The sequence below is a fragment of the Curtobacterium sp. MCSS17_006 genome (assembly GCF_003234215.1).
GTDB lineage: Bacteria > Actinomycetota > Actinomycetes > Actinomycetales > Microbacteriaceae > Curtobacterium > Curtobacterium flaccumfaciens.
In genome coordinates this window covers 52658-108521 of the sequence record NZ_QKSO01000015.1, presented here as the reverse complement: position 1 = coordinate 108521, position 55864 = coordinate 52658, and the positions used below count along the sequence as shown (strand labels likewise).

Annotated in this window: 59 protein-coding genes and 1 tRNA gene (2 of these 60 cut by a window edge); 29 read left to right on the top strand and 31 right to left on the bottom strand. The window is 70.3% G+C overall.

The window, feature by feature from the left end; translation table 11 throughout:
* Window positions 1-1750, top strand: partial view of a glycosyltransferase gene (locus DEJ21_RS14545; protein ID WP_071405761.1) — the 3' portion only. Its footprint begins 737 nt before the window's first position; 1750 of the gene's 2487 nt are visible here — the last part of the coding sequence; its start codon lies off the left edge, out of view; the stop codon is at window positions 1748-1750.
* On the top strand, window positions 1747-2493 hold the full coding sequence (locus tag DEJ21_RS14540; RefSeq protein ID WP_111031898.1) for a polyprenol monophosphomannose synthase: 747 nt from the start codon (window positions 1747-1749) through the stop codon (window positions 2491-2493). Before DEJ21_RS14545 ends, DEJ21_RS14540 begins: the two co-directional genes overlap by 4 nt.
* 263 nt (window positions 2494-2756) lie before the next feature.
* Here the strand turns inward: DEJ21_RS14540 and DEJ21_RS14535 are convergent, their stop codons facing one another.
* A complete protein-coding gene (locus DEJ21_RS14535) occupies window positions 2757-4058 on the bottom strand; it encodes an O-antigen ligase (protein ID WP_146243540.1) in 1302 nt (433 codons plus the stop codon).
* 92 nt (window positions 4059-4150) lie between these two features.
* Here DEJ21_RS14535 and DEJ21_RS14530 point away from each other — a divergent pair, with 92 nt between their 5' ends.
* A complete protein-coding gene (locus DEJ21_RS14530; protein ID WP_111225074.1) occupies window positions 4151-5503 on the top strand; it encodes a hypothetical protein in 1353 nt (450 codons plus the stop codon).
* Between the two features lie 13 nt (window positions 5504-5516).
* Here DEJ21_RS14530 and DEJ21_RS14525 read toward each other — a convergent pair whose 3' ends face one another.
* Entirely contained in the window at window positions 5517-6896 is a 1380-nt protein-coding gene (locus tag DEJ21_RS14525) for an O-antigen ligase (RefSeq protein WP_071405764.1), read from the bottom strand.
* Window positions 6897-6962: 66 nt separating this feature from the next.
* On the opposite strand from DEJ21_RS14525, the gene manA reads away from it, so the two are divergent.
* From manA to DEJ21_RS14500, 5 genes are all read left to right on the top strand, one after another.
* Window positions 6963-8171 carry a mannose-6-phosphate isomerase, class I gene (manA, locus tag DEJ21_RS14520; RefSeq protein ID WP_111225073.1) on the top strand — a complete coding sequence of 403 codons (1209 nt, stop codon included), beginning with the start codon at window positions 6963-6965 and terminating at the stop codon, window positions 8169-8171.
* A gap of 101 nt (window positions 8172-8272) precedes the next feature.
* A complete protein-coding gene (gene galE / locus DEJ21_RS14515) occupies window positions 8273-9235 on the top strand; it encodes a UDP-glucose 4-epimerase GalE (RefSeq protein ID WP_071405789.1) in 963 nt (320 codons plus the stop codon).
* A gap of 188 nt (window positions 9236-9423) precedes the next feature.
* Window positions 9424-9756, top strand: coding sequence for a WhiB family transcriptional regulator (locus DEJ21_RS14510; RefSeq protein ID WP_081827389.1), 333 nt, complete (start codon window positions 9424-9426; stop codon window positions 9754-9756).
* Window positions 9757-9886: 130 nt separating this feature from the next.
* Complete coding sequence (locus DEJ21_RS14505) at window positions 9887-12724, top strand: glycosyltransferase family 2 protein (RefSeq protein ID WP_146247808.1); 2838 nt, start codon at window positions 9887-9889, stop codon at window positions 12722-12724.
* Window positions 12721-14130 (top strand): DUF5719 family protein, encoded by a 1410-nt coding sequence (locus DEJ21_RS14500; RefSeq protein ID WP_111225071.1) that lies wholly within the window; start codon window positions 12721-12723, stop codon window positions 14128-14130. The genes DEJ21_RS14505 and DEJ21_RS14500 overlap by 4 nt, the downstream gene beginning before the upstream one ends.
* Window positions 14131-14152: 22 nt before the next feature.
* On the opposite strand, the gene DEJ21_RS14495 is transcribed toward DEJ21_RS14500, so the two are convergent.
* The gene (locus DEJ21_RS14495) at window positions 14153-14593 is read right to left on the bottom strand and encodes a metallopeptidase family protein (protein ID WP_071405768.1); all 441 of its coding nucleotides are present in this window, start codon (window positions 14591-14593) and stop codon (window positions 14153-14155) included.
* A 59-nt stretch (window positions 14594-14652) separates the two neighbouring features.
* On the opposite strand from DEJ21_RS14495, the gene DEJ21_RS14490 reads away from it, so the two are divergent.
* Together DEJ21_RS14490 and ahcY are read left to right on the top strand one after the other, a co-directional pair.
* Window positions 14653-14868, top strand: coding sequence for a DUF3499 family protein (locus DEJ21_RS14490; protein WP_111029483.1), 216 nt, complete (start codon window positions 14653-14655; stop codon window positions 14866-14868).
* Between the two features lie 105 nt (window positions 14869-14973).
* Window positions 14974-16452: an adenosylhomocysteinase gene (ahcY, locus tag DEJ21_RS14485; RefSeq protein WP_111032112.1), complete on the top strand. Its 1479-nt coding sequence runs from the start codon at window positions 14974-14976 to the stop codon at window positions 16450-16452.
* A 118-nt stretch (window positions 16453-16570) separates the two neighbouring features.
* Here ahcY and DEJ21_RS14480 read toward each other — a convergent pair whose 3' ends face one another.
* Window positions 16571-17440 carry an RDD family protein gene (locus DEJ21_RS14480; RefSeq protein ID WP_111225070.1) on the bottom strand — a complete coding sequence of 290 codons (870 nt, stop codon included), beginning with the start codon at window positions 17438-17440 and terminating at the stop codon, window positions 16571-16573.
* Window positions 17441-17482: 42 nt separating this feature from the next.
* Here DEJ21_RS14480 and DEJ21_RS14475 point away from each other — a divergent pair, with 42 nt between their 5' ends.
* Window positions 17483-18481 carry a stage II sporulation protein M gene (locus DEJ21_RS14475; RefSeq protein WP_111225069.1) on the top strand — a complete coding sequence of 333 codons (999 nt, stop codon included), beginning with the start codon at window positions 17483-17485 and terminating at the stop codon, window positions 18479-18481.
* Window positions 18482-18494: 13 nt separating this feature from the next.
* Here DEJ21_RS14475 and DEJ21_RS14470 read toward each other — a convergent pair whose 3' ends face one another.
* From DEJ21_RS14470 to DEJ21_RS14450, 5 genes are read right to left on the bottom strand one after another with little or no spacing between them, the layout of a single operon-like run.
* On the bottom strand, window positions 18495-19847 hold the full coding sequence (locus DEJ21_RS14470) for a DUF58 domain-containing protein (protein ID WP_111225068.1): 1353 nt from the start codon (window positions 19845-19847) through the stop codon (window positions 18495-18497).
* Complete coding sequence (locus DEJ21_RS14465) at window positions 19847-20854, bottom strand: AAA family ATPase (RefSeq protein ID WP_375342406.1); 1008 nt, start codon at window positions 20852-20854, stop codon at window positions 19847-19849. Before DEJ21_RS14465 ends, DEJ21_RS14470 begins: the two co-directional genes overlap by 1 nt.
* Before the next feature lie 5 nt (window positions 20855-20859).
* Window positions 20860-22107 carry a DUF4350 domain-containing protein gene (locus DEJ21_RS14460; protein ID WP_111225067.1) on the bottom strand — a complete coding sequence of 416 codons (1248 nt, stop codon included), beginning with the start codon at window positions 22105-22107 and terminating at the stop codon, window positions 20860-20862.
* Entirely contained in the window at window positions 22104-22745 is a 642-nt protein-coding gene (locus DEJ21_RS14455; protein ID WP_111225066.1) for a DUF4129 domain-containing protein, read from the bottom strand. Before DEJ21_RS14455 ends, DEJ21_RS14460 begins: the two co-directional genes overlap by 4 nt.
* On the bottom strand, window positions 22742-23989 hold the full coding sequence (locus DEJ21_RS14450; protein WP_181435914.1) for a glycerophosphoryl diester phosphodiesterase membrane domain-containing protein: 1248 nt from the start codon (window positions 23987-23989) through the stop codon (window positions 22742-22744). The genes DEJ21_RS14455 and DEJ21_RS14450 overlap by 4 nt, the downstream gene beginning before the upstream one ends.
* 329 nt (window positions 23990-24318) lie before the next feature.
* Here DEJ21_RS14450 and mtrA point away from each other — a divergent pair, with 329 nt between their 5' ends.
* From mtrA to secA, 6 genes are all read left to right on the top strand, one after another.
* Window positions 24319-24993, top strand: a complete 675-nt coding sequence (gene mtrA / locus DEJ21_RS14445) for an MtrAB system response regulator MtrA (RefSeq protein WP_017888813.1) — start codon at window positions 24319-24321, stop codon at window positions 24991-24993.
* A 5-nt stretch (window positions 24994-24998) separates the two neighbouring features.
* The gene (gene mtrB, locus DEJ21_RS14440) at window positions 24999-26747 is read left to right on the top strand and encodes an MtrAB system histidine kinase MtrB (protein ID WP_258375086.1); all 1749 of its coding nucleotides are present in this window, start codon (window positions 24999-25001) and stop codon (window positions 26745-26747) included.
* Window positions 26747-28429: a GerMN domain-containing protein gene (locus tag DEJ21_RS14435; protein ID WP_111225064.1), complete on the top strand. Its 1683-nt coding sequence runs from the start codon at window positions 26747-26749 to the stop codon at window positions 28427-28429. The genes mtrB and DEJ21_RS14435 overlap by 1 nt, the downstream gene beginning before the upstream one ends.
* Window positions 28430-28526: 97 nt before the next feature.
* Window positions 28527-29189 (top strand): ComF family protein, encoded by a 663-nt coding sequence (locus DEJ21_RS14430; protein WP_146247807.1) that lies wholly within the window; start codon window positions 28527-28529, stop codon window positions 29187-29189.
* Window positions 29190-29347: 158 nt separating this feature from the next.
* Window positions 29348-30058 (top strand): ribosome hibernation-promoting factor, HPF/YfiA family, encoded by a 711-nt coding sequence (gene hpf, locus DEJ21_RS14425; protein ID WP_071405776.1) that lies wholly within the window; start codon window positions 29348-29350, stop codon window positions 30056-30058.
* A 170-nt stretch (window positions 30059-30228) separates the two neighbouring features.
* On the top strand, window positions 30229-33009 hold the full coding sequence (gene secA / locus DEJ21_RS14420) for a preprotein translocase subunit SecA (RefSeq protein ID WP_111024364.1): 2781 nt from the start codon (window positions 30229-30231) through the stop codon (window positions 33007-33009).
* A 143-nt stretch (window positions 33010-33152) separates the two neighbouring features.
* On the opposite strand, the gene DEJ21_RS14415 is transcribed toward secA, so the two are convergent.
* Window positions 33153-33593: an Rv3235 family protein gene (locus DEJ21_RS14415; protein ID WP_111225062.1), complete on the bottom strand. Its 441-nt coding sequence runs from the start codon at window positions 33591-33593 to the stop codon at window positions 33153-33155.
* Between the two features lie 118 nt (window positions 33594-33711).
* On the opposite strand from DEJ21_RS14415, the gene DEJ21_RS14410 reads away from it, so the two are divergent.
* A complete protein-coding gene (locus DEJ21_RS14410) occupies window positions 33712-35214 on the top strand; it encodes a sensor histidine kinase (RefSeq protein WP_110865382.1) in 1503 nt (500 codons plus the stop codon).
* 169 nt (window positions 35215-35383) lie between these two features.
* Here DEJ21_RS14410 and DEJ21_RS14405 read toward each other — a convergent pair whose 3' ends face one another.
* On the bottom strand, window positions 35384-35632 hold the full coding sequence (locus DEJ21_RS14405; protein ID WP_017888820.1) for a WhiB family transcriptional regulator: 249 nt from the start codon (window positions 35630-35632) through the stop codon (window positions 35384-35386).
* A gap of 261 nt (window positions 35633-35893) precedes the next feature.
* Here DEJ21_RS14405 and DEJ21_RS14400 point away from each other — a divergent pair, with 261 nt between their 5' ends.
* Window positions 35894-36325, top strand: coding sequence for a hypothetical protein (locus DEJ21_RS14400; RefSeq protein WP_111225061.1), 432 nt, complete (start codon window positions 35894-35896; stop codon window positions 36323-36325).
* 79 nt (window positions 36326-36404) lie between these two features.
* Here DEJ21_RS14400 and bcp read toward each other — a convergent pair whose 3' ends face one another.
* Window positions 36405-36875, bottom strand: a complete 471-nt coding sequence (gene bcp, locus DEJ21_RS14395) for a thioredoxin-dependent thiol peroxidase (RefSeq protein WP_111225060.1) — start codon at window positions 36873-36875, stop codon at window positions 36405-36407.
* A 95-nt stretch (window positions 36876-36970) separates the two neighbouring features.
* Here bcp and DEJ21_RS14390 point away from each other — a divergent pair.
* From DEJ21_RS14390 to DEJ21_RS14365, 6 genes are all read left to right on the top strand, one after another.
* Window positions 36971-37043 (top strand) — tRNA-Lys (locus DEJ21_RS14390).
* A gap of 159 nt (window positions 37044-37202) precedes the next feature.
* Entirely contained in the window at window positions 37203-37529 is a 327-nt protein-coding gene (locus DEJ21_RS14385; protein ID WP_111225059.1) for a helix-turn-helix domain-containing protein, read from the top strand.
* Window positions 37530-37850: 321 nt separating this feature from the next.
* The gene (locus DEJ21_RS14375) at window positions 37851-38042 is read left to right on the top strand and encodes a hypothetical protein (RefSeq protein WP_111225057.1); all 192 of its coding nucleotides are present in this window, start codon (window positions 37851-37853) and stop codon (window positions 38040-38042) included.
* Complete coding sequence (locus tag DEJ21_RS14370; RefSeq protein ID WP_111225056.1) at window positions 38039-38296, top strand: hypothetical protein; 258 nt, start codon at window positions 38039-38041, stop codon at window positions 38294-38296. Before DEJ21_RS14375 ends, DEJ21_RS14370 begins: the two co-directional genes overlap by 4 nt.
* Window positions 38289-38441 carry a hypothetical protein gene (locus tag DEJ21_RS18350; protein WP_181435913.1) on the top strand — a complete coding sequence of 51 codons (153 nt, stop codon included), beginning with the start codon at window positions 38289-38291 and terminating at the stop codon, window positions 38439-38441. The genes DEJ21_RS14370 and DEJ21_RS18350 overlap by 8 nt, the downstream gene beginning before the upstream one ends.
* Window positions 38434-38688 carry a hypothetical protein gene (locus DEJ21_RS14365; RefSeq protein WP_146247806.1) on the top strand — a complete coding sequence of 85 codons (255 nt, stop codon included), beginning with the start codon at window positions 38434-38436 and terminating at the stop codon, window positions 38686-38688. Before DEJ21_RS18350 ends, DEJ21_RS14365 begins: the two co-directional genes overlap by 8 nt.
* On the opposite strand, the gene DEJ21_RS14360 is transcribed toward DEJ21_RS14365, so the two are convergent.
* Window positions 38685-38921: a DUF3263 domain-containing protein gene (locus tag DEJ21_RS14360; protein ID WP_111225054.1), complete on the bottom strand. Its 237-nt coding sequence runs from the start codon at window positions 38919-38921 to the stop codon at window positions 38685-38687. The two genes, DEJ21_RS14365 and DEJ21_RS14360, sit on opposite strands and share 4 nt — an antisense overlap.
* 65 nt (window positions 38922-38986) lie before the next feature.
* Here DEJ21_RS14360 and DEJ21_RS14355 point away from each other — a divergent pair, with 65 nt between their 5' ends.
* The 4 genes from DEJ21_RS14355 (at window position 38987) to DEJ21_RS14340 (ending at window position 40738) form a co-directional block, all read left to right on the top strand.
* Window positions 38987-39175, top strand: a complete 189-nt coding sequence (locus tag DEJ21_RS14355; RefSeq protein ID WP_111225053.1) for a hypothetical protein — start codon at window positions 38987-38989, stop codon at window positions 39173-39175.
* A gap of 40 nt (window positions 39176-39215) precedes the next feature.
* Window positions 39216-39632 (top strand): hypothetical protein, encoded by a 417-nt coding sequence (locus DEJ21_RS14350; RefSeq protein ID WP_111225052.1) that lies wholly within the window; start codon window positions 39216-39218, stop codon window positions 39630-39632.
* Window positions 39633-39674: 42 nt separating this feature from the next.
* Window positions 39675-39947 (top strand): hypothetical protein, encoded by a 273-nt coding sequence (locus tag DEJ21_RS14345; RefSeq protein WP_111225051.1) that lies wholly within the window; start codon window positions 39675-39677, stop codon window positions 39945-39947.
* A gap of 71 nt (window positions 39948-40018) precedes the next feature.
* Complete coding sequence (locus tag DEJ21_RS14340) at window positions 40019-40738, top strand: SGNH/GDSL hydrolase family protein (RefSeq protein WP_111225050.1); 720 nt, start codon at window positions 40019-40021, stop codon at window positions 40736-40738.
* A 61-nt stretch (window positions 40739-40799) separates the two neighbouring features.
* Here DEJ21_RS14340 and DEJ21_RS14335 read toward each other — a convergent pair whose 3' ends face one another.
* The 18 genes from DEJ21_RS14335 to DEJ21_RS18035 form a co-directional block, all read right to left on the bottom strand.
* Complete coding sequence (locus DEJ21_RS14335) at window positions 40800-42482, bottom strand: hypothetical protein (RefSeq protein WP_111225049.1); 1683 nt, start codon at window positions 42480-42482, stop codon at window positions 40800-40802.
* A gap of 14 nt (window positions 42483-42496) precedes the next feature.
* Window positions 42497-42892 (bottom strand): hypothetical protein, encoded by a 396-nt coding sequence (locus DEJ21_RS14330; RefSeq protein ID WP_111225048.1) that lies wholly within the window; start codon window positions 42890-42892, stop codon window positions 42497-42499.
* Between the two features lie 31 nt (window positions 42893-42923).
* Window positions 42924-43388, bottom strand: a complete 465-nt coding sequence (locus DEJ21_RS14325) for a hypothetical protein (RefSeq protein WP_146247805.1) — start codon at window positions 43386-43388, stop codon at window positions 42924-42926.
* Window positions 43379-43843, bottom strand: coding sequence for a hypothetical protein (locus DEJ21_RS14320; RefSeq protein ID WP_111225046.1), 465 nt, complete (start codon window positions 43841-43843; stop codon window positions 43379-43381). The genes DEJ21_RS14325 and DEJ21_RS14320 overlap by 10 nt, the downstream gene beginning before the upstream one ends.
* A 20-nt stretch (window positions 43844-43863) precedes the next feature.
* The gene (locus DEJ21_RS14315; RefSeq protein ID WP_111225045.1) at window positions 43864-44268 is read right to left on the bottom strand and encodes a hypothetical protein; all 405 of its coding nucleotides are present in this window, start codon (window positions 44266-44268) and stop codon (window positions 43864-43866) included.
* A complete protein-coding gene (locus DEJ21_RS14310; protein ID WP_111225044.1) occupies window positions 44265-45080 on the bottom strand; it encodes a hypothetical protein in 816 nt (271 codons plus the stop codon). The genes DEJ21_RS14315 and DEJ21_RS14310 overlap by 4 nt, the downstream gene beginning before the upstream one ends.
* 65 nt (window positions 45081-45145) lie before the next feature.
* Window positions 45146-46108, bottom strand: coding sequence for a hypothetical protein (locus DEJ21_RS14305; RefSeq protein ID WP_111225043.1), 963 nt, complete (start codon window positions 46106-46108; stop codon window positions 45146-45148).
* A 12-nt stretch (window positions 46109-46120) separates the two neighbouring features.
* Complete coding sequence (locus DEJ21_RS14300) at window positions 46121-47281, bottom strand: siphovirus ReqiPepy6 Gp37-like family protein (protein ID WP_111225042.1); 1161 nt, start codon at window positions 47279-47281, stop codon at window positions 46121-46123.
* 13 nt (window positions 47282-47294) lie between these two features.
* Complete coding sequence (locus DEJ21_RS14295) at window positions 47295-48350, bottom strand: hypothetical protein (protein WP_111225041.1); 1056 nt, start codon at window positions 48348-48350, stop codon at window positions 47295-47297.
* A 12-nt stretch (window positions 48351-48362) separates the two neighbouring features.
* Entirely contained in the window at window positions 48363-52655 is a 4293-nt protein-coding gene (locus tag DEJ21_RS14290; protein WP_181435912.1) for a phage tail tape measure protein, read from the bottom strand.
* A gap of 75 nt (window positions 52656-52730) precedes the next feature.
* The gene (locus DEJ21_RS14285; RefSeq protein ID WP_111225039.1) at window positions 52731-53153 is read right to left on the bottom strand and encodes a hypothetical protein; all 423 of its coding nucleotides are present in this window, start codon (window positions 53151-53153) and stop codon (window positions 52731-52733) included.
* 65 nt (window positions 53154-53218) lie between these two features.
* Entirely contained in the window at window positions 53219-53548 is a 330-nt protein-coding gene (locus DEJ21_RS14280; RefSeq protein WP_111225038.1) for a hypothetical protein, read from the bottom strand.
* 104 nt (window positions 53549-53652) lie between these two features.
* Window positions 53653-54279 carry a hypothetical protein gene (locus DEJ21_RS14275; protein ID WP_111225037.1) on the bottom strand — a complete coding sequence of 209 codons (627 nt, stop codon included), beginning with the start codon at window positions 54277-54279 and terminating at the stop codon, window positions 53653-53655.
* 71 nt (window positions 54280-54350) lie between these two features.
* Window positions 54351-54719 (bottom strand): hypothetical protein, encoded by a 369-nt coding sequence (locus DEJ21_RS14270; RefSeq protein ID WP_111225036.1) that lies wholly within the window; start codon window positions 54717-54719, stop codon window positions 54351-54353.
* Entirely contained in the window at window positions 54716-55027 is a 312-nt protein-coding gene (locus tag DEJ21_RS14265; protein ID WP_111225035.1) for a hypothetical protein, read from the bottom strand. Before DEJ21_RS14265 ends, DEJ21_RS14270 begins: the two co-directional genes overlap by 4 nt.
* Window positions 55028-55145: 118 nt before the next feature.
* Complete coding sequence (locus DEJ21_RS14260; RefSeq protein ID WP_111225034.1) at window positions 55146-55385, bottom strand: hypothetical protein; 240 nt, start codon at window positions 55383-55385, stop codon at window positions 55146-55148.
* A 3-nt stretch (window positions 55386-55388) separates the two neighbouring features.
* A complete protein-coding gene (locus tag DEJ21_RS14255) occupies window positions 55389-55706 on the bottom strand; it encodes a hypothetical protein (protein WP_146247803.1) in 318 nt (105 codons plus the stop codon).
* A gap of 11 nt (window positions 55707-55717) precedes the next feature.
* Window positions 55718-55864: the 3' portion of a hypothetical protein gene (locus tag DEJ21_RS18035; RefSeq protein WP_146247802.1), read on the bottom strand. Its footprint extends 144 nt past the window's final position; only the last 147 of its 291 coding nucleotides appear in the window; its start codon lies off the right edge, out of view — the gene reads right to left on this strand; the stop codon is at window positions 55718-55720.

The following is a 55864-nucleotide window of genomic DNA, read 5'->3' as shown; positions in this document are numbered from 1 at the left end:
CAAGAACCTCGGTGACGAGCAGCTCGCCGCGGCGCTCCCCGGTTCCCTGGCACTCGCCGTCCGCCGTGCCGTGGGCCGGGGGGAGCTCGACTCCACCGAGCTCGACCTGCGCAACCCCGGCGACGACAGCGTCCCGACCATCCCGGTGCCGAAGACGAGCATGGCGGGCATCTACGGCGTCGACCAGTTCGTCGAGCAGCTGCCGTCGATGACCGAGTCCCGCCGCCAGATCCAGGCGACCCGCGTCCGGTCCGACCGTGAGCTCCTCCGCCTGTTCGGCAACCGCGACGAGCCCGCGTACCCGATCGAGAACTACCTGGCCGGCTACGACAAGATCGTGCACTCCCTCGGCGTGCTCGAGGTCGGTACCCGTCGCCGCGTCCTCATCATCACGGGCGACTCGATCGGCGCCAAGATGGCCGGTCCGGCGATCCGTGCCACGCAGATGGCCAAGCAGCTGGCGTCCGAGCACGACGTCCGCGTGGTCAGCCTGACCCGCTCGTCGCCGATCGACCCGTCGTACGAGGTCGTCACGGTCCCGCACCGCCACCCGCGCCAGATGGTCGAGCACGAGGGCTGGGCCGACGTCATCATCGTGCAGGGCCACGCGCTCCGGCTGTTCCCGGTGCTCGAGTCGACCAGCAAGATCCTGGTCGTCGACGTCTACGACCCGCTGCACCTCGAGCAGCTGGAACAGGGCCGTAGCGACGACGTCGACAAGTGGAACCGCCAGATCCTCGACGCCTCGGACACGCTGAACCACCAGCTCGAGCTCGGCGACTACTTCATCTGCGCCTCCGAGCGCCAGCGGATGTTCTGGCTCGGGCAGCTCGCCGGCTCCGGCCGCGTGAACGCCCGCACGTACTCGCGCGACGCCGACCTGCGCTCGCTCATCGGCGTCGTGCCGTTCGGCCTGTCCTCGACGCCGCCGGTCCACGACCAGCAGCGCGTCAAGGGCGTCGTGCCGGGCATCGGCAAGAACGACAAGCTCGTCGTCTGGGGCGGTGGGATCTACGACTGGTTCGACCCGATCACCCTGGTCCGCTCGATCGCCCAGCTCGCCGAGCGCCGCCCGTCGGTGAAGCTCTTCTTCATGGGCGTGCAGCACCCGAACCCCGACGTCCCCGAGATGGACATCGTCGCGAAGGTCCGCGCCGAGGCCGACGCGCTCGGTCTCACCGGCAAGCACGTGTTCTTCAACGACCAGTGGATCCCGTACGAGGAGCGCGGCGCATACCTGCTCGAGGCCGACGCCGGCGTCTCGACGCACTACGAGCACCTCGAGACCACCTTCTCGTTCCGGACCCGCATCCTCGACTACCTGTGGGCACGTCTGCCGATCGTCACGACGGCCGGCGACTCGTTCGGTGACCTCGTCGCAGAAGAGAAGCTCGGCATCGCGGTGCACGAGCAGGACATCGACGGACTGGCCACCGCGCTCGAGACGGCGCTCTTCGACAAGAAGGCCCGCACGGAGTTCATCGGCAACGTCGACCGCGTGCGCGAGCAGTTCACGTGGGAGAACGTCCTCGCCCCCCTTGTCGAGTTCTGCCGGAACCCGATCCGCGCTGCGGACAAGTCCGTGCGCGACACCGCGTCGTCGATCGAGCCGCACAAGATGCGCGTCCGCGTCCCGGAGCGCAAGAAGCTCTCCGGCGTCCGCTACGACCTCGGCCGTGCCGTGCACTACCTGCGCACCGAGGGACCCCGGAGCGTCGCCGGCAAGGTGAAGCGGCGCCTGAACCGGTGACCCCGGGGGAGACCACCGCCCTCGTCATCGTCCCGACGTACGACGAGGCCGAGAACATCCGTGCGATCACCGCCGCCGTGCTGGCGGCGGTGCCCGGTGCCCACGTGCTCGTCGTCGACGACGGCAGCCCGGACGGCACGGGGGACATCGTGCGGTCCCTGGCGGCCGCGGACGACCGTGTGCACCTGCTGCAGCGCTCCGGCAAGCTCGGGCTCGGCACGGCGTACGTCGCCGGGTTCCGGTGGGGTCTGGAGCGTGGGTACCCGCTGCTGGTCGAGATGGACGCCGACGGCTCGCACCCGGCCGACCGGTTGCCGGCCCTGGTCGACGCCGTGACCGCGTCCGACGACGTCCTGCTCGCCATCGGGTCCCGCTGGGTCCCCGGTGGGTCGGTCGTCGACTGGCCGCTCCGGCGCCAGGCGCTCAGCCGCGGGGCCAACACCTACGCCCGCCTGGTGCTCGGGCTCGACGTGCGGGACATCACCGCCGGCTACCGCGTGTACCGCTCGTCGGCGATCGCGCGGATGGACCTCGGGTCGGTGGACTCGAAGGGGTACTGCTTCCAGGTGGACATGACGCTGCGCGTGGACGCCCTCGGCGGACGCATCGTCGAGGTGCCCATCCGCTTCCGTGACCGCGTGCACGGCGTCTCCAAGATGAGCCGGTCCATCGTCCTCGAGGCGATGCTCCGCGTCACCCAGTGGGGCGTGCAGCGCCGCCTCGGTCGCCGCACGCGCCCGTAGCGCGCTCGCTTCGTGAGCAGGAACGGTCGGGTCGCCTCCGCGGAAGCGACCTTTCCTGCTCACGATGCGCGGGCCCGGAACGCTGGGCGCGACGGCCTGGAGGCGCGGTGCGGGGCCGCAACGGGCCTCCAGGCCGGCGGTGGGTCGCGCCGTACCGCCGCTTCGTGAGCAGCAACGGTCGGGTCGCCTCCGCGGAGGCGACCATTCCTGCTCACGAAGCGCCACGGCGCGCAGCGCGCAGCGCGCAGCGCGCAGCGTCCGCGCTACACGCGCGGCAGGTGCCGGCGCCACGAGCGGCGCCGCGCGGCGATCACGAGGACCGTCACGAAGAACATCAGCCCCGCGCCGTGCAGCAGGTAGCTCTCCGCCGTGCTGGTGACGGCGAGCAGCACGAGCACGGCGGCCGGCCACACGTACGCCACCCCGGGGAACGTCGTCGCCGTCACCCAGGCGCGCGCGAACGCGAGCAGCGCCGTGATGCCGAGAATGAGCGTGCCCGCGAACCCGATCTGCAGCCAGGCGTCCACGAAGGCGTTGAGTCCCGAGGTGAACCGGACGCCGGCGGGGTCGATGAGCGTGACGTAAGGCACGACGGGCTCGGTCGGCCACGTGCCCACCCAGCCCCAGCCCTGGATCGGGTAGCGCTCCACCAGGACCCGAATCTGCGACCACAGGTCTGTCCGGGTGGCCGTGCCGCCGGCCGCCCCGATCTCGGCGAGCAGACGGTGCCGGGCGAGCACCCCGACGGCCAGCGTCAGCAGGACGACCGCGCCGAGGACGCCGTTGACCACCGGTCTGGTCGCCGGTCGTGCGTGCCGGAGTGACCAGAGCGCCAGCGCGGTGACGGCGAGCGCGATCATCGCGAGCCCGGTGATGGGGGACTGCACGAGCATCAGGGCGATGACGGCGAGCGAGGTCGAGGCGATCGCGCGCCAGACCGTGACCGACCGGGTGAGGAACTCGACCACGAAGGTGACCAGGGCCATCGCGGCGATGAAGCCCATGAAGTTGCGCGTGCCGCCGATGCCCTGGATCGGACCGCCGTACGCGATGTCGCCGCGGATGCCGAACGCCGGGAACGGGACGTCGAGGACCAGGCCGGACAGGACCTCGAGTCCGAGGGCCGTCACGAGCAGGATCCGGAAGGCGTCGCCCGAGGCCCGGATCACCTGCACCAGGTCGCGGCCGAGGGCCAGGTACAGCCCGAGGCCGATGAAGCACACGGTCTGCACCAGTCCGCGGAGCGCCACCCAGGAGTACTCGCTCCAGAGCACGCTCAACGCGCAGTAGCCGACGAAGGCCAGCAGCGAGAGGGGGAGGACCCCGTGCCACTCGATCCGGTAGCGCTGGCCGAGCAGGCTCAGCCCTGCCAGCACGAACAGCGTCACGAGCACCGCCCAGGTCCCCGCCCGGCCGACCAGGGCCTCGACGGTGGGCTGCCCGAACCCGAACAGCACGATGACCGTCGCGAGCGCCTGGCTGAACCGTCCACCGGCCGAGAAGCCGATCCAGGCGGAGAGGTACCGGCGCCCGAGCACCTGTCTGCTCACCCGGCCGTCCGTCACGCGTCCATCTTGGCGCACGACCTTGTGACGAGCACACCGCATCGCGGTGTGGCTGTATCGACGATGCGCGATGACCGAACTATCCTCACCGGATGGACCTCGCGCGCAGGGTCGCCGGCGTCCCCCTCGTCGCGGTCGTCGTCGGCCTGCTCACGACCGCCCTGGCCTGGTACCGGCTCGGCCCGGTGCCGCGGAACACCGTCTGGGCCGAGGACGGCGGCGTGTTCCTGCGCGAACGGATCGCGATGGGTCCCGTCGACACCCTGCTGCACCCCTACGCCGGGTACGTGCACCTGCTGCCGCGGCTCATCGTCGACCTCGGGTACGCGCTGCCGCCCGAGCGGTACGCGCAGGTGGTGGCGCTCGCCGCGTGCACGGTCGTCGGCGGGGTCTGCGCCCTGGTGTTCGTGCTGTCCCGCGACGTCGTCCGCCCGTGGCCGTTGCGGCTGGTGCTCGCCGCCGTCCCCGTCGTCCTGCCGCTCGCCCCGTACGAGATCAGCGGCAACGCGGCGAACCTGCACTGGTTCCTGCTCGTCCTGGTGCCGTGGGTCTTCGCGTGGCGTGCTCGGTCGTGGTGGGCGGCCGGGGCGCTCGCCGTGGTCGCGGGGGTGGCCGTGCTCACCGAACCGCTCACCGCCCTGTTCGCGCCCCTGCTGCTGCTCGCCTGGACGCCGCGTGGCCGTGCGCCCGGACCGGCCGGCCGGTGGACCGCGCTGCCGGTCACGCTCGTCGTGGTCGTCGCCCTGGCGGTGCAGGGCATCACGACCCTGACGAGCCCGCGTGCCCTCGCCACGGGGTCGCCGGCAGTGCGCGACGTGCTCGCGGGGTACCTGCTGCGTCCCGTGGCGGGTGCCTGGGACCCGGACCTCGATGCTGTGCTGACGGCGGTGGTCGAGCACGGCTGGGCGGTGGTCGTGGTGCCCGCAGCCCTGCTGCTCGTCGTCCTGGTGGCGGCCGTCGTGGTCGGGCCAGCGCGCACCCGGTGGATGGTCGCAGCCCTCGCCGTCGGCTCCGTCGCGGTGTGGTGGGTGGCCCTGCTCGCCAACGGCGGCGACGGTATCCGCTGGTCGGCGCCGGTCGCCGCGATGGCCGCCGTGCCGCCGCAGCGCTACGCCGCGGCCGCCGGCCTGCTGCTGGTGAGCGCCGCGGTGGTCGCCGCCGCCACGCTCGTGGACGCCCGCAGCTGGTCGCGTGCTGCCGGACAGACGGGAGGCCCGGGTCGCCTGGTCGGCGCGCTGGCCGGTTGGTGCGTGGTCACCGCCGTCGTCGCGTCGGCGGTCCTGCACGTCGCGCCGACGGACACGCGGCGGAGCGACGGGCCGGTGTGGGCGGGGCAGCTGCCGGCGGCGGTGGCGGCGTGCGACGCGGACCCGGCGCTCGAGGTCGCCCGGGTGAAGTCGAACCCGTGGTCGTCCCCGGTGTCGTGCTCGTGGCTGTCGCGCTGAGCGAGCGTCCGGGTCAGCGCGTGCCGGCCCAGCGGAACTCGCGCTTGGCGGGCGGCGTGCGCGGACCGTCGCCGGTGGACACCGGTTCCTCGCCGGTCAGCACGATGCGCGTCTTGATGGCGAGCAGGGCGAAGAGCACCCAGTTCCCCTGGTAGAGCAGGCGGGACTCGGCGACCGACTGCACGAGCAGGGCGACGACGACCAGGAGCGGCAGGAGCGACACCGGGTCGAACGACCGCGGACGCAGCGCGGCGTCGTACCCGATGCGGGTCGCGCAGGCCCACGAGCGGGACAGCGTCGTGACCACGTAGATCGCGAAGAGCACCAGGCCGATGATGCCGGTCTGCATCCAGACGTCCAGGTATGCATCGTGGGCCTGCAGGTACGTGACGCCCTTGCGCTGCGCCAGGTCGGCGAGCGTCGGGATGCCCGGCCACCAGTACCCGATCCAGCCCCAGCCGCCCACGGGGTGCTGGTCGATCAGGCCGAGGACCTTGGCCCAGATCTCCCCGCGTCCGGTGGCGTCCGAGCCCTTGCCGAGCAGTTCGGACACCGGGCCGCGCAGCACGAACGCGGCGACGGCGACGACGACGGCACCCACCGCGAGCAGCAGGTAGCGCGGGGTCCGGCGCTCGGTCGGGACACGGCGCATCCAGACGGCGGCCAGTGCGACCACGGCGACCACGAGTGCGGCGGCGATGACCGTCGACGAGCGGGTGAGGACGAAGCCGAGTGCCGCGACGACGAGCCAGCCGATCGCCTGGTTCCGGCGGATCCGGCCCTCGGCGAACTGCACGGCGACCACGATCGCGACCAGCAGGGCCACCATCGCGAGCAGGTTGGCGTTGCCGGGCAGCCCCTGGATCCGGCCACCGGTGAAGAGCTCGGCGCGCGAGAAGTAGAAGGCGTCGGGGACGTCGCGGTCGCCGTAGTCCGTCCAGATCGGGGCGATCGGGTGCCGGACGAACACCGCGACGGCGGCCTCGAACAGGAGCGAGAGCATGAGGACCCAGCGGAGCGCGAGGCTCAGGGCATCGGTGATCCGGCGCCACGTCAGGGTCGAGGCGATCGTGAACGCCACGGCCGCGCAGATCACCTGCACGGTCAGGCTCGAGATCGTCGCGAAGCGCCAGTGCGACCAGACCAGGGTCACCAGGCACCAGCCGAGGAACGCCCAGAGTGCCCAGGGGGTGCGGACGAGCGGCGGCTTCGCCCGGACCAGGATCGTGATGCCCCACGCCGCGACGAGGGCCCAGAGGACGCCGGCCCCGACCCAGGTCAGGGTGTTCGGCACGGCGTCGCCCGCGAACAGCACGAACAGCGTCGTCGCCCCGAAGGCGAACGCCTCGCGCTCCGGTACGGTCCCGCGCGCCAGCGGCCAGGTGTTCGTCACGACGCCAGGCTACCGGCCGGTCGCCGTCCGCAGGACTCCACCGGCGGCGCCGGTAGGCTCTGGCCCATGTTCCTCGGCATCACGAACACCCCCCGCGACTACGCCTGGGGCTCGGTCACCGCGATCCCGGAGCTCCTCGGCCGCACCGTCACGGGTGCCCCGCAGGCGGAGCTCTGGCTCGGCGCCCACGCCGGCAGCCCCAGCGTCGTCGTCAACCCGGCCATGGTCGGCGGGGCCGACACGCTCCGCGACTGGATCGCCGACGAGCCGGAGACCGCACTCGGTCCGGACCGCACCGGCCTGCCCTTCCTGCTCAAGGTGCTCGCGGCGGCGGCACCGCTCTCGCTGCAGGCGCACCCGACCCCGGAGCAGGCAGAAGCGGGCTTCGCTCGCGAGGAGCGCGAGGGGATCCCGCTCGACGACCCGGCCCGCAACTACAAGGACCCGTTCCCGAAGCCCGAGCTCGTCGTCGCGCTGAGCGAGCGGTTCGAGGCGCTGAGCGGCTTCCGCCCGGTCGAGGAGACCCTGGCCGAGGTCCGCGTGCTCGACGCCGGCACCGGACGCCTCGGTCCGCTCGAGGTGCACCTGCTGCACGGGCTCGAGGACACCGTCCGCTGGCTCGAGACCGCCGACGAGTCCGCGCTCGCCGTGGTGCAGGCCGCGAGCGACCTGGCCGTCTCGCTCGACGACGACCTGCTCACCCCGAACACCGCGACCGTCCGCGACCTGGCGACCAGCTGGCCCGGCGACCCCGGCATCGTCGTCTCCCTGCTCATGCACCGGGTGACGCTCACCGCGGGGCAGGCCATGTACCTGCCCGCCGGCAACATCCACGCGTACCAGGACGGGCTCGGCATCGAGCTGATGGCGCCGTCGGACAACGTGCTGCGCGGCGGGCTCACGCCGAAGCACGTCGACGTGCCGGAGCTCCTGCGGGTGCTGGACTTCACCGCGTACCCGGCGCCGGTCCTCGAGCCCGAACGCATCGCCCCGGGCGTCGACCGGTTCGCGCCGGACGGCGTCGGCTTCGCGCTGCTGCGGGTGGACGGCGACGGTCGCCCGGTGGGACTGAGCACCGGCGGGGTCGCCCCGCTCGTCGGGCCGTCGATCGCGATCTGCACCGAGGGCGTCGTCACGCTCGTCGGCGCGCAGTCGGCGACCCTGCTCCGCAAGGGCGAGTCGTGCTTCATCACCCCGGACGAGGGCGACGTGACGGTCGAGGCGGACTCCTCCGACGGCATCACGTCGACCGTGTTCATCGCCACCGGCGCCTAGGGGCGCGGAGCCGGCACCGGGACCGGCGCGGGGCCGCACGCCGTGGCGTGGACCCGCACACCGCCACCGGGGCGTCGCCGACGTCCGCTAGCGTGGCGAGCATGAGTTGGCTGGTCACCGGCGGTGCCGGGTACATCGGGTCCCACGTCGTCCGAGCGCTGCGCTCGGCCGGCATCGACACGGTCGCGTTCGACGATCTGTCGAGCGGCTTCCGCGCGTTCGTCCCGGACGACGTGCCGTTCGTCGAGGGCACGATCCTCGACGGCGAGCTCGTCGCACGCACGCTGCGCGAGCACGAGGTCACCGGCGTGGTCCACGTCGCGGGGTTCAAGTACGCCGGCGTCTCGGTCGAGCGCCCGCTGCACACCTACGAGCAGAACGTCACCGGCATGGCGACCCTGCTGCGCGCGATGGCGGAGACCGGCGTCACCAAGGCGGTCTTCTCGTCCAGCGCGGCGGTCTACGGCACGCCGGACGTCGAGACCGTGGTCGAGTCCACCCCGAAGAACCCGGAGTCGCCGTACGGCGAGTCGAAGCTCATCGGCGAGTGGCTGCTGCGCGACATGGAGGTCGCCGCGGGCTTCACCACCACGTCGCTCCGGTACTTCAACGTCGTCGGTTCGGGGGAGCCCGACCTGTACGACGCCAGCCCGCACAACCTGTTCCCGCTGGTCTTCGACGCGCTGCTCGCCGGCCGGACCCCGCGGATCAACGGCGACGACTACGCCACCCCGGACGGCACCTGCGTCCGCGACTACGTGCACGTGGCCGACCTGGCGCACTCGCACGCGGTGGCCGCGCGGAAGCTCGAGGCGGGGGAGCCGCTCGAGCGTGCCTACAACCTCGGCAGCGGCGACGGCGTGAGCGTCCGGCAGATCATGGACGCGATGGCGTCGGGCACCGGGATCGCCTTCGACCCCGAGATCGCACCGCGGCGCCCCGGCGACCCGGCCCGCATCGTCGCGACCGGCGAAGCCGCCGCCCGTGACCTCGAGTGGGCCATGCGGCACTCCCTGGACGAGATGGTGTCGAGCGCCTGGGAGGCCCGTCGCAGCGCCTCCTGAGCGCCTGAGGACGAGTCAGTTGTCCCCCGGAAGGCCCACCCGAGCGGTGCGACACGCCCAAACGGGGGACATGACACGCTGGAGCGGTCAGTGCCTTCTATGATCCGCGACTTGACTCAGGCGAATGACACCGCTGTAATTACAGGCAACGGCCGCAAGAGTTGGGGTTCGTTGTCGAGGCGGCAGGGGTGATCAGGGTGAACGGTTCCGAGTTCCACGCCGGAGTTCCGGAGGACTGGCACGTCGATCCCGTGGCGCTCGGCGTCCCGGGTGTCCGACGTCCGGAGACCGACGACGAGGAGAACCCGCTCGCCTGGCAGGTCGACTCGCTCTGCGCGCAGACCGACCCCGAGGCGTTCTTCCCCGAGAAGGGCGGCTCCACGCGCGAGGCGAAGAAGATCTGCACCTCGTGCGAGGTGCGGGCGCAGTGCCTCGAGTACGCGCTCGAGAACGACGAACGCTTCGGCATCTGGGGTGGCCTCTCCGAGCGTGAACGCCGGAAGTTGCGGAAAAGGGCGTAGCCGCCCCACCCCGTCCGGGAGGCGCGTGGAGCGCCCGCCCCGCACCGTGCAGTGAGCGCGCCCACAGGTTCACGGCGCGCCGCCGTCCGCAGCCGACACCGCGCCTCCAGACCGTAGAGTGGCGCCCGTCATGCAGCCCAGAGTCACCGCGATCCTCGTCGCCGCCAACGGGGCGGCCCACCTCGACCGGACCCTGGACGCGCTCGCCGCCCAGACCCGCCACCCCGAGAACCTGGTGGTCGTCGACGTCGGCACGACCGACGGATCGACCGCCGAACTGTCCTTCGGCGGGTCCGCGCAGCTCGTCCGGCTGCCCGCCGGTACCGCGTTCGGTGACGCCGTCCGCCAGGGCGAGCGCAGCGCGCCGCCCGTGGCGACCGACGAGCCGGTCGACGAGTGGCTGTGGGTCCTCGGCCACGACAACGCGCCGGCGCCGACCGCGCTCGCCGACCTGCTGTCCGCCGTCGAGATCGCGCCGTCGGTCGTCGTCGCCGGTCCCAAGCTCGTCGCCGACGACGACCCCTCGCTCATCCGCGCTTTCGGCGAGAGCATGACCCGCTTCGGCCGGTCGATCGTGCTGGTGCAGGACGAGCTCGACCAGGGCCAGCACGACCGCAACACCGACGTGCTCGGTGTCGCCGCGGGCGGCATGCTCGTGCGCCGCTCGGTCTGGAACGAACTCGGCGGCTTCGACCCGGCGCTGCCGGACGTCGACGCGGCCCTCGACTTCTCGGTGCGGGTCCGTCTCGCCGGGCACCGCGTCGCCCTCGTGCCGGAGGCCAAGGTCACCAGCGCCGGACCGATCGAGGAGTTCGGCCGCAAGCGCGTGTCCGAGGCGCGGCGCGTCCGGATGCACCGGCAGGCGCAGCTGCACCGCCGGATGACCTACGCGCCCGCCGCGCTGGTCTGGCTGCACTGGCTCACGCTCGTGCCGTTCGCGATCGGCCGCGCGCTCGGTCACCTGGTCGCGAAGCACCCCGCCGCCGTGGTCCCCGAGCTCTCCGCCGCGTTCGCCGTCGCGTTCGGCGGCGGCACGGGGCGGGCGCGCAAGAACCTCGCCCGCACGAAGAAGCTCGGCTGGGCCGCCGTCGAACCGCTCCGCGTGAGCTGGCGTCGGGTGCACGAGCACCGCACCACCTCGCGGGACGTCGAACTCGCCCGGGCCGAGGACGCCCCGATCGCCCGGGCGTCGTTCCTGAGCGACGGCGGCATCTGGGTGGTCCTGGCCGCCGCGGTCCTCAGCGTCGTGACGCTCTACCCGCTGCTCGGGTCGCCGGCCCTGACCGGCGGGGGACTCCTGCCGCTCTCCGCGACGCCGGGACAGCTCTGGCAGAACGTCGGGTACGGCTTCCACTCGCTCGGCACGGGCTTCACCGGCCCGTCCGACCCCTTCGCCGCGGTGCTCGCCGTGCTCGGCTCGATCGTCTTCTGGTCGCCGTCCACCGCGGTCGTGCTGGTCATGCTCGTCGCGTTCCCGCTGTCCGCACTGGGGGCCTGGTTCGCGGTCCGCAAGGTCACGACCCGCACCTGGGTGCCGGTCATCGGTGCGTCGCTGTACGCGATCGCCCCGTCGCTCGTCGGAGCCGTGACGACCGGACACCTCGGCGCCGTGATCGCGCACCTGGTGCTGCCGTGGCTGTTCGTCGCCGTGCTCGAGGCGCACCGCTCGTGGGCCTGGGCCTCGGGAGCGTCGCTCCTGTTCGCCGTCGTCGCCGCCTCCGCGCCGTCGCTGCTGCCGGTCCTGCTGGTCGGCTGGCTCGTGGCGCTCCTGGTCGGCTGGCGCCGGGCCCACCGTCGTCTGTTCATCCCGGTGCCGACCGCGGTGCTCTTCCTGCCGCTGATCCTGGCGCAGGCCGCACGCGGCAACCTGCTCGCGGTGTTCGCCGACCCGGGTGCGCCGTCCGCGACCCGGGCGCCGTCCGCGCTCCAGCTGGCCATCGGACAGCCCCTGCCCGACTGGAGCGGCTGGCTCCCCGCGACGTCCGGACTCGCACTGGTCGCCACGGTCCTGCCGATCGTGATGGCCGTCCTCGCGCTCCCCGTGGCCGCCGCCGCGATCGGGGCGATGCTCGGCCACCGCTGGGCGGTCGCGGGCTCGGCGCTCGTCATCGCGCTCCTCGGCTTCGCCACGGCCTTCGCCGCCACCCACGTCACGGTGACCGGTGTCGGGTCGACCACCACCATCGTCTGGCCCGGCAGCGGTCTGTCCGTGTACTGGCTCGCCCTCGTGGTCGCGGCCTGCATCGGCATCGACGTGCTGCCGAAGGCCGCCCCGGTCACCGGGCTCGTCGCGACCGTGCTCGCCGGTGTGGCCGTGGCTCCGGCCTTCGCGGCGTTCTACCTCGGCACCGCCACGATCGAGCCGACCACCGGCCGGGTGCTCAGCGCGTACGTGAACGCCGAGGCCCAGGCGAACCCGGACGTCGGCACGCTCGTGGTCGTCCCGCAGGACGACGGTTCGCTCGCCGTCACGCTCGAGCGCGGGCAGGGTTCCACCCTCGACGACCAGTCGACGCTCGACGCGACCGCACTCCGGCTGAGCGAGTCCGGCGCACGGCTGACGACACTCGCCGGCAACCTGGCGAGCCGCAGCGGGTACGACCCCCGGCCGGCGCTCCGCGAGCTCGGCGTGAGCTTCGTGCTCATCGACGACGCCGGTGACGACCCCGAGGCGCAGACCGTGCACGACCGGGCTGCCGGTGCGATCGGTCAGAACGCGCTCTTCACGAGCATCGGCGAGACCACGAACGGCCAGCTGTTCCACTACGAGGGCGAGGTCGACCGCACCCGCTCCGGCTCCGCGGCGACCCAGGCCACCCACGTGCTGTACCTCGTCGTGCTCGGCGTGGTCTTCGGCGCCGCGGCACTCCTCGCGGTCCCGACGGCCCCGCGCCGCCGCCGTGCCACCTCGAACGTCATCGAGGCCGAGGAACCCGCCACCACCTTCGACGAGGAGCGCGACGAATGAGCACCAACCCCTCCTCGGTCCGGCGCTGGATCGTCCGCGGCACCGCCACGGCCGTCGCCGTCGTCGTCGCCGCGGGTGCCGTCACCGCGGCCCACGCCATCGGCACCGAGTCCGAACCGGGTCGACCGGCCGGGCGCACCGTCACGCCGGTCCCCGCTGCCGCCGAGCGTGTCTGCGCCGGCAGTGCGCTGCGCCTGTCCGACGACGCCGGCAACGACGCGACGCAGGCGAGCACCGTCGGCGCCGCGACCGTCGCGACCGCGACGACCGGTTCGACGGTCGAGCGGTCCTCGCTCGACTCCTCGACCACCGGCGGCAGCGACCCCCGGCTCCTGACGGCCCCCGCTGGCGAGACGACGCCGCAGGTCGCGGGCAGCAGCTTCCAGAGCGTCTCGAGCGGCGACCTGGTGGGGGCGGGCGCTGCCTCGTGCGATGACCCGACCCAGTCCACGTGGCTCGTCGGCGGCTCGACGGAGACCGGTCGGACGAGCCTCGTCACGCTCTCGAACCCGACCGACGTGAACGCCACGGTCGACCTGGCGATCTTCGACGGCTCGGGGACGGTCAGCGCCCCCGGGACCACCGGCATCGTCGTCGCGCCGAACACGCAGAAGGTCGTCCCGCTGTCGGGCTTCGTGTCCGACGCCGCCTCGACGGTCGTGCACGTCACGTCGTCCGGCGGCCAGATCGTCGCGCACATGCAGGAGTCCGTCGTCCGCACCCTCACCCCGGGCGGCTACGACATCGTCTCCGGTGGGGCCGCGCCGTCCCGCTCGCAGGTCATCCCCGCCGTCGCCCTCGCCGACGCGCAGGCCGCCCAGCGCGGCGACGACACGGCCGACGCGGCACCGATCGTCCGGCTGTTCGTCCCCGGCACGAAGTCGGCCCGCGTCACCCTCGGCATCAGCACGGCCGACGGCGGCGGCACGACCGTCAACGCCACCGCCGAGCCCGGGGTCGTCACCGATGTCCCGCTCGACGACTTCCCGGACGGCCGGTACTCGTTCACCGTCACCTCGACCGAGCCGATCGTCACCGGTGCACGCACCACGACGCCGACCGACGGTGCCAGCAGCGGCACCGACCTCGGGTGGTTCGCCTCGGCCGAGCCGCTGGGGGACCGGACGATCACCGCCATCGCCCCGGGCGAGGGCGTGCGGCTGAACTTCGTGAACCCCACCCGCCAGGACCGCTCCGTCACGGTGCGGTCGGGCGACGAGCGGCGCACGCTGAAGATCCTGTCCGGTGCGACCGTGACGCTCCCGGTGCAGACCGCGAAGCAGCTCACGCTGACCGGGACGGAGGGCATCGTCGCGGGCGTGACCTACCGCGGGGCCGACGGCATCGCCGGGTTCCCGGTGCGTCCGGCCACCGACGTCTCCACCCCGGTCCGCGTCTACCCCTGACGCCCGGCGCGGTCCGCCCGGCTCACCAGTGTCGGTAGCGGTCCGGCGCCAGGTCCCAGGGGTCCTTGCCGATCAGCTCGCCGACCGCGCGGAACACCGCGGTCTCGATGATGATGCGCCGGTCCGAGTCGTCCTTCTCGGGGCTCCGGTTCACCCGTTCGACGGGGATCCGGAAGACGGTCACGCGGCGGGTGTCGCGGTCGATGCGCCAGCGCGGCATCTCGTCCGGCAGGGTCGTGTCGCTCGGCATGTCCGCCACCTGGAACACCACGCCGGACAGTTCCTCGGGCCAGAGGCCGAGCAGGTAGTGCGCGCTGTCACCGACGATCCGGTCGAACGCCTCGGCGCGGGTGATGATCGGCGCGAGCTCGGGCCCGGTGACACTCGAGCGCCCACCGCGGCCGTGCCGGGAGCGCCCCCGACCGCGGTCGACCGGGGTGACGAGGCGAGGCTTCCGACGCATCCCCACATCGTACGCGGGGACGGGTGCGCGCCGGACGCTCCGCTAGGCTCCCTGTCGAGATGGACGTGCGGATCTGCAGCAAGGTGGCGTGTGCCAACAGCGCTTCGTCGACCCTGACGTACGACTACGGCGACTCCATGGTGGTCGTCGGTCCGCTGTCGACCCGGGTCGAGCCGCACGGCTACGACCTCTGCGCCCGGCACGCTGCCTCCCTGCGCGTCCCGCGCGGCTGGCAGGTGGTGCGGCGCGAGCCGCTGCCGCGCGACGTCGACTGACAGCTCGCGTCCGCGACGTGGGTGCGGGGGTCGGTCTGGAGGCCCGGGGAACGTGACCGGGATCGGCTGGTGATCCGCGCCTCCCGGCATGGAAGACTGGTGGGCATGCCCACCGAAACCCGCACCGCTGCTGCGTTCCGCGTCGCCGACCTGTCCCTCGCCGAGGCCGGCCGGCACCAGATCCGCCTCGCCGAGAACGAGATGCCGGGCCTGATGTCACTGCGTGACGAGTTCGCCGCGGCGCAGCCGCTCGCCGGCGCACGCATCGCCGGGTCCCTGCACATGACGGTGCAGACCGCGGTGCTCATCGAGACGCTCGTCGCCCTCGGCGCGCAGGTGCGCTGGGCCAGCTGCAACATCTTCTCCACCCAGGACGAAGCCGCGGCCGCCGTCGCCGTCGGACCCACCGGCAGCCCGGACGCCCCCGCCGGCGTCCCGGTGTTCGCGTGGAAGGGCGAGACGCTCGAGGAGTACTGGTGGTGCACCAGCCGCATCTTCGACTGGAGCGACGAGGCCGCCGCGGCGGGTGCCGACTGGACCGGGCCGAACCTGATCCTCGACGACGGCGGCGACGCCACGATGCTCGTGCACACCGGCGCCGACGCCGAGGCGGCCGGTGCCGCTCCGGTCGCCGAGCCGGACGCGAGCACCGAGTGGAAGATCGTGCTCGACACCGTCGCGCGGTCGCTCGAGACGTCGTCGGACCGCTGGACCCGCATCGCGGCCGACATCCAGGGCGTCACCGAGGAGACCACCACGGGCGTCCACCGCCTGTACGAGCTGTTCCGGAACGGCGAGCTGAAGTTCCCGGCGATCAACGTCAACGACTCCGTGACGAAGTCGAAGTTCGACAACAAGTACGGCATCCGGCACTCGCTGCCCGACGGCCTGAACCGGGCCACCGACGTGCTCATCGGCGGCAAGGTCGCCTTCGTCGTCGGCTACGGCGACGTCGGCAAGGGTGCGGCCGAGGCGCTCCGCGGGCAGGGTGCCCGTGTCATCGTCAGCGAGGTCGACCCGATCTGCGCGCTGCAGGCGGCGATGGACGGCTACCAGGTCGCGCGCCTGGCGGACGTCGTCGACACCGTCGACATGGTCATCACGTGCACCGGCAACCTGGGCGTGGTCGGTGTCGACGAGATGCTCGGGCTGAAGCACCTGGCGATCGTGGCGAACGTGGGGCACTTCGACAACGAGATCGACATGGCGGGGCTCGAAGCCCTGCCCGGCGTCTCGAAGGTCGAGATCAAGCCGCAGGTGCACGAGTGGCGGCTGCCGACCGGGCGGTCGATCCTGGTGCTGTCCGAGGGCCGGCTCATGAACCTCGGCAACGCCACCGGGCACCCGTCGTTCGTGATGAGCAACTCGTTCACGAACCAGGTGCTCGCGCAGATCGAGCTGCACACCCGGCGCGAGGAGTACCCGACGGGCGTGTACGTGCTGCCGAAGCACCTGGACGAGAAGGTCGCGCGCCTGCACCTCGACGCACTCGGGGTGCAGCTGACGTCGCTGCGTCCGGAGCAGGCGGCGTACATCGGTGTCCCGGTCGAGGGTCCCTTCAAGCCGGACCACTACCGCTACTGAGCGCGGCGGGGCGGCCTGGGGCCGGCGGAACCTGGTTCCGGACACAGCACCGTGGATCTCCGCGGTGCTGTGTCCGTTTCGCAGTGTGGCGCGGGGGCAGTCAGCGCCGCTCCGCGCGTCAGCGCGGGAAGCCCGGCGGGGGCGCGGCCGCCGTCGCCCCCGCGGCGGTCAGCAGTTCGGCGCGGGCACCCAGCGCCCGGATGTCCCGACGACGCCGCAGCACGACGACCCCGGCCAGGAAGACCTCGGGCGGGACCGGCGGCACCGGGTGCGCGAACGCGGACACCTCCGCCGCCAGGGTCTGCGCCGCCGCCTCGCGCAGTTCGGGGCGCATCAGCGCAGCCCCGCGGAAGAACGCACCGAGGCGGTTCTCCAACCGCTGCGGCAGCGCCGAGACGTCCGCGACACCGGCCCAGGCCGTCAGCTCCGGGGGCAGCAGCACCTCGGGGTCCCGCTGCTTCGGCAGTCGCTCGTGCTGCACGATCGTGCCCGCCAGCAGGTCCCCGAGGCGCCGAGGCCGACTGCCGAACAGCGCGACGAGCAGGGCGACCGAGCCGAACGTCATCCAGAGCTCGAACAGGCCGACGAGCGACCGGGTGAAGGCGTGCCGGAAGCCGATCGCGCCGCCGTCGAGCCGGACGACCCGGGTGCCGGTGGCGAACCGTCCGACGCTCCGCCCCTTCGTCACGGTCTCGACCGCCGCGGGCACCAGCACGAGCACGACGACGAGCAGCACGATGTTGAGCGCAGCACCCCAGGCCGGCTCGAGCCCCCTCGGCCAGAGCCGCCAGACGCCGAAGAGCGCGAGCACGAACAGGACGAGGACGCACAGGCCGTCCAGCAGCGCGGCCGCGAGCCGCAGCACGAGTCCGGCGGGCTGGACGTCGAGCGCGACACCCTCGCCCACCACCAGCTCGTCGGCGGTCTCGTCGAGGTCGCGCGAGAACCGGGCGTCGGCGAGGTCACGCGGCGTGCGGGGCTTCGGCATGGGATCATTCTGTCGGAGATCGCGCGACCTGAGGGGGAACACGTGGACCTGGACGCCTACACCGAGGTGCACCGTGACCGGTGGCAGGAGCTCGACCGTCTGGCGCGTGCCCGGCACCGGTCCGGCGCAGACGTCGACCGGCTCGTCGCCGGCTACCAGGAGGCCGCGACCGACCTCGCCCGCATCCGGGGCGCCGCACCGCGCACCGTGACCGGCGACCGGCTCTCGCTCACGCTGTTCCGCGCCCGTCTGCGCTTCACCGGCACGCCCGTCGACCCGTTGACCGCCGTCGCCCTGTTCTTCACGCGGCAGTTGCCCGCGGCGCTCTACCGGACCCGCTGGGTCACCATCTGGGTCGCGCTCGCCACGGTGGCGATCGGGGCGATCGTCGCCGTCTGGATCACCACCACCCCGGGTGCGACGGCGACGTTCGGCAGCGACGAGGCCCTGCGCCGGTACGCCACGCAGGACTTCGTCGACTACTACTCCGACCGTGGCCTCGGGGCCTTCACCGCGCAGGTCTGGACGAACAACGCCTACATCGCCGCGACGATGGTGGCGTTCGGCATCACCGGGGTCTTCGTGCCGTTCTCGATCATGCAGAACGCCGTCAGCCTCGGGGTCTCCGCCGCGATCATGCACTCCCAGGGCCGCCTGGCCGACTTCTTCCTCTACATCTCCCCGCATGGGCAGCTCGAGCTCTACTCGGTGTTCCTCGCGGGCGGTGCGGGGCTGATGATCTTCTGGTCGTGGGTGGCGCCGGGGCCTGGACGCACGCGCGCCCAGGCCCTCGCCGAGGACGGCCGCGCACTCATCACCATCGCGATCGGCCTGACCCTGACCCTGCTGCTGTCCGGCATCGTCGAGGGCGTGGTGACGCGGCAGGACTGGCCGTGGCCGATCAAGATCGGCATCGGCACCCTCGCACTGGTCGCGGTGCTCGCCTACCAGTGGGTGCTCGGCGGCCGCGCGTACCGAGCGGGGGAGCGCGGCGACCTCGAGGAGTTCGAGCGCGGCTCCACCGCCCTGGTGGCCGGCTGACGTCCGTCCCGGTTCAGAGCCGGCCGGTGGCCTTCGCCCGGATGTAGGCGTCGGCGACGAGCGGCGGGACGTCCGCCGGTGCGCCGCGCACGACCTCGGCGCCGGAGCGCCGTGCGACGTCGGCCGCACCGTCCGCGTCGAGCAGGGTGCGTTCGGCGGCCGCGCGTCGGTAGACGTCGCGCTCCGCGCCGGTCGGGAGGCCCGGCACCCGTCCGCCTCGCGCCGTGCGGATCGCCGTGGTCGGGTCCACCCCGCCGCGCGCCATCCGCTGGACGGCCGGGTCCTCGATGCTCGTCACGACGACGGCGTGCCGTCGGGACAGCCGGGGGAGCACGGCGAGCAGGTCGCCCGAGGCGCCGACGGAGTCGAGGCTCGAGGCGAGGACGACCATGGCGCGCGAGGTCGTGATCGAGTCGACGAGCGCGGGGACGGATGCCCAGTCGGTCGCGGCGAGCCCGGGCTCGGCCATCGCGAGGGCCTCACCGAAGCGCTGCACGACGTCGGTGCGGGTGGCGCCGTGCACGCGGTCGTGTGCGGTGTCGTCGAGGACCACCAGGTCGACGCGGTCACCGGCGGCTGCCGCGAGGGCACCGAGGAGCAGCGCCGACTCGATGAAGGTGTCGAGTCGGGGTTCGTCGGCGACGCGGCCGGCACCCGCCCGGCCCGCGTCGACCACGACGACGACGCGTCGGTCGCGTTCCGGCCGCCAGGTGCGGACGACGAGGTCCTGCCGCCGCGCGGTGGCGCGCCAGTCGATGGACCGCACGTCGTCGCCGCGCACGTAGTCGCGCAGCGAGTCGAACTCGGTGCCGTGCCCGCGGAGCTGCAGCGTGGTCTCGCCGTCGAGCTCGCGGAGCCGTGCCAACCGCGACGGTAGGTGCCGCCGGGAGCGGAACGGCGGCGTCACGACGAGTTCGCCCGGTGCCGCGACGACCCGCTGCCGTGCGGCGAGGCCCAGGGGACCGAAGGACCGCACGGCGACCCCGGTGGTGCGGCGTCGACCACGACGGAACGGTGTGAAGCGCATCCGGGCCGTCCGTCGCTCCCCGGCGGGGACCGTCATCCGGATCCGACGGGGACGGTGGCCGGCCGACGGCTCCCACATGTCACGGACCACACCGCGGACCGTCCGGGAGCCGTCGTTGGCGAGCACGAGGGTGCCGTCCGCGGTGCTGTCGCGTCGAGCGAGCCGGGGCATCCGCCGCTCCACGCGGACCCGTCGCAGGTCGGCGGCGAGCACGACGTCGAGTGCCGCGGCGAGCAGCACCACCCCGACCCACGCCAGACCGGCCCACCCGCTGCCGAGCAGCACGGTGGGCACGAGGGCGACGGCGAGGAGCGCGACGAACCGGCCGGAGACCGCCACTAGATCGGCACCCGCACCTGCTCGAGCACCTGCTGGAGCACACCGTCGGCGCCGACGCCCTCGAGCTCGGCGTCGGCGGCGACCCGCAGGCGGTGCCGCCAGACCGGCAGGGTCATGGCCTGCACGTGGTCCGGGGTGATCGCGTCGTAGCCGGTGAGCCAGGCCCAGGCCTTGGCGGCCGCGAGCAGTGCCGTCGCTCCGCGGGGGCTCACCCCGACGCGGACGGACGGTGCCTGCCGGGTGGCCCGGGCGAGGTCGACGATGTACGCGAGCACGTCGTCGCGGGCCCCGACGTCGCGGACGGCACGCTGCGCCCGCACGACCTCGTCGACGCCGACCACCGGGGTGATGCCGGCGGACCGGACGTCTCGCGGCACGAACCCGTCGGCGTGGCGCCGGAGCACCTGCCACTCGACGTCGCGCGGCGGGATGTCGAGCGTCAGCTTCATCAGGAACCGGTCGAGCTGCGCCTCGGGCAGCGTGTAGGTGCCCTCGAACTCGATCGGGTTCATCGTCGCGGCGACGAAGAAGGGGTCGGGCAGGGCCCGGGCGTCGCCGTCGACGCTCACCTGGCGTTCCTCCATCGCCTCGAGCAGGGCCGACTGGGTCTTCGGCGGCGTGCGGTTGACCTCGTCGGCGAGCAGGACGTTCGTGAAGACGGGGCCCTCGCGGAACGGGAACGTGCCGGTCGAGGCGTCGTAGACGAGCGACCCGGTGACGTCGCCGGGCATCAGGTCCGGCGTGAACTGGATGCGCTTCGTGTCGAGCGTCATCGCGGCGGCGAGGCTGCGGACGAGCAGGGTCTTCGCGACACCGGGGACGCCCTCGAGCAGCACGTGCCCCTGTGCGAGGAGTCCGACGATCATGCCGGAGACCGCGCCCTCCTGGCCGACGACGGCCTTGGCGACCTCGGTGCGGACCCGGCCGAACGCGTCGCGCAGGTCGGAGCCGGCCGCAGTCGTGGGGTCGTGCTCCGGTGCGGTGTGCTCGGTGGTGGCAGGGGGCAGGTCGGTCACGGTCGTGCTCCTGGTCGGTCGGGGTCGGAGGTCGGTCGGTCACCGGAGGTCGCCCGGCGGACGGCGCGTTCGAGGTCGTCGAGCGCGGCGGTGCCGTCGACGAGCGCACGGTCGTCGTCGGTGGTCCCACCGACGAGCACGGCGCCGACACGGGTGTGCGGGATGCCGGTGGCCTGGGCCGCGGTCCGGACGACCTCGTCGACGTGTGCCGATCGGGGAAGTCCGAGCATCCGGCCGATGCGGCGGACGGCGGCGACGCGCAGGGTGTCGAGGGCGTGGGTGCGGTCACGGGTGCGGGCGTACATCCGGGCGCGACCCTCGGTGGTCTCGGCAGCACGGACGACGACGGGCAACCGCTCGACGACGAGCGGGCCGAGCCGTCGGCCCCGCCAGACACCGGCCGCCACGGCCACGAGGGCGAGCAGTGCGAGCGCGCTCGGGACCCACGGCGGGGCGAGCTCGCCGAGCGTCGGTGCGGCGTCGGGGGTGCCGACGGCCGGGGCGTACCAGACGAGTCGCTCGTCGGCGCCGAGCAGCCCGAGGGCGAGCGCGGCGTTCCCGGCGGTGGCGATCGTGTCGTTCCGGAACGCCGAGGTCGTGCCGAGCAGGGTGACGTCGCCGCCCGGGGTCGTGGTGCGCACGAGGCCCCAGACCCGGGAGCCGCCCTTGCCCGTCGGCGCGCACCGTTCGGCGGCGTCGTCGTCCACGGTGTACCCGGAGCCGGCGGTCGTCACCCGCGCTGCCGAGGCCGCCGCCGGGATCCCGCACGAGGCCGTCGAGACGGTGGCGTCACCGTCGATCTGGGCGGGCGGGTCGACCGGGAACCCGAGCAGCGCATCGAGGCCGGCGCCGCTCGTCCCGACGACCACGACGTGCCGGGCCGTGCGGGCGATGCGTTCCGCGACGGCGGGGTCGAGCGCCCCGTCGGAGTCGTCGATGAACACCGTGCCGCCGTCGATCCCGCCGACGCCGTCGACGGTGTCGGTGACGGAGACCGCGGTGCCCCGCTGCTCGAGCACCCGGACCAGCGCGGCCGAACCACTGGCCGTCGTCGAGGTCGGGTCGAGTGCGCGCGGTGCGTCCGGGTCGGTGCCCTGCACGACGGCGGTCAGCGCGGCGAGCAGGACGCCGACCAGGACGATCGCGACCCAGAACCCGATGCGGAACCGGCGTCCCTCGGCCGGAGCCGGAGCCGGAGCAGGAGTCGGTCCGGCGCTCGTCCGCGTGGCGGTGTCGGTCGTCATGCCGGCACCACCGGTTCTTCGGCCCGGGCGGGCCGGGCCTGCCGGACGGTCCGCTCGGTGTCGAGCACGCGCAGGGCCGCGGCTTCGTCGGCCTCGGCACCGAGGTACCGGACCGCGTCGAAGGCGGTCGCTGCCGCGTCGAGTGCACCGGCCGACGCGGGGAACGGCACGGCACCCCGCGCGGCGATCGTCCGCGCGGTGGCTCCGGGCACGTCGGGCACCAGGTCGCGTTCGCCGAGCCCCCTGGCGATCGCGCGGAACCCGTCGAGCACCGCTGCCGACCAGTCGGCGCGACGGACGGCGGCCTGGGCCGCTTCGAGGAGTTCCCGGGCGGAGCGCAGGTCGTCGGCGTCGAACACCCCGCCGGTGTCACCGTCACCGGCCCGGGCGCGCCGGCGGGGGAGTCCGCGGGCGACGACGACGAGCACGACGACCGCGACGAGCACCACGATCGCGATCACCAGCGCCGTGCGGGCCGCCGCGGGGGAGTCGATGCCGTCGGCGCGGAGCGATCCGAGCCAGTCGAGGAAGGAGCGCGAGGCACGGTCCCACCACGTCGGCCGGGCAGCGTCGTAGGCGGACCGCTCGAGTTCGCGCTCGAGCAGGCGACGCGCTTCGTCCGGGTCGACCGCCGTCACGCGGAGCCGTTCGGCGGCGCCTGACCCGGACCCTGCTGCCACGGCTGCTGCTGCGGCTGCTGCTGACCGGGCTGCCACGGCGGCTGCTGCTGACCGGGCTGCCACGGCTGCTGCTGCTGACCGGGCTGCCAGGGTTGCTGCTGGTGACCGGGCTGCCACTGCTGCTGCCCGGGCCACGACTGCTGCTGCGCCTGCCACCGCTGGCCACCCCACTGCTGCTGCGGCGGCCACGGCGGGCGTGCGACGGGCTCGGACGGTGCGAACGGGTCGGTCGGCTGCCCGGAGTCCAGGTGCGATGCGATCCGCTGGTCGAGGGCCTCGGTGCGGATCCGCCGGTCGATGGCGAGGAACGTGGTGATCGAGGCGCTCAGCACGTCGGTGATGCACTGCACCGCGATCGCGAGCAGGCTGCCGACGACGATGGCGATGACCGCACCGGTGCCGGCTCCCGACGTGCCACCCGTCTGCCCGAGCGGGTCGAAGGTGCCCCCGACGAGCACGGCGCCGATGGTGAGCGGGATCGACGCGATGGACGCCGCGAACCCGAACATGAGCTGCACGAGCAGCAGGATGCCGAAGGTCCGCCAGAAGGCCCCGCGGGTCAGGCGCCACGACTGTGCGGCTGCGGCGAAGACCGGCCGGCCCTCGAGCGCGATGGTCGGGACGGTGAGCACGAAGCGCGTGGCGAGCCACACGACGACGACACCGATGCCGAGCACGAACAGCACGAGTGCCAGCACGAACCACCCGGTGCCGGAGTCGGCGGCGCCCATGGCCGCGAACACCCCGAAGAACACGAGCCCAGCCAGGAGCGCGAGGACCACACCGGCCCCGATCTGCACGAGCATCCACGCGACGACGGACCACCGGCGGCCGGCGAGCAGCGCCCACAGCCCCCGGAACGTGGCGCGACGGCCGAGGACCCGCTGCCCGGTGTCCGCGGCGACCGGCGCCACCAGGAACCCGCGACCGAGGTAGGCGAGGAACGGCAGCACGACCGAGAGCAGTGCCGTGAGCGTCAGCGTGCCAGCGACCACCGAGTCGGCACCGCTGCCGCCGTCGAGGGCCGAGAACATCCGCGACTGCAACGCCTGCTGCCCGAAGGTGCTGGCCAGCGTCGAGAGCAGGCCGAGCACACCGCTCAGCAGCACGCTCCAGAGCAGCAGCACGCGGGCGTTCCGGCGGAAGACGGTGAACGCCCCGGCCAGGATGTCCCCGAGGCCGAGCGGACGCAGCGGGATCACCGGACGCGAGCCACCGGACGGACCGCCCGGTCGCCCCGGACCCGGCCCCGGGGCGGGCTGCGGCGACACGGAGAAGCGGGACGGGCCTCCAGGCTGGGGTCCTGGTCCCTGCGCCGGTCCGGACGCCGGCGGCGTCGGCGCACCCTGCTGCCCACCGCCCGGTGTGTGCCAATCGGACATGACTCCAGCCCCCTCGTCGTGTCGGACCGAGCCAGCGATGCACGGTCCACCCCCATCCTGGCGGAAAACCCGGCGCGGCGGGGCCTCGGCTATCGTGTGGGGACACGTGCCGACCACGGCACCCGCACGCCACCCGGAGTCCAGATCACATGACACCGCGCATCCTCGTCGTCGACGACGACCAGGCCCTCTCCGAGATGATCGGCATCGTGCTCCGCTCCGAGGGGTACGAACCCGAGTTCAGCGCCGACGGCAACGACGCCGTCGACGCGTTCCACGCCACCAAGCCGGACCTCGTCCTGCTCGACGTCATGCTGCCCGGCATCGACGGCATCGAGGTGTGCAAGCGCATCCGTGCCGAGAGCGGCACGCCGATCATCATGCTCACGGCGAAGAGCGACACCGCCGACGTCGTCCTCGGGCTCGAGAACGGTGCCGACGACTACGTCGTGAAGCCCTTCAACCCGAAGGAGCTCGTCGCGCGCATCCGGACCCGCCTGCGGCCGAGCGCGTCCGACGCCACCGTCCTGCACGTCGGCGACGTCACGGTCGACGTCGCCGGGCACGAGGTGCGCCGCGGTGACACCGTGATCGCGCTCACGCCGCTCGAGTTCGACCTGCTCCGGGCGCTCGCCGAGAAGCCGAACCAGGTGTTCACCCGCGAGATGCTGCTCGAGCAGGTCTGGGGCTACCACTACAAGGCGGACACCCGCCTGGTGAACGTGCACGTGCAGCGGCTCCGCGCGAAGATCGAGCACGACCCGGACAACCCGAAGACCGTCACCACGGTCCGCGGCGTCGGGTACCGCGCCGGAGGAGCCTGAGCACCGTGCCGCCCTCGACGCGCCCGTCGGGCTCGGCACGCTCCGGCCGGGCCACCGGGGCCGGTGGGTCCGGCGGTGCCGGTGGGTCCGGCAGCACCACCGTCTCGATCGGCGTCGTCGACCGCAGCCGTCGCCGGATGCGGCGCTGGCTCCGACGCGCCTGGCGTCCGATCGCCTACCTGTGGCGGCGCTCGCTCATGTTCCGCTCGGTTGCCATCACCGTGATGACGACCGGGCTCGCGGTGGGGATCATCGGCACCGCGGTCATGGTGAGCATCTCGACGAACGTCTACTCGCAGCGCCGCGACCAGATCGAGTCCGAGTCCGCACGGGCCACCATCGTCGCCCAGGGGATCTTCGACGCGGCGACGGCGGCCGAGGACAACAACCAGTCCGAGCTCGAGACCCTGCAGAACGAGGCGCAGCAGGCGATCCTGTCGAACACGACGAGTCCGGGCGGCACGAGCATCGCCATCGAGCGGAGCCCGGACCAGTCCACCCCGCAGACACTGCAGACCATCGCCAGCCAGGACTTCCCGGACGCGGTGATCACCGACGCCCTGCGCAAGGAGGTCGCGCAGAACACCGGTCGGCTCAGCCTGCAGCCCGTCGAACTCGACGACGACGGGCGCCGGGTGCCGGGCCTCGCCGTCGGGTCCACGCTGCAGATCCCGAGCGCCGGCCAGTACGAGCTGTACCTGGTCTACGACCTCTCCGACGCGCAGCAGACCCTGGACTTCGTCTCCCAGACCCTCTCCATCGGCGGTGTGGCGCTCATGGTGCTCATCGCCCTGGTCACCTCGCTCGTCGTCCGGCTCGTCGTCGTGCCGATCCGCGGAGCCGCCGAGACGAGCCGGAAGATCGCCGCGGGGCGCCTCGACGAACGCATCCCGGTGCGCGGCCAGGACGACCTGGCGACCCTGGCACGGAGCTTCAACGGGATGGCCGAGGCGGTCAGCCGCCAGATCACCCAGCTCGCCGAGCTCTCCCGCGTGCAGCAGCGGTTCGTGTCCGACGTGTCGCACGAGCTCCGCACCCCGCTCACCACGATCCGGCTCGCCGGCGACATGCTCTACGACTCCCGGCACGCGTTCGAACCGTCGGTCGGCCGGTCCGCAGAGCTCCTGCACGCCCAGGTGGAGCGCTTCGAGATGCTCCTCGCCGACCTGCTCGAGATCTCCCGGTACGACGCCCAGGCGGTGCAGCTCGACACCGCACCCGTCGTGCCGGCCTCCCTCGCCGCGGACATCGTCGAGGAGTTCCGCCCGCTGGCCGAACGCGCCGGCATCGACCTGCAGCTCGCGACCCCCGGCGGCCACACCACGATGCGGCTCGACGCCAAGCGGGTCCGCCGGATCCTGCGCAACCTCGTCGGCAACGCCATCGAGCACGGCGACGCGAAGCCCGTGCAGGTCGTCGTCGACAGCGACGCACGCACCGTCGCCATCGCCGTCCGCGACCAGGGCGTCGGCATGCCGCCGGAGGACGCCGCACGGGTGTTCGACCGCTTCTGGCGGGCCGACCCGAGCCGCAAGCGAACCATCGGCGGCACCGGCCTCGGCCTCGCGATCAGCCTCGGCGACGCGAAGCTCCACGGCGGGCGCATCGACGTGTGGTCCCGACCAGGCGCGGGATCGACGTTCGTGCTCACCCTGCCCCGCAACGAGCAGGGCACCACCGCCACCTCGGCCATCCCGCTGCCCGAGCTCGACGAGTCGTACGACGGCCCCCGCGCCGTGCGAGAGGAGTCCTGATGCGCCACCGGATCCGCCACGTCCTCGCCGTCGCGCTCGCCGCGGTCAGCCTGCTCGCGGTCACCGCCTGCGCGGCCATCCCGACCGACGGTGCCGTGCGCACCGGGCAGACCATCAAGGACGAGTCGCTCTCGGGCGTCGACTTCCGGCCGGACAAGCCGATCACCGGGTCCGACCAGACGGCGATCCTCCGCGGGTTCATCGCCGCCGCCACCGGCGCCCAGGACAACTACGCGATCGCCCGGCAGTTCCTGGCCGCCGACTTCGCCCAGCGGTGGAACCCCCGGCAGGGCGTCACGATCCGGGACGGCAGCGGCACCGTCGAGCGCGCCGACGACCGCGAGCTCACCTACACGATGACGGCCAGCGCCACGGTCGACTCCGACGGGGAGTACACCCAGGCGGTCCGCCCGACCTCGTCGACGCTGACGTTCCAGTTCGTCCGCGAGGACGGCGAGTGGCGCATCGCCTACGCCCCGGACGGCATCATCCTGTCGCCGGTCAGCTTCGAGTCGGTGTTCCAGGCGCACGCCCTGTACTTCTACGACCCGACCTACCGCTTCCTGGTGCCCGACCAGCGCTGGTTCCTCGCTCGGTCCTCCACCAGCACCCGCATCGCCAGCGCCCTGCTCGCCGGCCCCGCCGACTGGCTGAAGGGCGCCGTCGTCTCGTCGTTCCCGGAGGGCACACAGCTGTCCCTCAACGCGGTGACGATCGACAGCGGCACCGCCCTGGTCGACCTGTCGAGCGACGCCCTGCGTGCGAGCACGGTCGACAAGGTCCGGATGCGCGAACAGCTCAGCAAGTCCCTCGCCTCGGTCGCCACCATCTCGTCGGTGTCGATGACGATCGAGGGCGCGACGCTGTCGGTGCCGGACTCCGGGGGAGCGGACGCCCAGCAGAACCCCGACGTCGACCCCCGACCCCTGGTCGACGAGGACGGCGTCGTCGGCTACGCCGCCTCGGGCACCGGCAAGGTCGCCGAGCTCGGCAGCGGCGTCGGGGCCGCGATCGCCGGCCTCGACCCGACCTCGATCGCCCTGTCGGCGTCCGGCACCACCGCCGCCGTCGGCAACCGGGACGGCGTCGTCGTCGTGCGTGGCAAGGACCGCCTGCGCGTCGACGCCCGCGAGGGCCTCGTCGCCCCCGCGGTCGACGACCTCGGCTTCGTCTGGGTGGGGCAGCAGTCCGACACCCGTCACATCACCGCGTACGGCCTCGGCGGCGACCCCCACCAGGTGCGCACCACGTTGCCGCGCGGCGACCTCGTGTCGTTCCAGGTGTCCCGCGACTCCACCAGGGCCCTCGCGCTCATCGAGACCGCGGACGGCCCCGGCCTGTACGTGATGGCGATCATCCGCGGTTCCGACCGGTCACCGACCTCGTTCGGCGCCCCGGTCCGGGTGCAGGCCGCCAGCGGCACCGCGGTCGACGCCACGTGGGTGAACGACACCGACGTCGCCTCGGTCGGGCAGACGCCGACCGGTCCGAACATCGTCCGCACCACCATCGGCGGCAAGTCGAGCACCCTGCCGAAGCCTGACGGGCGCGCCACCGCGATCAGCGGCGGCAGCGGCGGCGCCCTGCTGCTCCGGATGTCGAGCGGCGACGTCCTGCAGTCCACCGGGGGCGGCTGGGACTCCACGGGCGTCACCGCCGACGTGCTCGGCATCCAGCGCTGACGCCACCGTCCTCCACACCCCAGCCGGCCTGGAGGCCCGTTCACCGTCCGGCACACCGGCCCACCGCCGTCGTCCGGTCACCGCCACAGTCGTGGGCATGCCCCCTGACGACGCCCCCACCCCGTGGCGTGACGCCCTGCTCGCCGTGCTCGGGCTCTTCCTGCCCGTCGCCTGCCTGGGCTGCGGCCGCCCGGACCGCGCGCTCTGCCCACCGTGCCGCGCGGCGCTCGACGCACGGCCGAGGCGGGTCCGGCTGGTCGCCGGCGTCCGGCTCGACGCGGCCTTCGAGTACGAGGGGCTGGTCCGCACCCTGGTGCTCGAACTCAAGCTCCGGGGCCGGGTCGACGTCGCCCGTCCGCTCGGTGTCCGCTTCGGTGCCCTCGTCCGCGCGGCGCTCGCCGCGGCCCCGGACGGCACCGTGGTGCTCCGGGTGCCGCCGTCCCGCGCGGGTGCCCGCCGCCGTGGGTTCGACCCGGTGGTGCTGCTGCTCGCCCGTGGTGGTGTCCGGCACACGGGGCGCCTCGGCCGGACCCCTGCCGGACGACGGCGATCCGGACCGGGGCAGAAGGAGCGGTCGGCGGTGGAACGCGTCGCCGCGACCGTCGGTACCCTGCGGGCGACCGGTGTCGACGGCCGCGACGTCGTGCTCGTCGACGACGTCGTGACGACGGGCGTCACGATGGCCGAGGGCGTGCGCGCGGTGCGGGCGGCGGGCGGTCGGGTGGTGCGCTGCGTCGCCGTGGCGAGCGTCGACGACTGATGATCGGTGAACACCCGGTGGCCGCTGTGTGTCCGGTGAGTGTCCGACGGACTCGCCGCCTCCCCGTGACGCCGAGGGCGCGCCGGGTCTAGCCTCGCGACAAGGCGTTCGGGTCGCCGGACGGAGGCGACGCGCCGACACTGGATGGGAGCCGCCACATGGACGTGACGATCACGGGCCGGAACGTCGGGGTCACCGACCGTTTCCGCACCTACGTCGAACAGAAGTCCGAGAAGATCGACGTGCTCGCCGACCGCGCCCTCGCCTTCGAGGTGCGCATCAGCCGCCACCACGAGAAGTCGAGCGGCAGCCAGGGCGAGGACCGCGTGGAGCTCACGCTGATCGGACCGGGGCCGCTCGTACGGGCCGAGTCCGCGGCGTCGGACAAGTACGCCGCCTTCGACCTCGCCTTCGCGCGGATCATGGAACGCCTCCGTCGGGCGCGTGACCGCCGCAAGGTGCACCACGGCCGGCACCGCCCCACCTCGGTCGCCGAGGCCGCCGGCAGCGGCTTCGACGGCATGGGCGTCGTCCCGGCCGACGGCAAGCTCATCGAGGACGTCGCGACCGGTGCCGTCCCGGTCGTCGATCAAGAGGCCGCCGAGGACGAGAACGAGGTCTACAGCCCGGTCGTCATCCGGCACAAGGTCTTCGAGGCCGCCCCGATGACGGTCGACGACGCCCTGTACTACATGGAACTCGTCGGGCACGACTTCTACCTGTTCCTCGACGCCGAGACCCGCCGTCCGAGTGTCGTGTACCGACGCAAGGGCTGGGACTACGGCGTGATCGGCATCGACGAGGTGCCCGCCGGCCAGGCGCCGGCCGCGGTCGACACCGATGCGGAGCGCGCAGCCGCGATCGCCTGATCCGACTCGGGACCTCCGGTCCCGCACCGTGTGCGCGGTCCGTTCGCGGGCCGCGCACACCCGTGTCCGCGACAGCCGCGCCGCTCACAGCGCCGTGCGTTCGCGGGTTGCTAGCATGACTGGTCGATCGGGCGTGCAGGTCGCGCGCGACGACCTCGTAAGGAGTTCACGTGGCAAACGTGCTGGAGAAGGTCCTCCGCATCGGCGAAGGACGAACCCTCCGCCGGCTGAAGGCGTACGCCTCGGCCATCAACGACCTCGAGGACGACTTCTCGAGCCTCACCGACGAGGAACTCCACGACGAGACCAAGGAGCTGCGCGAGCGGTACGCCAACGGCGAGACCCTCGACGACCTCCTGCCCGAGGCGTTCGCCGCCGTGCGTGAAGCCGCGAAGCGGACCCTGGGCATGCGGCACTTCGACGTGCAGCTCATGGGTGGCGCGGCACTGCACCTCGGCAACATCGCCGAGATGAAGACCGGTGAGGGCAAGACCCTCGTCGCGACGACCGCCGCGTACCTCAACGCGATCCCGTCGCGCGGCGTGCACGTCATCACGGTCAACGACTACCTGGCGTCGTACCAGTCCGAGATCATGGGCCGCGTCTTCCGCGCGCTCGGCATGACCACCGGCTGCATCATCGCGAACCAGACCCCGGCCGAGCGCCGCGAGCAGTACGCCGCCGACATCACGTACGGCACGAACAACGAGTTCGGCTTCGACTACCTGCGCGACAACATGGCGTGGCAGGCCTCCGACATGGTGCAGCGCGGCCACTTCTTCGCCGTCGTGGACGAGGTCGACTCGATCCTCATCGACGAGGCCCGCACGCCGCTCATCATCTCCGGTCCCTCCTCGGGCGAGGCCAACCGCTGGTTCACCGAGTTCGCCTCGATCGCCAAGCGCCTCACCCCGGGCGAGGACTACGAAGTCGACGAGAAGAAGCGCACGGTCGGTGTCCTCGAGCCCGGGATCGAGAAGGTCGAGGACTACCTCGGCATCGAGAACCTGTACGAGTCGGCGAACACCCCGCTCATCTCGTTCCTCAACAACTCCATCAAGGCCGTCGCCCTGTTCAAGAAGGACAAGGACTACGTCGTGATGAACGGCGAGGTGCTCATCGTCGACGAGCACACCGGCCGCATCCTCATGGGCCGCCGCTACAACGAGGGCATCCACCAGGCGATCGAGGCGAAGGAAGGTGTCGAGGTCAAGGCCGAGAACCAGACCCTCGCCACCGTCACGCTGCAGAACTACTTCCGCCTCTACCAGAAGCTCTCCGGCATGACCGGTACCGCCGAGACCGAGGCGGCCGAGTTCATGTCGACCTACAAGCTCGGCGTCGTGCCCATCCCGACGAACAAGCCGATGCAGCGCATCGACCAGACCGACCTCGTCTACAAGAACGAGAAGGCGAAGTTCGAGCAGGTCGCCGAGGACATCGCGGAGCGCCACGAGAAGGGCCAGCCCGTCCTCGTCGGCACCACGAGCGTCGAGAAGTCCGAGTACCTGTCGAAGCTCCTCGCGAAGCAGGGCGTCAAGCACGAGGTCCTCAACGCGAAGAACCACGCACGTGAAGCCGCGATCGTCGCCCAGGCCGGTCGCTTCGGCGCCGTCACCGTCGCGACGAACATGGCCGGTCGTGGTACCGACATCATGCTCGGCGGCAACGCGGAGTTCCTCGCCGTGCAGGAGATGCACGCCAAGGGCCTCTCGCCGACCGAGACCCCCGACGAGTACGAGGCCGAGTGGGACGACGTGTTCGCCCGCGTCAAGGCCGAGGTCGAGGAAGAGGGCGACAAGGTCCGCGCCGTCGGCGGCCTGTACGTGCTCGGCACCGAGCGCCACGAGTCGCGCCGCATCGACAACCAGCTGCGTGGTCGTTCCGGCCGTCAGGGTGACCCGGGCGAGAGCCGCTTCTACCTGTCGCTGACCGACGACCTGATGCGCCTGTTCAACTCCGGTGCCGCCGAGAGCCTGATGGGCCGCTCGAACGTGCCGGACGACCTGGCGATCGAGAACAAGCTCGTCGGCCGTGCGATCCGGTCCGCCCAGGCACAGGTCGAGGGCCGCAACGCCGAGATCCGCAAGAACGTCCTGAAGTACGACGACGTCCTGAACCGCCAGCGCGAGGCGATCTACAGCGACCGCCGGCACATCCTCGAGGGCGACGACCTGCACGACCGCGCGCAGTCGTTCCTCAAGGCCGTCATCGACGACGTGATCGACAGCCACACCGGCGAAGGCTCCCCGGACGACTGGGACCTCGACGCCATGTGGACCGAGCTCGGCACGCTCTACCCGATCTCGATCTCCATCGACGAGGTCATCACCGAGGCCGGCTCGAAGGGCAAGGCGTCGCGTGACTTCCTGGCCCGCGAGATCCTCTCCGACGCCAAGCTGGCCTACCAGCAGCGCGAGGAGCTCCTCGGCGACGAGGCGATGCGTGAGCTCGAGCGTCGCGTGGTGCTCTCGGTGATCGACCGCCGCTGGCGCGACCACCTGTACGAGATGGACTACCTGAAGGACGGCATCGGCCTCCGCGCGATGGCGCAGCGCGACCCGCTGGTCGAGTACCAGCGCGAGGGCTACGCCCTGTTCCAGACGATGATGGGGCAGATCCGCGAAGAGTCCGTGGGCTACCTCTTCAACCTCGAGGTCCAGGTGCAGTCCGACGGCGAGAACGCGGTCATCGAGGCCAAGGGGCTCGGCGAGGACGAGGTCTCCGGCCTCGAGTACTCGGCACCGTCGATCGACGGCGAGGTCGAGGTCCGCGACGAGAAGGGTCGCCTCGAGCAGGCCGCGACCGCTCGTGCGCAGCGCGCCCAGGCCGAGGCCGAAGCGGCCGCCGAGCCGGAGCAGGGCTCCGCGTTCGGCAACGCGGCCACCGCCTCCGGTCAGGCCGCGGCGAGCAACCGCGCCGAGCGTCGCCAGGCGGCCAAGAAGAACTAGCGTCCGCGCGCGAGCGCATCGTGAGCAGGAATGGTCGGGTCCCACGTCGGGACCCGACCATTGCTGCTCACCATGCGTGACCGACGACGGACGGGAGGCCCGCTGCCAGCTGGCACCGGGCCTCCCGTCCGTCCGCATCCCGGCTACAGGACCCCGATCGCGGTCGCCTGCCACCGTCCGTGTCGCTCTTCGAGCCGCATGGCGACCGCCCGAGCGTGACTGCGCGCGTGCACGACGACCGTCGCCTCGGCGACGCCCGCCGCGGGGCGGCAGACGAGGACGCTGCCGACCCGGAGCACCGGGCGTCCGCGTGCCCGCCGACCGGAGCCCCGGGCGTGCGCTGCCACCGCGGCGCGCTGCTGCAGGTGCCGCTGCACGTCGTCGCTGATCCACCGGGCGATGCTGTCGACCTCCCGCGCGCCGGTGAGCACTTCGGCGACGCAGAGCCCGAGCGCCCGTGCGGTCGTCGCCGGGTCCGGGGGACCGGTCGCCACGGCGGGCTCCGGTGCCGGTTCGACGATCCGCAGCGGCGGCGGGTGCGCCGTCGTCGTCTCGTGATCGATGCGGCGTGCCTGCTCTGCCACCCCTGCCCCTTCCGTCGTTGGAGCGAGCGTATGGGGCGTGCGACATACGAAATACATACCGGTCTGTCCTGTGGAGAGGGCGACGTTCTCCACAAGGCGGCGGACCTAGACTGGCTGGGTGTCGACCCTCAGTGACCTCGTCCTCGCGCAAGGCCGTTCCTCGGAAGCAGACGTGGAGTGGCTCCACCTGCTCGTGGGGGACTGGCAGCTCCTCGCCGACCTGTCCTTCGCCGACATGGTGCTCTGGGTCCCGACCGCCGAGGACGGCTCGTTCGTGGCCGTCGCCCACGCCCGGCCGAGCTCCGCGGCGACGCTGTTCTACCGGGACATCGTCGGCCAGGAGATCCGCGAGGAGTGGCGCGGCCAGGTGACCGAGAGCTTCGCCGGGTCCCGCGTCGTCGACTCCGCCGAGCCGGACTGGTACGAGGACACCCCGACCCGCGTCCGCGCGATCCCGGTGCTCCGCCGCCTGAGCGCGAAGAGCGCCGAGACCACCGAGCGACCGATCGCCGTTGTCACCCGGCACTCCAACCAGGACGAGATGCGGACCCCGAGCCGTCAGGAACTCAACTTCACCGCGAGCGCGAACGACCTGTTCGGCATGATCGCCACCGGTGACTTCCCCGACCTCGGCGCACCGGCGGGCCCCCGTCGTGGCGCGCCCCGTGCCAGCGACGGCCTGCTGCGGCTCGACACCGCCGGCATCGTCACGTTCGCGAGCCCGAACGGCCTGAGCGCGTTCAACCGGATGGGCTTCGAGGGCGAGCTCGAGCGGAAGTCCCTCGCCGAGGTCACCACCGAGCTCATCGGGGCCCAGCTCGACGTCGACGAGTCCCTGCCGCTCGTCGTCACCGGTCGCGCACCGTGGCGGGCCGACATCGAGTCGAAGGGCGTCACGGTGTCGCTCCGCTCGATCCCGCTCCGCGACCACGGTGAGCGCATCGGTGCCATCGTGCTCTGCCGCGACGTGTCCGAGCTGCGGCACCAGGAGCGCGAGCTCATCACCAAGGACGCCACGATCCGCGAGATCCACCACCGCGTGAAGAACAACCTGCAGACGGTGGCGTCCCTGCTGCGGATCCAGGCGCGTCGCACGCACTCGGACGAAGCGCGGACCTCGCTGCAGAACGCCATGCGCCGCGTCGCTGCCATCGCCGTCGTGCACGACACCCTGTCGAGCGGGCTCAGTCAGACCGTGGACTTCGACGAGGTGTTCGACTCGGTGCTCAAGCTCGTGACCGAGGTCGCCGCGTCACACAACACCACCGTGCACCCGAAGAAGACCGGCGAGTTCGGGGTGCTGCCGTCCGAGGCCGCGACGCCGCTCGCCCTCGGCCTCACCGAGCTTGTGACGAACGCCGTCGAGCACGGGCTGGACGGCCGGGACGGCGAGGTCGAGATCGTCGCCCGCCGCTTCGACGACCACCTGGAGATCGAGGTGCGCGACAACGGCGTGGGACTCCCCGAGGGCAAGGTCGGCTCGGGCCTCGGCACGCAGATCGTCCGCACGCTCATCCAGGGCGAGCTCGGCGGCACCATCGACTGGCACACCCTGACGGGCAGCGGCACCGAGGTGACGATCACCATCCCGTTCCGCTGGTTGACCGCCCCCGCCGCCTGACGCCACCCGGCGGTTCGAGTCCGCAAAACACCGGTGTTCACCGGTCGCACACCCGCGTTCCGGTGTTCGACGCGTGAACACCGGTGTTTTGCAGAACCCGCACCGCGCGCACGACGACGCCCGCCGCCCCCAAAGGGACGACGGGCGTCGTGGTGTCAGACGACCGGGGTCAGGACGCGCGGCGAGCCCGGGCGGCGCGACGCTTCAGCGCACGACGCTCGTCCTCGCTGAGACCACCCCAGACACCCGAGTCCTGGTTGTTCTCGAGTGCGTACTGCAGGCACATCTCGGTGACCGTGCAACGCGCACAGACCGACTTGGCCTTCTCGATCTGGTCGACGGCGGGCCCGGTGTTCCCGACGGGGAAGAAGAGCTCGGGGTCTGCGGTGAGGCAGGCAGCCTTGTCACGCCAGTCCATGTGTGGTGCTCCTTGATGTCGATGCTCGAACGGCAGGCCGGGGCCGTGGTTCGGGGGATCGGACCGCTGACCATGCATGCGGCATGGAGGGGACAACTGTGGGGAGGAGTCCGCAGGAAGCGTGTCTGACGCCCGCGAGACGCTCGGGGGAGGAGCGATGAACCACGGGAGACGCACACCACATCGTGCCGTCCAAACGACCTCCAATATCGTTCCATACTGGTAGGGCCAAATCAAGGGTTCCGATGCTGGAGGATCACTGTGCACGACGACACCCCGAACGACACCGAACCCTCCACGCCCGTCGCGCGCCGGTCGCCGGCGATGCTGGGGCTGCTCGCCGTGGTCGGCCTCGAGTTCCTCGCGCTGGTGGTCGTGACCGTCGTCCTGGTCGTCGAACTGGTCGTCGCCCCGGCCACGAGCATCGCCTCCGGCATCGCCCTCACGGTCCTCGTCGCCATTGCTGCGCTCTGGCTCGGCGCGCTGCTGAACGGCCTGTGGCAGGGCCGGCCGTGGGTGCGCTCCGGCATCATCGTCTGGCAGGTCCTGCAGGGCGCCATCGCGATCGGGGCGTTCCAGGGCGTCTTCCGGGTCGCCGCGGTCGGCTGGGTGCTGCTCGTCCCGGCCCTGCTCGGCATCACGCTGGTGCTGTCGCGGTCGGTGACGGCCGCGCTCGCGCGTCCGGCCGAGTAGACGGTCTGGTCCGCCACGCACTGGAGGCCCGGTGCCGGTTCTCGGAACCGGCACCGGGCCTCCAGTGCGTGGCCGGCCCTCAGACCAGGCCGAGCTTCTTCCGCAGGCTCGCCACGTGCCCGGTGGCCTTGACGTTGTAGAGCGGCAGCTGCACGGCGCCGTCCTCGTCGACCACGATCGTGGACCGGATCGTGCCGGTGACGATCTTGCCGTAGTTGTTCTTCTCACCCCAGGCCGCGTAGGCCTTGTGCACGGCGAGGTCGGGGTCGCTCAGCAGCGGGAAGGTCAGCGCCTGCTCGTGCTGGAAGGTCTTGAGCTTCGCCTGCTCGTCCTTCGAGACGCCGAGGACCTCGTAGCCGGCTGCCTGCAGGGAGGACATGTTGTCGCGGAAGTCGCAGGCCTCGGTGGTGCAGCCCGGGGTGGACGCCGCCGGGTAGAAGTACACGATGACCTTCTTGCCACGGAGGGCAGCGAGGGAGTGCTCGACGCCGTCCTGGTCGGGCAGCGTGAAGTCGGGGGCGGTGTCGCCGGGGGCGAGACGGTCGGTCATGGTGCTCCTGTTCGCGTCGTGCGCCCGCGAGTGGTCGTGGGCGCGCAAAACCCATGCTATTGTTGATTCCCGTTGCGGCACGGAAGCCGGAACATGCACCTCTAGCTCAATTGGCAGAGCAACTGACTCTTAATCAGTGGGTTCTCGGTTCAAGTCCGAGGGGGTGCACCGATCGGCCCGGTGGTTGCATCCCAGTATGCATCCCACCGGGCCTTTTGCTGTCCCCGGTGCATCCACTGACCGGCGCGACACGCCCAAGCGTGCCCAGTGTCTAGTTTTTCTGACCGGCGCCTAGTCCACGTCCGAAGTGACGTGTAAAGTGTCCATATGGACATCTCCCCATTTGAACTACAGGTAGCAGCAGAGCTTCGCGCTCACGTTGCTCGACACGAGGTCACGCAGACCGAGCTCGCAGCAGTCATCGGCCTGTCGCAGTCACAGACGTCGAAGATCCTCCGAGGCGTGCGGCACATCACCGCCGGCCAGCTCGGAGCAGCAGCGCAGCGTCTCCACACCACCGCCAGCGAGATCACCGCAGCCGCAGAGAAGGGCGCCGAACGCCAGCCGTACTTCTTCAACGTCCATCCCGCGGCAGGGGAGCGGGACGTAGCAGCGGTGCTCAATCGGGCAGCACAGATCGGGGTACTCGCATGATCCGCACGAACGCCGTCCGGTCGTCAGCGACCGAGTTCGACGCGAAGGTGGCGCCAGCCGACTTCGACGCGTGGCTGAAGCAAGTCCACGACGACGCGTGGAACGACGGACACGCAGCATGCATGTCAGAGGCCCAGCGATGACCGCCCTGCACATCTACCGGCCATCCGAGGGTGAGCCGCCCACCCACCGCGGATACCCCATCTGCGGGCAGGCCAACACGTACGGCGGCGTCTACCTCGACGACGGTGAAGCTCTCCCGGAACCCAGCGGCGAACACGTCACCTGCAAGCGGTGCATCAAGCGGCAGGAGGACACCCGATGACCGCCCCCACCCCGGAGCAGACATACACAGTGTCGAAGGCCGGCATGCAGTACGCGGTTGTGTACACCGCTCGTCCGTCCGCTTGGGTCGCGGTGTTCCGCCGCGCCGTCGACGCGGCCCAGTTTGTTGCTGGTGACGCAAGCCTCGACGTGGTGCGCGTCACTGGATTGCAGTGGGTGCAGCGATGACCCCGGAGCAGATGCGCGCGCTGGCGGATGAGGCGACTGAGACGGAGTGCTCAGTTCGCGTTCGCGCCGTTCTCCGTGCCGCCGCCGACCAACTCGAAGCGGTGCAGGTGACTCTCAACAAATACGCCGTCACGGACGAGTACAACCCCGGCACAGAGTGGACCGAGCCGGAAGACGTATGGCGGCTGTTCCGCGACCTGCGCGCCATCCTCACCGCCGGCACCGCACCCCAGGAGAAGATGAAGCATGACTGACACGAACATGCCTTCGCGCGACCAGATCAAGTACGCCGTGCAGTCGGTGAACGCAGAGCATGGTTGGCCGATGTCGTTCGACCTGCAAGATGATCTGGTCGACGGAATTGCTGCTCTCTTGCCCAAGCCTGAGTCCGATGATTGACCCGGTGGACACGGACGCGCTGCGGGACCTGCTGGTCATCGGAGCGCCGCCTTTGTCGGCACCAGCGGCAGGGCACGACAAGTGGATCGGTCAGGTGCGCCTCGCTGGTCTCGCTGCCGCTGACGAGGTGGACCGGCTGCGGGCGAAGCTTGCAGACCTCCCACACGACTCTGGCTGCCAGTTCTCGTTCCTACCCGATGACAAGCCACGACGCTGCACCTGCTGGAAGGCGGAGCTGCTGCCCTAGGCGAACGTCCGCGTCGCCCGTGCGGCCAGTGCGCGTTCCGTCGCCCGCTGCACCCGGTGCGCCACGACCGGGAACTCCGCGACCACGTCCTCCCGAGCGGTCAGCCGCAACAGCACCTGCCGGTAGCGGACCCACGACACAGCGAGCTCGGTTCGGATCGCGGCCTCCTTCCGCCGGTCGTTCCTCGGGTGCTGCTCCTCGAACGTCAGGACTGCTCTCTCATCGCCGGTCATAGCTGCAGTGTCCGTCCGACCGCCGACACGCCGATAGATCCCAGCGCCAGTGTGAGGCTTGCCGCATGCACACCACAGAACGCAAGGACGGCAGTTGGTTCGCTCACCGCGACGACGGCACGATCATGGGGAACATCCGTCGAGAGGGCGAGCAGTACCGGGCGTATGCCGTGAGGGCGGAGGACGACATCGACGATCTGGGCCTGCACAACTCCCGGGTTGAAGCCCTGCACGCCATAGGCGAGGAAGACTGACCCTGGACGGGGCACACAAGCGCGGGGGACACTGGACGGCATGGGGTTCAAGGAGTGGCTGGCAGGAGCCGACGAGCGGGCAGCGAAAGCGTCAGCCCGACTCGACGAGATCAACCGCCGCCAACGAGAGACGGGGAAGTTCGCCGGCGTCTACCTCACCGACGGGATGATCGGCTGGACCGACCAGGGGCATGCGCGCCGTGAAGCCGTGACCGGAGCTCGTGCGGAAGTCGCTGTCGGCGCCGACGCGCAACGACGCATCACCGCGACCCGCATCGTCCTCATCGGGGTGTTCGCCCTCGCGTTCCGGAAGCAGAAGGGCACTGGGTTCCTGACGATCGAGAACGCCTCGTACTACCTGGGTGTGCCGTTCCCGATCAAGGATGAGCGGGACGCTCGAGCGTTCGCGGCGAAGGTGAACGCTGCAGCACGGAACGGCTTAACTTCGGCGGAATGAAGCCCACAGCTTCATGTCGGCGGATGGAAGGACACTGCCCGCATGCAGTACCAGTGGTCGCCACCGATCCACCCCGACCCGCCCGAGGACCAGCCGGAAGGCATCGACGGCGTCGAGTGGTCTGAAGCGGTCGATCACGCACCCGTCTGGGTTGACGTCGTCTTCTCCCGCAGCGGCCGTCAACGCGTCCCCGGGTTCGTCCAAGCCGACGCGGGCGACCGCCTGTACGTGCAGCTCGTGTTCATGGGGTTCGTGCACCACCTGTGGGTGCCACGCTTGTCCGCAACCGTCCGGCAGCTGAAACCACGCCGCTGAACGCAGAAACACGCCCCACCCCCGAGTAGGGAGTGGGGCACATCTTGACTGTCACTTACGATCGGATCATCATGGGGAACTTCATCGGCTGGTTCGAACGCAGCTACAAGGGCATCATCATCGTGCTCGTCGCGATCATGGCGATCACGCTCGTCGCTCTCGCCTTCCAGCGCATCAACGAATCAAAGCCCGCAGCGGGCGCGGAACCGGGCCCGATCCCCACCTTCACGTCCGACGCGACCGCAGAACCATCGGTGGTTTGGCTCGGCGACTCATACACAGCCGGAGCAGGTGCGAGCTCACCGGAAAAGGCGTACCCCGCTCTCGTCTCCGCTGAGAAGAACTGGCGCAGCACCGTCGTCGGATGCGGCGGCAGCGGCTACGTCAACAACGGCACTTGCCACGAGAACTACGCCGTCCGCGTCGCCGACGTCATCAAAGCAGCCCCCGACGTCGTGATCGTGTCCGGCGGCCGCAACGATGTCGACTTCCCCGCCACCCAAGTCGCTGAGAACGCCAACACTGTGCTGTCGAAGCTGCAGAAGCAGTTGCCTGACGCGAAGGTGTACGTCACTTCACCGGTGTGGGATGACGACGCGGCTCCCCGGAACTTCGCCGAGCTGCAGTCGGCCGTCCGCGCATCGGCCGAAGAGCACGGTGCAACGTACCTCGAGATCGGCGAACCGCTGGCCGGGCATGCAGACGAGGTGATCGCCGACGGTGTCCACCCCAACGACAAGGGATACCGTTCCCTGGCCGACGCGATCACGAAAGCACTCCCCGCAACCTGAACCACGAAAGGCCCCCGGATTTTTCTCCACTCGAGAACATCCGGGGGCCTTTGCGTGCTTGCTACGCGATGACCGGGTAGTGCGACCGCAGCGCAGACCGGACGGTTGCTCGGTCGCTGTCGCTGAGAACACGGTCCCAGACGATGACTTCCGCAGTAGCCATGTCGATCGCTGACGTCTCACCGCCACCGACAACGAAGGTGGTGGTCGTCGGAGTGCCAGGGGTCCAGGCCCCGGTCTTCGCAGCGCCGCTGGTGTCGATGCCGATCAGGTTGTTCGCCGCATCAACCCACCCGAACACCACACGCCATCCGGCGACTTCCGCGTCGGTGTCGGTCGCGGCGCCGGAGCCGATCCCGGACGTCACAACCGTCTGGAATGTGCCATCCGCGGCGCGCTGGATCACGAACCCGGGTGAGGCAAGGGACGCGATCACGCTCTTCACGTCCGCCGGGGTGGTGTTGTTGTAAACGACCGCGACGGTCTTCGCAGTCGGGATGCCCGTCGAGTTGAACAGCCGCTGCGTGTTCGCGGCCGTCGTCGTATTCGGGCGAGCGATGGACTTGTCCACACCGCCAGGACCCGCCGCGACGACGAGTGACGACGACGCGTTCGCGAGAGCGATCGACCCGATCTTGTCGGTCCACGACGTGAACGTGGATCCGTTGGATGCGGTCACGTCGTCAGTGACGTAGCGGTGCGATGCATCGGTCAGGCCGTAGGTGTGGATCGGCGACGTCGGCGTCACCGGGTCGTTGTACTGGACGATGCCGCGAGCGGCGAACTCACGGAGCAGCATCGGCTGCAGGATCTGGTACGCCGTCGAGTTGAAGTGCAGCAGATCACCACTGTTCCGCAACGACTGGGGCGTGATGCCGTTGGCGATGTCGCTCGCATCTGTCCCTGAAGCCGTGAGCCCTGCAAGGTCAAGTGCGGCCTGCGAAGCGAGGAACGCTGCCCAATCGACGACGTTCCGCGGGAACGCAGCTCTCAGGGCCGCGTTGATCGCATCGATGTTCGTGCGGTTCGTCGTGCCCGCGTTCTCGCCGTTCGCTGCCGGGATCGTGAGGATGATGTGGTCGTTCGGGTTCCGACGGTTCCAGGCAAGCATTTCGCGGAACTGCTGCACGATCGTCGCCGGGTCGTCGGTGAGGTTGTTGCGACCACCGTCGAGCAGCATGACGTGGTCGCGATACTGGTCACCGGTCCGGAACGGAACCGGCTTCGGCACGGGCACCTTGTACCCCTCGGTTGAGCGAGTAAACGAGTACGTGTAGGAACCGTTCGCCTTCACACCGGTCAGGGTGCCGGGAACGCCTGCGAGGAACCCCGCCTGCGTCTTGGTGGCGCTCGTCGAGTTCGTGTAGAAGATCTGCGCGTCGCTCGTCACTGCAACGGACCCTGTGGCGGGGATCACTCCGCCCGTGACGGTGATCATCGCTGGGCGGCCACCCTGCAGGGCGGCGACACCGGATGAGCCGATGCCGCCCACAGCCGTGTTCGCGACGTTTCCTGCACCGAACGTGCTGGTGAGCAGCGCACTGGTGCCGGCGAAGTTGGCGATGAGTGAGTCGCCGTGCATGAGCAGCTTGGGCGTCTGCGCCAGCCCCTTCGCGACTGCGAGTACCGCCGCCCCCTCCACTGTGCCGGGGTCAGAGATGTTCTGCGCCATCCGCTGACGCACGGTGGTCGGGAACTGCTTGGTGGTTGCGTCAGCTGCGTGGAACGAGGGCACGGGTGCCATGAGTGACCTCCTGGTCAGTTCGGAACGTAGGCGCTGTTCGCCTGGTCGTAGGTGATACTGGAACCCTCGGGAACCGAGTAGGAGGCCGTCGCCTCGTCGTACACCAGAGGAGCCCCGCCGCCACCACCGCCGCTGTTCGCGATGGCCTCGGCGATTGCTGCACCCTCCGGGGTGGACGGGTCCGCGAGGTTCGCCGCGAGCTGCGTTCGGATGGGTGTGGGAAGGTCGCCGGTTGAGGTGCCGGTCAGGTAGGTCGGGAGGTCGGCCCAGAGGCTGAACCCGTCACCGATCTTCGTCACCCGCGACGTCTCGTCGTACCCCCACTCACCCACCTCGAGCGGTCGAGGGCTGTTCTCCCACGCATCCGCGTTCCCGCGCCGCACCACGATCGTTGCGTACTGCGTTGCCATGCTGGCCTCTCTCAGAAGTCGTACTGCGGCGTCAGACGTCGTGCGTCGTGTCGCCCTGGAAGTTGGCGCGGAACTGCGCGATGCCGTGCTCATCGAACGTGCCGTCGAGGTCGTCCTCAGCGAGGAGCTCGCGGATGTGCGCGTCGACGGCGGGTGGTTCCACAGCGGAACCCCACTGCGCGCGCACCGCGCGGATGTACTCACGGAACGCCTGCCGGACAGACCGAAGCGTCCGCACGAGCTGCGCGTACCCGGTCTCGAGACGGCCGATGCGTTCCTCGTACGGCTGCACGGCCTTCGCGACCGCCGCCTCCACCCGGTCGTTGACGTACTTGTCGAGCTCTGTCGCCTGCGCGAATTGAGTCGTCGTCTCCGACGCCCGGTTCTTCACTTCCTCTACCCGCGTGGACCGACGCGACGTGTATATCGCGAAGACACCCGCGACGACCGCGACGACGACGGGAGCGACGTAGGGCAGCCAGTCCTTCACTTCCACTGGTGCACCTCCCGGTCACGGGCGATGTCGCTCACCCTCCACGCGGGCACGACAGCCATGCCGAGGATCGCCCAGCCCACACCGGCACGGCCGATGTCGCCACCGACGATGCCCGCGAGGAACACGGACCCGGCGTACAGCAGCAGCAGCCCGAGCATGAAGCACTTGCCCCAGAACTCGAGCCGCCACAGCAGGTTCGGGAACGCGATGCCGACGAGGCACACGAGGGCGGTGACCGACAGCATCAACCCGAACGATTGCGCGTACCCCTCACCGAACGAGTCGCGGAGAGCGGGGATGCCGCCGATGTAGCCGAACACCCCGAAGCCGATCGCGAAGACGTCGAACAGGGGCAGGCCGACTCGGAGCAGCCACCGCACACGGTCGTCGCTCGCGTCGACCCCGTTCGGCCCCCAGATGGACACGGCCCAAAGCCGTTTGATGAGTCGCATCATGCGGCCCCTCTCGTTGGGGGCTACGCGTTGCCCTGGTCGTTGCGGAGGTCGACCTGCGACGGTTCGAACTGCGCCGGCTGCAGCTCCTGCGACTTCGCAGCCGCCGTCTCCACCGCCACCGCCTTCGGCACCGACCCCAGACCGATCAGCGTGAGGAGCTCGTTGATCTTCGGGATCGCCATGATCTTCGTCAGCGCAGCCGAGACTGCAGCGAGCGTCGCCACAGCACCCGTCAGCCACGCCAGGACCGGCCCAGGGACAACGTCCGCGACGGCCTCGAGCACCTGCGGGGCCACAACCACCACGACAGCGAGGACAGCAGCGGCGCCGATGACGACCTGCACGACCGTGCGGAGCACCCGCTTCGACTGGTACCAGATGGTCTGCACGTCGATCGTGTCGACGGCCTCGTGCTCGCCGCTCACGCTGCGTCCTCCTCAGCCAGAGCCGCCTTCACAGCCGACTCGAACTTCGCCGACACCGCGACACCCAGCGAGTCCCGACGGTCACGGCAGTCCTGGATCAGACCGGACACCTGCGCCGAGGACAGCTCCTGGAACAGGCTGGTGTCGCCGGGGATCGCGTTGGAGTACGTGATCGCGCGGGACGAGGACACGGCGGTGAACGACAGCTCACCGATCGCGTACTTCTTCTGCGTCTTCTTGGACGTGACGTAGAGCATGTCTGCCTCGACTTTCGGAGTGGGTGACTTGACGGGTGCCGGCGTTTTCACCGGCGGCTTGGCGGATGCGGGCTGCTTCGCGGCGAGGCGAGCTCGAGCGTCCGGGTACGGGGGTGCCGCTTCGGTACGGGTGGCGAACTCGTGGTGCCACGGCTCGCCGAAGTTGACGCCGGTCCACGTGCCGCCGCGGCCCTCGACGATCTGGTGCAGCCGGGTGAACTCGTCCGCGTACAGCGCACGGTTCGACCCGTCCGGCATCGTGATGCCGAAGTCGATCGCGTTGCCGTGCAACACCTCGTCATGCCGCGACGTGAACGGTGCGGCAACCACGACACCGAGCGCGGCCCGGTTGTTCCACAGGTACGACTGCCGCCACCGGGAGCGCATGCCCTCGTTGACCGACAGAGAACCCGACCGGCCCTTCGACCGCAGGTACGCGTTGAAGTCGATGATCGTGGACAGCACCTGCAGAGCGATCCGCTCCGACATGACGTACTGCTCCACGCCGCGGAGATCCCCGAACGAGGACTTCCCCACGCTGAACTTGGCGACCATGACGGCCCCCTTCCAAGACGAAAGGCCACCCCGAACGGGATGGCCTGGAAGATTGAGTGGGTGGGTCAGAACGAGACGACGCCGATCTGCACACCCTTCGTGCGGATCGTGTCCGAGTCCTTGTCGGTGTCGACGAACGCGCGGACTACGTTCGCACCACCCTTCGTGCGGGCGATGCCCGTGACGGAGAAGAAGATCCCGCCGGACGTGATCCGCGACAGCCGGCACGACGATGGGTGGAGCACGTTCTCGTCGTTGAACACCACCGAGAGCACCCCCGACGCGTTCTGCTGATGCGCACCCACCGCGGTTCCCGTGACGGTGATGAGCACCGTCCGGTCAGCGTCCGTGTAGAACTGCTGACCCGCGATTCGCACCCGCCCAGCAGCCGGTGTGACGTCCGTGTCGACGTTGTCGTCAGCGGAAGGGAGCGCGTCGATCGACTGTGCCCGACGCCACTGCGGCGAAGACGCCGTGCCCGATGACCGGTAGGCGAAGTCCACGTCTACGCAGTATGCCTCCGTCCCGCGGAGGAACAGCAGCGGGCTCATCTCCATGAGCGCGGCCTTCGAGTCCACCTGAACCGACGGGCGGATCGACGGCAGCGGCGAGTACAGGGTCGAAGCTGCGAGCGTCTGACCGGCGCCACGGCTGAACTGGTGCAGGGTCAGGAACTCCTGCCCCGTCTCGAGGGGCACCTCAGCACCCTTCAGCACCACCAGCTTCACCGGCTGTGCAGCGTTCGACGGGGAGTACAGCAGGCCCACGTAGTACCGGGTCGGCGACGACACCGCCGGCACCGAGAGGGTCACGTCCGCGTCGATCTGGTGACCGAACCCGTTCACCACCGCCCGCGCGTACCCCGACACCGACGACCGCTTGATCCGCACAGTGTCGTTCGTGTTCACCACGATCGCGTACGGGGAACCCCAGTCGTCGAGGATGCCGTTCCCAACAGCACCAACCGTCTGCGCCCACGCGCCGTCCGTCAGCTTCTGATCGACGATCGGGAACGAGGTCTCCGTCATGATGGTCTCCTTCTAGATCGCCTGCAGCAGCCGGACGCTCTTCAGCGCCTTCGCCACACGTGTGTTCGTCTTCGTCGTCCATGCGGACGAGTCCCTGGACCCGACCACCGCGGACACGGTCTCCGTCGGAGACCCGTCCTGCGCCTGCACTGTTGTCGTCACCTCACGGACCAGGTTCGACAAGTCGAGACCGTCGATGAAGACACCGACCTTGTCGCCGACGAACCAGTCACGCCGGTACCGGACGTCCGGGGAGTCCGTGATCGTGAACGACACCGACACCGGGGAGTCCCCGTCCGACAGTGCGTCGTCGCCTGCATCGGCGAGCTCCGCCGCGACCGTCGTCTGCCGCTGGTCGATGAGCTGTTCAACCTTCGCGCCCCACACCGCTTCAGCAGCAGTCGAGACACGCTCCGCGAACAGGCGCTGCTGTCCCTGCCCTCCGCCCGCGACGATCGCGTCGGTGACGGTGGGGCGGGTCAGCGTGTAGGACCAGTCCTCGCCGATGATCCCGCCGGTGAAGTCCGATGTGGCGCCGAACCGGACGTTCGCGGTGCGGTCGGTGATCGGCCGCACTGTGAACTGCAGGTAGGGGGCGTCGTCCTCGCCCTGCAAGATGTCGACGTGCAGCTTCCCCGACTCCGCGATGTCCGCGACGGTTGAACCGAGGAGGTCGAGTCGGCCCTTGATGGACACGTTCCGTCCACGCCCCAACGTCGCCGGCAACCGCAGCCGGGGTACGCGCCGTTCCGCTCGAGCAGCGTCCCCGGCGTTGAACCGGACGTAGCTGAGGAGCACCGACTCGGCAGGGCCCGACCGGTTGTCGTAGGCGGCCGGTTGCGACGTGATCGGTGACGACGGGTCGGGGAACAGGATCCGGTCGTTGAGGACGTCGAGGTCCGACACCCCCGACACAGTCGACACGGTCGCGCCGCGTTGGATGCTCGTGATCGGCCCCGACATGACCAGCTGGTCACCACGGGTGAGGAGCACCCCGTTCCCGGGCGTCAGCAGCCCCGTCAGTCCCTCGTTGCGGGCGGTGACGGACCAGGTACCCGGGTCGGTGCCGGTGACGTTGTGCCGCTCCACGACAGTCAGCGAGGACCAGAACTTCACGGGGTCGTAGGAGCGGCGGAGGTTCTTGTCCCGCGGCTGAATCATCCACTGCGGCATGCGACCTCCCAGATCAGAACGCTGCGAGCCAGCGCTCGAGCCATCGGACGGTCATCGACGTGTCCGCCCCAGCCGAACCGAGCTGCACGTTCACACTGTTCATCCCCGGCCGGAGCGGAGCGAACGTCGAAGTCGGGGAGATGTACGGCCACGCCACCTGCCCGCCGAGACGAGCAGACCGGCGCCGAGGATCCGTGACCAGGATCAGTTCCTGGCCGTCAGCGACCGACGACGTCATCACCATGTTCGTCCCCGGGAAGCTGAGCTCCGCGATCGTCGCGGGACCATCGACGAAGACCTCCACCCACGCCGGCACATCACCCTGCACCGCCATCTGCATGCCGTTACCGATCGTCACCGAAGCGGAAATCGACCGCGGCCACACGTTGTCGTCGGTGGAGGAGAGGAACACTTCCCCGTCGGCGATGCCGTACGTGAACGACGTGTACTCCCGGGCGTGGAAGAACGGATCCACCGCGAGGAGTGTCAGCCCGAAGTTCTCGAACCGCGTCCCGCCAGCAGACCCGCCGTGCTCACCCGTCCACCCGTCCTTGTAGACGACGTCAAGGAGCCGTTCCCCGTTCAGGGACGACACCCCGAGGCGGAAGGTTCCCGTGTCGCCCACGTTCACCAGGTCCCACATCGGGGCGATCAGCCCGCGGAGCTCCGTCAGCTTCCCCATGAAGTCCGCGTGGGACGTGTCGGAGGCGAACTTCAACGGCAGGAACACTTCCCGCTCGTCGACGTTCACCTCCTGCAACGACGACCCCGGCATGCCGGGAGTCTTGATTGTCACCACGTCCAGCGGGGGCAACTGCAAACCAGTCGCCCCCGCCTTCAGGATCCGGTCCACGTCAACGTTCAACGGGACCACGAGGGAACCGTCCATCGACTCGAGCCAGATCCGGCGTGTGTCTTCCCGCACGATGACGGGCGGGGTGGTGGGGAAGTCGGGCCCGGTGGGGCCGTTCCCGTCTAAGGTGTCGACGAACTCGTCCGCCGGCCCACCACCATCGATGGCGTCGGTGATGGTGAGCGACGGTGAGCCGCCGCTGATCAGTGTCGCCACAGAGTCCTCCGATCAGCGGCCACCGGCCATGACTTCCTTCTTGTGCACCCACGACTCGAACTCGCGGACAGCGCCACGGTCCGGGTTGTGGAACACAGGTGCGTACGTGTTCCCGCCGCCACCGCTCTCGGTCGAGACGATCTCCCGCAGCGTCTGCATCGGCAGCGCCACCTCCGGGTCGCGGAGGTTGTTCTGCACCAGAGAAAGCCCCTGCGGCAGCACCCCGCCCTTGTCGTACAAGGTGGGGGTCAGACCGCCGACGATGCCGCCAGCTGCCATGCCGCCAGCAGCCTTGCCGCCCTTGTACTCGAAGTGCCACGGCTCACGCTGCGCGAAGGACAGTCCCGTCGGGTACCAGCCGAACCGGGGACCGTTCGCCCGCATCCACGCCTGCGACCCGCCACCAACGTCAGCAGCGAGCCCGTACCCGTGGACCGACGTTCCAGGCGTCGCCGCGAGGTTCCCGCGGCCAGCCCGGTACGCGGAGTACCGCATCTGCTGGTTCGCGAGATCCCGGTATCCCTCCGTCAACGACAGGCCACCACCGAACGACCGCTGCATCGCCTCCCACGCGACCGCAGCAGCCTTCCGGAGGTACCCGCCGATCGGGCCGACACCAGGACCGCCGGTGAACCCGGACACCTTCGACAGCGCCGACTTCGGCAGCTGCCCGTTCGCGCCAGACCCGCCGAAGTTCCCGACGTCGCCACCGCCGCCCATGTTTTTCAGGACGGAGACAGCACCGGACAGGAGCTTGTTGCCCATGCCCGCTGCAGCGTCGACCATGCCGCCCGCGCCGGGGATGTTCCCGATCACGGACTTCACGAGCTTCCCGAGGGTCCCCATGGGGTCGGACACCACCTGCGAAGCGGTCTCCGCAGCGTTCTTCGTCCAGTCCCACGCAGCGCCAGCGGCGCCCTTGGTCCAGTTCCAGGCAGCCTTCGCACCGGACAAGAGCCCCTTGCCGTTGCCTCCATCCGAACCGGAACTCTTCTTGACGACGCCACCCTTCGCGTACCCACCCTGCAGGAGGGACGCGAAGCCGACGCCCCGTCGCCCAGCCGCGTTCGCAGCGAGGAACGCGCTGCGGTCGGCCGATGTGCGCAGGCCCTCGGAGACGAGGACACCCTCACCTTGGCGCATTGGGCGCAGGTGATCGTCGCCGTTGCGCATCCGCGATCGTCCGGGGATGATGCCGCCGCCGGCGAACCCCTTGGGGAGCGAGATCGGGTCGATCTTCTTCGTCCCGAAGAACCCGGCGACCTTGTTGAAGTTGCCGATGAGTGCCTTGTTGATAACCGTCTCGACGACGAACCGGATCGGCAGCTTCGCGGCCGTCTTGATGGCCTCCCACGCCTTGCCGATGCTGTTCTTCATCACACCGAACGCAGCCGGGATCGTGACCTTCGCCACCGTCGCGAGCTTGTCGAACACCGGCTTCAGCCACGACCAGAGCGCACCGACCGCAACACGGATCCCGGTCATCGCCGGAGCGATGATCGAGCGGTTCAGCCAGGTGAACACCGGACCGAGCGTGCCGCGGATGTACGCGTTGGTGGCTGCGAAGATCACCCGCACTCGAGCCCACCAGGCTGACGTCACAGCGCTGATCGCTGCGAACGCGATCCGCACGATGCTGCTGACCCAGGTGAAAGCGGCGCCGAGCGTGCCGCGGAGGAACACGACCGCGATGTTGAACACGGTGGAGGTCAAGCCCCACCACCAACGGACGCCTGCCACGATCGCCGCGAACGCGACCTTCGCGACCTGCGCCACGAAGTTGAACACCGGAGCGAGAGCGAACTTCACCATCGCGATGACGAGGTCGAAGATCGCGGAGATCGTGTTCCCGAACCAGCCCGCGACGGCAGCGATGCCGCGGAACACGGGCATGGTGACGTTCTGCCACCACCAGGTGAACACGGCTCCGACAGCGCGGACCACGGTCATGATGCCCGAGAAGACAGGCTTCAGGACCGTGTTCCACGTCCACATCGCCGCAGCGGCGATGCCCTGCCACGCGGGCACGAACACCGTCTGCCACAGCCACACAGCTGCAGCTCCGACAGCCTTCGCGCCGACCTGGATGCCGGACCAGATGGCATCGACACCGGTCTTGAACCAACCGAGGTTCTTGTACGCCCAGATCACACCGGCGACCAGCAGACCGATTGCGGTGATGATGAGACCGATCGGGTTGGCCCGCAGAGCGAAGTTGAACGCCTTCTGCGCACCGACCGCGAGCCACGTGGCAAACGTCCACGCCTTCTGAGCAGCAGCGACAATCCGGATCTGCGACGCCCACGCTGCGAAACCGCCAGCAGTGACGATCTTCTGCTGCAGGATCCACGCCTTGTACGACAGGACCAGGCCGCCGATCGCCGCCGCCAACGCGATCACTGCGACCTTGTTGTTCCGCATGAAACTGGTGACAGCGACGAGTCCCGGCCCGATAAACCGAAGGACTGCGGCTGCAGCGCGGAACGCGAGGAGGAACGCCCCACCGATGATCGCGGCGACCGGGCCGATCGCGACCAGCAGGTTCTTGAACGACGGCACGAGAGCAGTCGTCACGAACGTCCGCACATCGTTCAACGCATCGACGACGACCTGCCGTGCGGCGAGGATCGCTTTCACCTGAGGCGAGTCCGGGACGAAGTTCGTGGTCGCCGTCAGACCCAGCGACACCTTCCCGGTGAAGGCGAGCTTGCCAAGGCCTCCCATCAGGTCGAGGAAGTTCGTGACCTTGCTGCCGGCGCCGTCGAGGCCCTTCGCAGCACCGTTCGCGATGCCCTCGAGGGCCGGGGTGACGGTCTGGTAGATGCCGAGGGCGACGTCTTCAAGCTGCGACTGCAGCTTGTCCATCGCACCGCCGAGACCCTTCATCTTCGACTGCGCGACCGCAGCTGCGCCGCCCTGACGGGTCACCGCGCCAGCCATGCTGTCGAAGTTCGTGGCACCGGTCTTCGCGAGGGCGGCGACCGCAGCGAGCGGCTCACGGCCGAACGCGAGGACCGCCTGGGACGCGAAGTCCTCCTGCGTCATCACCTTGCGCGCTTCGGAGAGCTGCTCGATGACGGTGCGGAGACCGACGAAGCGGCCTTCCTGGTCGAAGACGGACAGGTTCAGCGAGTCGACGGCCTTCTGCGCCTGCTTCGACGGCCGCGCGAGGGACGCGAGCATGCCGCGGAGGGCGGTACCTGCCGTGTCGCCCTTCAGGCCGTTGTTCGCGAGGATGCCGATCGCCGACGCGGTGTCGGAGATGCTGATGCCGAGGGTGTTCGCGACGGGGCCGACGTACTTCATCGACAGGGCGATGTCGTCGACACCACCAGCGGCAGCGTTCGCGGTGTTCGCGAGGACGTCGGCGACCATCGCCGCGTCCTTCGCCGCGAGCCCGAACTGGTTGATGGAGTTCGCCTGGATCTCCGCAGCACGCCCGCCCGACACCTGCGCGGCAGCAGCGAGCTGGATCGTCCCGCGGGCCGCCTCCATCGCGTCAGCAGCCGACAGACCACCCTTGGCGAGCTCCAGCATGATCGCCGCAGCATCCTTGCCCGACGTCGCGGGGAGCGTGAGATCAGAGCCCAGCTGACGAGCCGTGTACCCGACCTGCATCATCTGCTTGTTCGTCAGGTTCGCGACGGCCTGCAGCTCGTTCATCGTCGCCGTGTACTCGTTGCCGAGCTTGATGACCTGGCTGACGCCGATGATCGCGCCGAACCCGGCAGCCATCCCCGCGAGCGGCTTCAACGTAGCGAGAGCGCCAGCAGCGACGTTCTTCGCACCAGCAGCGACCTTCCCCAACCCAGAGGACAGAGGAGCGCCAGCCGCAGCGAGCTTCGAGAACCGTCCCGTCATCAACGCGGACTGCTTCGACGCCTGACCCTGCGCCGCAGACAACTGCCCAGTGACCGTCTTCTGCTCGTTGAAGGCAGCCTTCAGCTGATCCTCAACCGCGACGACCTTCATCCCCGCGAGCTGCTGCTTACCGCGCGCGGACGTGAGCTGCTGCTCCGCCTTCAACGCCTGCGACGACGACGCCGCGTACTTCTTCCGCTGCTCAGCGAGACGAGCCTCAGCCGCCTGCACACCGACAGCGGCAGCCTTCTCCTCCGAACGCGCCTTCGCGATCGCGACCTTCTCCGCCTGCACTACCTTCGCGGCACGCTTCGACGCGACCTCGAGCTCCGAAACAAGCGTCTTCGCCGCCGACGTGGAACCGCCAGCCGCGACACCAGCCGAGAACTGACGGCCAGCAGACAGGCCCGCAGCTTTCGCCGCGGTACCTGCCTGCTTCGACATAGTCGACGCGAACTTCGACATCGAGGGGAGGACATCGAGCCATACAGCTGAACCGGCCACGAGGCACTCCAATGTCTAGTTGTTGACGAACCAGCCCGCCTCAACGACGGCCATCTCGGCCCGCTGCTGCGCCAAGTACTCGGCGTCCGCTTCGTCCTGCTCCGTGGGTTCCACGACAGGAGCGGGCAGCAGGTCCGGCTTCGGGATGGCTGACTTCGACAGCGCCGACTGCACCGTGTACAGCAGGACCCGCATGATCGAGTTCGTGTCCCGGGCGATCCAGTCCGAGTCCTGCCAGTCCGTGTCCCGATGGGCACGGTGGAACGCTGAATCGGTGGGTAGACCTTCGACGAGGACCCTCAACTGCCAGGTCTTGATGCGCCCCTGCAAGTACTCCGCCAACGGGTCCCGCGGCGAGTACGTCGACTGCAGCGCAGCATCCCCAGGACCCTGATGGTCACCGAAGAGCCGCAGCATCGCCTCGGTGCGGACCTGCACAGCGACGGGGTGCGTCGCCGGCAGGTCCGCGATCTCGAGGTCGAACTCGTCGAGGTCTACCCCCGTCAGTTTCCCTGGGTCTTCTTCAGGTCCTGCTGCACGGCGACCATGACGATGTTGAGGGCGTCGTCCGTACCGCCGGCAGCGATGAACCGGTCGTACTGCTCATCGCCGAGGAGGATTCGGCCCTGGGCCTCGTCGTCCTCGTCGTCCATCTCCTTGAAGGCCTTCTTCGTGGCCTTGTCGTAGAAGTAGGGGTGCGGGATGTAGAACGGCTCCCCGCCCTCTTCGACGAAGATCTCGATGCGGTCACCGCCGACGGACTCCTCGACCTTCCGCCGAGCGGCGGCGAGGGTGTACGACGTGCGACGGTTCTTGTCAGCCTGACTGGTCATGCGGGTCTCCTAGTGAGCTTGGTGAGCTCGTGAGCAGGGGTAACAGGTGGCGGCGGCGCAGCTCACCAAACGACGCCGCCACCTGGTCTTGGGGGAGGGAGGGGTCAGCCGCCGGAGACGACGACGCCGCCGGCAGCGGTCTGCGCCTCCGTGTACGACTTCCCGACGATCGGGTCCTCGTAGATCGTGAACGTGCGGTTCACCTCTTCGACGTCGGACCGGTTCAGGGCCCGGTCGTCGATGTCAGTGACCTTGATCCGGTACGCGGCCTCCACGCGGTACACGGCGGAGTCGCCGACACCGTCCTGCGACAGGGTGATCGCCCGGTAGTACGGGTACTCACCCGACGTCTCGTCGTAGATCCACGCCGCGTTCTTGTCCGCCGGCCACTCCGACACGGGCTGCTTGTACGCCAGCGCCTTCGTCCAGCCGTTCGTCTCACCGAACGCCACCTGGAAGGTGTGCGTCTCCGACGTGACGTCCGATCGGACCGACTGCGTGGTCTGCAGCATGTTCGTCTCGTCCGACGACACGTCGTACGAGTGCGAGATGCCGTCGGTGGTGATGTAGCCCATGTTCTTGTACCCGGTGGGCAGCGCGATCGGCTTCCCGTCGGTGGCGAAGAACGCCTCGGGGATGGCAGTGGAGTAGTCCGCGATCGCGAGGATCGTGGTACCCCACTTGTGGACGTTGCGGTTGTCGTTGGCCAGCTGGCCAATCACGTCAGGCATGCGTTCTCCTTGAACGACAAAGCCGCCCGACGTGCGGACGGCTGAATGGATGATGAGTGTTGGTGAGCGGCCTATTGGGGGCGCGCGTCGAGCTCGTACGTGCCGACAGCACGACGCAGCGCCGTGTTCGAGTACGCGACGTTTCCGAACGAGTCGGACTCGCGGACCTCGTCGAAGAGGTTGCAGAGGACCATCGCGACTTCGACTTTCTGGACGAGGTCCCACACGGCGCCGCGGGTCTTCGCGAACACCGTCAGATCGACGTGGAACGTCTTCTCGTAGTCGCGGCCGAACCCGCCAGGGATCCGCTCCACGACGATGCACGGCGCCACGGTCTCGAGGTTCGACGGGGTCTCCGTGTACGTCGCAGCGCCCGTCTCCTGCTTCAAGTAAGCGAGGAGCACACGCTCGACGTTGGGCCACACCCCGTACACGTTCATGCGCCCATCGCTCTCCGCAGGATCGCCTGCTTCGACACACCCACGTCGCCGTGCTCCACCTGGGTCGCGTCAGCAGACGTCGCGATCACACGAGCGAATGGACGCTTGTACCCGCCGTTCGCCTTCGTGCCAGGACGAGTGCCCTCCTCCACACGGAGGGAGTCACCGAAATGCTTCGCACCAGCCGAGTACGCCAGCCGTTGCGCGCGCGGCAGGATCCGGTCCGCTTTGTCCCGCATCGCCTTCCGCACCGCAGGGTTCCGGACCGCCTGATCGATGATCCCCCGGCCGATGACGACCTTCGGCATCAGTACTCCTTGCGGCACCGCTCACAACGCACGGGCGCAGGAGCCTGCGTGTACGCATTCACGAACCGGGGGTAGCAGTGGAGCCCGAGGCGGCAGAGGATGCTCTTCTTCCGAGACATCAGCTGACCGCCCGAGTCGCGTACTCGAAGTCAGCGATGACCGCCAGCTTCTCCGCCTTCGTCTTCGCCCCCGACAGGTCGATCCCATGAGCATCAGCCCACGCGTCGATCTCCGGGACCGTCCACACCTCCGACGGAACCGTCTCCACCACCGGAGTGTGCTTCGGCTCCACCAACCCCAGACGCACCGCATCCTCGAGCCGGTACTCGTTGCCGTTCACGCTGATCTTGTCCGACATCCGTCAGCCCTTCGTCTCGGTGATCACGAACTCCGTGTGCGGGAGCACGTTCCAGTACGTCTGCGGCCGGCCATCGACGTAGTACGTCTGCCCGCGCCAGATGACCGTGTCCGCAGCCTGGATCCAGTCCTGCGGTTCACGGGTCGACACCATCCACCGTGAGGTGACGATGTCGTTCTGCCCGAGAGATTCCTTCGTCCCCACCGGCTGCACGTTGCAGCCGTCGATGTCCTGGTTGATGACCGTCTTGGTGGGCACGCCGTCCTCGTCAGGCGCACCCTCGGCGATGCGCTGCACGGTGACCGTGTCGCGGTGCAGCATGTTCGCGAGGATCACCAGTGGTCACCGCCGATGCGGTACCGGGCGACCGCTCGAGCCCACTGCGACGTCGTCCCGACAGTCGCAGCCGCCGCCATCGCGACCTGCTCCTGCCCCGACGTGAACTGCGACAACCACGGCGACGCCTCGGAGATCGACGC

Excerpts from the sequence above, each read along its gene's own strand:
- DEJ21_RS14530 (WP_111225074.1), top strand. The coding sequence starts at position 4,151 with ATGGACCTCGCGCGCAGGGTCGCCGGCGTCCCCCTCGTCGCGGTCGTC.
- manA (WP_111225073.1), top strand. The coding sequence starts at position 6,963 with ATGTTCCTCGGCATCACGAACACCCCCCGCGACTACGCCTGGGGCTCG.
- galE (WP_071405789.1), top strand. The coding sequence starts at position 8,273 with ATGAGTTGGCTGGTCACCGGCGGTGCCGGGTACATCGGGTCCCACGTC.
- DEJ21_RS14505 (WP_146247808.1), top strand. The coding sequence starts at position 9,887 with ATGCAGCCCAGAGTCACCGCGATCCTCGTCGCCGCCAACGGGGCGGCC.
- DEJ21_RS14500 (WP_111225071.1), top strand. The coding sequence starts at position 12,721 with ATGAGCACCAACCCCTCCTCGGTCCGGCGCTGGATCGTCCGCGGCACC.
- DEJ21_RS14495 (WP_071405768.1), bottom strand. The coding sequence starts at position 14,593 with ATGCGTCGGAAGCCTCGCCTCGTCACCCCGGTCGACCGCGGTCGGGGG.
- DEJ21_RS14490 (WP_111029483.1), top strand. The coding sequence starts at position 14,653 with ATGGACGTGCGGATCTGCAGCAAGGTGGCGTGTGCCAACAGCGCTTCG.
- ahcY (WP_111032112.1), top strand. The coding sequence starts at position 14,974 with ATGCCCACCGAAACCCGCACCGCTGCTGCGTTCCGCGTCGCCGACCTG.
- DEJ21_RS14480 (WP_111225070.1), bottom strand. The coding sequence starts at position 17,440 with ATGCCGAAGCCCCGCACGCCGCGTGACCTCGCCGACGCCCGGTTCTCG.
- DEJ21_RS14460 (WP_111225067.1), bottom strand. The coding sequence starts at position 22,107 with ATGACGACCGACACCGCCACGCGGACGAGCGCCGGACCGACTCCTGCT.
- mtrA (WP_017888813.1), top strand. The coding sequence starts at position 24,319 with ATGACACCGCGCATCCTCGTCGTCGACGACGACCAGGCCCTCTCCGAG.
- DEJ21_RS14435 (WP_111225064.1), top strand. The coding sequence starts at position 26,747 with ATGCGCCACCGGATCCGCCACGTCCTCGCCGTCGCGCTCGCCGCGGTC.
- DEJ21_RS14430 (WP_146247807.1), top strand. The coding sequence starts at position 28,527 with ATGCCCCCTGACGACGCCCCCACCCCGTGGCGTGACGCCCTGCTCGCC.
- hpf (WP_071405776.1), top strand. The coding sequence starts at position 29,348 with ATGGACGTGACGATCACGGGCCGGAACGTCGGGGTCACCGACCGTTTC.
- DEJ21_RS14405 (WP_017888820.1), bottom strand. The coding sequence starts at position 35,632 with ATGGACTGGCGTGACAAGGCTGCCTGCCTCACCGCAGACCCCGAGCTC.
- bcp (WP_111225060.1), bottom strand. The coding sequence starts at position 36,875 with ATGACCGACCGTCTCGCCCCCGGCGACACCGCCCCCGACTTCACGCTG.
- DEJ21_RS14385 (WP_111225059.1), top strand. The coding sequence starts at position 37,203 with ATGGACATCTCCCCATTTGAACTACAGGTAGCAGCAGAGCTTCGCGCT.
- DEJ21_RS14375 (WP_111225057.1), top strand. The coding sequence starts at position 37,851 with ATGACCGCCCCCACCCCGGAGCAGACATACACAGTGTCGAAGGCCGGC.
- DEJ21_RS14370 (WP_111225056.1), top strand. The coding sequence starts at position 38,039 with ATGACCCCGGAGCAGATGCGCGCGCTGGCGGATGAGGCGACTGAGACG.
- DEJ21_RS18350 (WP_181435913.1), top strand. The coding sequence starts at position 38,289 with ATGACTGACACGAACATGCCTTCGCGCGACCAGATCAAGTACGCCGTG.
- DEJ21_RS14365 (WP_146247806.1), top strand. The coding sequence starts at position 38,434 with ATGATTGACCCGGTGGACACGGACGCGCTGCGGGACCTGCTGGTCATC.
- DEJ21_RS14360 (WP_111225054.1), bottom strand. The coding sequence starts at position 38,921 with ATGACCGGCGATGAGAGAGCAGTCCTGACGTTCGAGGAGCAGCACCCG.
- DEJ21_RS14355 (WP_111225053.1), top strand. The coding sequence starts at position 38,987 with ATGCACACCACAGAACGCAAGGACGGCAGTTGGTTCGCTCACCGCGAC.
- DEJ21_RS14350 (WP_111225052.1), top strand. The coding sequence starts at position 39,216 with ATGGGGTTCAAGGAGTGGCTGGCAGGAGCCGACGAGCGGGCAGCGAAA.
- DEJ21_RS14345 (WP_111225051.1), top strand. The coding sequence starts at position 39,675 with ATGCAGTACCAGTGGTCGCCACCGATCCACCCCGACCCGCCCGAGGAC.
- DEJ21_RS14340 (WP_111225050.1), top strand. The coding sequence starts at position 40,019 with ATGGGGAACTTCATCGGCTGGTTCGAACGCAGCTACAAGGGCATCATC.
- DEJ21_RS14335 (WP_111225049.1), bottom strand. The coding sequence starts at position 42,482 with ATGGCACCCGTGCCCTCGTTCCACGCAGCTGACGCAACCACCAAGCAG.
- DEJ21_RS14330 (WP_111225048.1), bottom strand. The coding sequence starts at position 42,892 with ATGGCAACGCAGTACGCAACGATCGTGGTGCGGCGCGGGAACGCGGAT.
- DEJ21_RS14320 (WP_111225046.1), bottom strand. The coding sequence starts at position 43,843 with ATGATGCGACTCATCAAACGGCTTTGGGCCGTGTCCATCTGGGGGCCG.
- DEJ21_RS14310 (WP_111225044.1), bottom strand. The coding sequence starts at position 45,080 with ATGGTCGCCAAGTTCAGCGTGGGGAAGTCCTCGTTCGGGGATCTCCGC.
- DEJ21_RS14305 (WP_111225043.1), bottom strand. The coding sequence starts at position 46,108 with ATGACGGAGACCTCGTTCCCGATCGTCGATCAGAAGCTGACGGACGGC.
- DEJ21_RS14300 (WP_111225042.1), bottom strand. The coding sequence starts at position 47,281 with ATGCCGCAGTGGATGATTCAGCCGCGGGACAAGAACCTCCGCCGCTCC.
- DEJ21_RS14290 (WP_181435912.1), bottom strand. The coding sequence starts at position 52,655 with ATGTCGAAGCAGGCAGGTACCGCGGCGAAAGCTGCGGGCCTGTCTGCT.
- DEJ21_RS14280 (WP_111225038.1), bottom strand. The coding sequence starts at position 53,548 with ATGACCAGTCAGGCTGACAAGAACCGTCGCACGTCGTACACCCTCGCC.
- DEJ21_RS14275 (WP_111225037.1), bottom strand. The coding sequence starts at position 54,279 with ATGCCTGACGTGATTGGCCAGCTGGCCAACGACAACCGCAACGTCCAC.
- DEJ21_RS14270 (WP_111225036.1), bottom strand. The coding sequence starts at position 54,719 with ATGAACGTGTACGGGGTGTGGCCCAACGTCGAGCGTGTGCTCCTCGCT.
- DEJ21_RS14265 (WP_111225035.1), bottom strand. The coding sequence starts at position 55,027 with ATGCCGAAGGTCGTCATCGGCCGGGGGATCATCGATCAGGCGGTCCGG.
- DEJ21_RS14260 (WP_111225034.1), bottom strand. The coding sequence starts at position 55,385 with ATGTCGGACAAGATCAGCGTGAACGGCAACGAGTACCGGCTCGAGGAT.
- DEJ21_RS14255 (WP_146247803.1), bottom strand. The coding sequence starts at position 55,706 with ATGCTGCACCGCGACACGGTCACCGTGCAGCGCATCGCCGAGGGTGCG.